The organism is Legionella qingyii, assembly GCF_003184185.1.
This window is the reverse complement of record NZ_QHJG01000036.1, coordinates 10,802-51,618: the sequence shown is the minus strand read 5'-3', so window position 1 is coordinate 51,618 and position 40,817 is coordinate 10,802. Positions and strand designations below refer to the sequence as shown.

The following is a 40,817-nucleotide window of genomic DNA, read 5'->3' as shown; positions in this document are numbered from 1 at the left end:
ATATCCAATTCCCAATTTCAAAACACAAGAACTAATCACGGGGGACTAAACCCCTTCTCGGCCCTTCTCGGCTTCAGGGCTTCACCCAAAGAACCCTAAATCCCATAGTTCACATTGACTAACTAAAATGACTGAAATTAACCACCCGGGTGATCCTGAACTTGGATCCTGGTTGCCTAATACTCAGGCGACGAGACTGGTTGACTCGATACCCGGGCCTCTCCCCCAGTAAAATTTGAATTAAACGAATTACAAGATCAAAAAAAAACACTAAAAAAATTTTCGCAAATGGAGAGGGTAAACCCTCTCCCATTCTTTCCCATTTCTCCATAGTGTTTAGGAAAAATAGGAAGGAGAATTAAACCTAAAATCGGAAGTAGCGGGAGTTCCTTCGAAGAGTCGAAAAGACTTGCTCTACCCACTGCATCAAACGCCTCGCGAAACCGAAGCTAGACGGCTTAAGCAAGTGCCCAATGCAGTTTAACAAACGGGTGAAGAAGGTCTCATACCAGCCATAAGTAAAGTTATGGTTTTGCGTATGCTTCATGAAACCGAAGAGAACCTCAATTCCAAAGGTTCTAAAGATTTCAACGAAGCGCTTCTGGAAGGCGCCAACGGTACAGCTAACCGCTGAGCTACAATAACAGAAGTTATTTCAGTGGATTCACGCTTAGCAGTAGCAGTGGGTGACCCCAAAGGTACCTTTATCCAAGAAACCGTTAAAAATTCTGAAATGCTTAGAACAGAAGCGAATTAAGGTAAAAAAGTCGGTCAAGAAGTCCGCATCGAAGTGCCGGTCAAAGGACATCCTAGACAGACCTTTATGCCAATTCGAACAATTAGCAAAGCTAGTACACATGGCCTTATGCCTACCATGCACGGACTAGCCGTTAGCTTGCTCATTAACGAACAGATTAGGTGGTGCAACGCATTCATCTCTTAAACATTGGCGCTGCCATAAGTTTAAATAGATGACGAAAGTAGTCTGGCTACAACGGAAGGACTTAATTTAGTTCCTTAACGTTTGGCGCCAACCACATAAAAAAGCGCTAGCTTTATTGGTTTGCATTCAAACGAAGTTGGTAAAGGAAAAACCGTGCAGCACGAAACCGAAGTGGTTACCTGTAAAATGCTAACTACAGAAATTAAAGTGGTTAACAATTTGGCATAAGCTCAAGCTTGCGCTGGTTAGCTCTAACCTGCGCGTTTTAAAGGAGCCATATAAGGACTTATGCCGGGTATAGCTCAAAAAACGGCACAAACGATCATTACGATAACTCGGTAAGGTACAGCCAAAGGACTGGACCCTTACATAGTTATTTATCAAAAGCACCTTATGCTCGAAAAAGTTACGTTTCTGCGTATTATGACGCGAGTTTAAGAGATTATACCAATGCGTCAACTGCCTTTACTGCACAATTGGCTAGTTGGACAGATCTCCACTCAAACTCGAAATTCTTACTGAGTCTGTACCTAAGATTACGAAAAACGCTAAATCGTACAAGAGACGGTTTGAGAAAATTTCGTCGTCGACGTTGAAGTATACAAAGTGCATTAAGTAGTTTTATTTAGAATCGAACGAGACCCAAACCTGGTAGTAGCTGGAGAGGGTTTGGTGGTGGAAGCGGCAGAAGTAGAAGAAGTAGTAGTCTGTCGTTATTTAATGAGTGAACAAGAAGTAGTTCGTAGCTCGGTTACGAACTACGTCCCCGATAAAGTAGAAGTTGTAGTCTTTTTGGTGACTATTAAAGTAACTCTGCCTAAAGAACCCGTAACTTTGCCAGTATTAGCAGTTCGTGATTGACCTATCAAAGACCTATTACTCGGTTTCTGAATTCCTGAACTATCTAGGGAAGAAGTTATGCAAAGCGCTACGCCTAAAGCGGAAGTGCCCAGTTGTCGAGCTGACATGGGTAAAGTGCGTACATGTATGCTTGACCCAGCCATCATGCTGGTCAAAGAAACAGCTGTCTCCGCTCATGGTAACGCCGAAGAAGCTATAGTCCATGAAGAAGACATAATTCGTCTTCACGGTTAAGTAGTAGTGGCCCGCCGTTGAGTTTATGAAACTACAAGTACGGAAGGTCGTACGATTATTAATGTAGTTTTACAAGACATAGCTGCTATAATCCGTCGTTCAGTAACTAAACTGACATGCAGTTTATTGGAACGAGGAACGGATTCGACTACTGAAACCAATAGACACTCGAGACGACAAGAACTAGTAAGTACCAGTATCCGTGAAGAGATCCCTGTTAACCTGTAAAAGGATTTTTTGTTACCTTAGATGTCATAAATATCGTGATTAACCTAAATTTAACGAATAAATCCTAATTTTTTTGGAACGTTAATATTTGGAACTCTGACGTTGTATGGTCATTAAAAAGTAGCGAAAAAAGACCTGTAGAAGAAATGTTCTAAAATCGTGTAATACTTGTTAACGTTCTCAATTCCAATTACGGTTAACGTTTTGTTGTTTGAAATAACGAGTGCGATATAAAGTTTAGTTTGTACCGCAAGAAAATTGTAGAGAACATTAAAATAAGCGAGACATAGTGAGTTAGGAACGACTGCACTAAATAATTAGTCGACCGCATACCAATTAAGGGCTAAAACAAAAACATTTTTCTCGTATTACAGCTATTTAAGAAATTGATTAAGAACGAGCCCTTGGTCTACTAGGGTTCGACGTTCAAACAAGTACCTCCGCTTTATTCCTACGAGTGCGGTACTGAGTTACTCACAACGTCATCACCGGACACCTAAACAACGGTCAACAACATTGTGCACGTTATCCTAAAGTACAAGAAATCATAGCTCTTCGAGTCCCAACTAAACGACAAACTAAACTCGTATTTAAAGTCCTACAACCTCGTCGTTTCGATGGCGTTATGCGTAACCGCATGCACGTTACCAGTAGCAGACAAGCACGACTCCGCGAAAGCTGAGGAGCCATTAGTTGACTGAATTCGCTACTCAAAGTTATACCCAATTCGCGCGGTTTAGAAGTTACTCGTCAACGAACATACTTGGAAGTAGGTAAAAAACATTTTTGCCGAATCGGTTTAATTACTCGACTCAAAAAGGACGCCCAGCTTCGTCTAACTCCAGAAACCGATTCAACAGTTTTTCCTTCGCCACATTACCGCAGCGAACGAACTAAGCTAAATTTTTTAATAGAAACGGGAGTACCGCTTGGTTCGATAGCCCCAGTACCGATAGACCGTTTTTGTACTTTGACCGTAGCTCAGGGTCTAAGTTTACGCCGTTCGATGAAAGATTACGCGCGGTACGCCGAACAGAAGGACGTAATAGTGGTAGTTTCGTTTTTTAGTCGCTAAACCATACGAACCGTTCTTCAACTTATACCATCCATGACCAACGACACGGATTACACCGATGGCGTAAGTACTAGGGTACAACCCGATTACGTTAGTGTAGGTATATCGGAAGTTGGTGTTATTGCATTAGTTACCAGAAAACGACCGAATCTTAAACTACGTTCGGTATGTCAAGGGACGAAAAAACTTTTTAATGCCAAAGTCCGCTTAACTCCATAAACCCAAAAACGAGTAACAGGTCCTGTGCAGGCGGTTTCGGATATTACGCAGGTACTGCCAGTACTTACCCCTTGTACTGTGCCAACGCTATGGCTAGTATCTAAAAAGGTAGTAGCAAAAATTAATTGTAGGGTCAACAGTCGTCAAGAGCAACTAACGCCCCTTTACGAAAAAGTTCCAATACGGTCGGAAGCGAACGTATTGGATTGACTATGTCGAACCGTTAAAGAGGCGAATTTGGAGAAGGGGCGTTTATTAGATACCGTCCAAAGGGAAGTACAAAATTAAAAAAAACTATTATTTCCGACTGGAGTGGGTCCTCAAACATTTCTAGGTCCCTACCTAATAAAAAGAGCAAAACAAACAGAGCGCCTTGCCAATTTGGGCGCGCCCATCGATCACAAAGTTGACGTAGTTGTTTAGGGACTAACTCCATTAAGTACTGTTTCGACTACCGTAACGGACTACGTGGTGTCGGTTTCGTCACCATTTTGACGAAAAATCGTTGCTGCAATTTGCTCCCCCAAAAAAGCAATACTTTTCCCGTTGTCCGTTATACTGACAAGGGAGAAAAAAAGTTCCCTTGTATCGACAGTTAATCAAGTTGGTCTAGGCAAGCCACCTCCTCTAGTAGTTACTTACCGACGCCCTAATTCGGTCTGTACAACGAGGAATCGAATTAACCCGGAATTAGTACCGCGACTGAACGCGGTATAGTCGTGCTGGAACGTTCGACCCGAAATTCTCTCGGTATTGAAATGGGTACAGTCGGTAAAAAAGTCGAGGTCAACTTCGTTATCGTAGAACCTGGTAAACAAATTAAAGACAAAGCCTATTTCCAAGACCGTTCATAAAAAATTATTATAGATTAAGTTTAACAAGAACACGTTGGTTTAGTAGTGCTAACCGAAAAAGCATAACGCGATATCTAAGAAACGCAACAAACGAGTAAAACAGGTCCTAGTGGTTGTACGCGAGTAATAGATGAAGTTACGCGAGTAGGTGAAGCTGGACAAAATGCCGGCGTCATTAATTTGCTTCACACCTGTTTTCGAGAAATAGAAACCGTGCGTAACGTAGAAACTGTAGTAATAACTCTGCAAGAAATTAACAGTAAAAAATAAGGAATTTTAGATTACTCGTCGAGCCGAGGATTACGATCCTTGCCGATAGTCCGTATAGAACTTGTTTGACTTGGCAAGGAGTTCTAAAAATATATGAAACTTTTCGATTTCCGGTGATCTATGCTGTAGTATTAGTATTAATTGAACACTGATACGCTTCATATACACCGGAATCATTTTTTATGTCCTGTCTTTTTTAGGATAAATGCAGCCGCAAAAGGCGGAACAACAGAACGACAGTATAGTGCTCTTTAAAAGAAGTCTACTGCAAAATGGCGTCGTCGAACAAACGCAAATGCGAGTCGTCAACCAAAAAGTATTTTAAGTGCTGCCGCATTAAGCCAATTTTATGGCCGAAAAAGTGTTCTCGCGAACTTTGCCGCGTTACGTATAAGACCTAAAAGCGGAAGAAACTGCGCTTGACATCCGTAATTTTACCAGGAGACCAATAAACTAGAATTATCCACCCGTTAAGATCACGATCAACTTCGTGAGCAGTTCAAAATTCATCTCTTTAAAATAAAACTGAGTAAGATAGTGAAAGCTTTGCAATGCCGACTCCTCCCCCCGAAGCAGCTATGCCACAAGTTTATACACCATGTTAACGACTTAAAAATATAGTCCGAAATTAAATACAACCAAAATCCATAACTTAGGAGAACACTACTTTGACCTCATCGCTAAATGCTAAGTCTACACCCAAATAATCGCGTACGGAACGTAAGCGTTTATCTATGGGTAGCGCAGGTACCGCCCCATCAAGGACTCGAACGAAGCGCACTAGTATAATTAATAAACCAAGGAAACGAACTATTTCATAATGTTGTTCGTCCCGAACTATTTTTTCGTGACCTACCTCAACGGATATGTCGGCCGGGCCCAAACTAACCACGTAATGACCAACCTAGGACAAAACGGTTTTCAAATCGAATACGCAATGTTTAGGGACGAAACCGGTAAGTAGTAAACCTCCGTGTGGAGAACCGGCGTTTTTACCTTTGAGGGAGCGAACTTAAAGGAAAATAACGTGAAAATCATAGGCCGCCAGTAACGGTTAATCAACTTCAGTTCCGAGAACCCCTGATAGCATAGGAACCGCTATGGAACCTACTACGCCACCCGCTTCGCAAACTATTTTGCCGATTCAATTACCCTTATGGAATAGGTCCCCCTGGGCATGAACGGCGAAATCGCCTAGTTACACTTAGTTGGGGAATAGCTAAAGGCGCAGGTTACTGCCTGTCTGGCCCTGAACTAAAATCAAAGTCACCGGATTTTTGTAAGCGTAATTTGTGGACCTTAGTTTCACGATTTCTACTCACGCGCGCTCGACTTTAACGGTTCCGTAAAGTCGTTCGTCATCAGCTCTGAAATTACTAATTCACGTTCGCTCGGCACGTTCTCAGCCCCACATTTGTTAACCATCAACGGCCCCCTCACCCGCGTTTATTTCGGAATGCGAATCCGAACGCACTTACCTAAGTCTCATAACCACCTTACTAAATAAAAGGTCGAAATCTTATAACATGCCTATTACCGCGGTACTAACGAATGCGACCGACAAACGCCTAAAATTCTCCCCTTTTCCTAAATCCATAACCGCATCTTCAATTCCGTTCTACCGGCAACCGAATTAATAAGCAAGACACCATTTTATTTGGTTATACTAGAAATAAACATATCTCCTCGCCTTTACTCGGTTCCATTTACCCGTTTTAAGGTATCGCGTGTGTCGGGTGACGTTTAGTGTTTTCGATTATTTCCTCTTCCCTAATCTAATCCAGTTCTAACCTCATCTCGGTATTGGTTATGGCCACTAGGACAAGTTGTATCCATTTATAATTAGCTACCTCATGGCTAATGCTTTATACGACTGGTTATATTAGTCGAAGTTCTGCTGCTCCGACAGTTTTTAAAAAAACTTGTTCATTAGAACTTTTTCTACCTGGGAGTTGGATTTCTTTTTCTATTTCGGCTTTAATAGCTTAAGAATTGCTTTTGAAAGGTAGTTCCACCTGAGTACTTGGGACACAGTCGACGAGAACGATGTAGGTACCTTGCTTTCCGTGAAGGTCCACTTCTACCACGAGCTCTCCCCTCCTAACGGACCCCTTGTTATTCGCTGTACGTCAATCAACAATTATAATAAGGTTGTTTTCTTCCTAAATTTCATTTTCTTGTACAACCTCATTTTTTTTAGTACTATAGACTCTTATCAACCCTGCTTATACTATAACGTATATGTTGAATATCAATACCTTTGCTCTAACAATTTCTACGACGTTCAGGTATATAAAAAGCACTACTACCTTGTCTATAATAACTTCGAGTTCCTCTTTAAAGTCAGCTGAACAGTTTGCGATTTTTTGGATTTTATAGATAGCTCTCGTTACGTTATTCAATACCTGTAGTGTCTGATTTTCTTCTCGACGTATCAGTAAGACACAATGTTACCTAATAACTAAAACAGGTTTTACGAAAACCAATATTATTCCAACTTCAAAATCTTGGACACAGGTAATTGCTCTTGGGCAGCGTTAGAGGTCTCTGGGGTAGAGGTCTCTCGGGTAGAGTTGGTTGTAAAATTAATACGTATCTATACATCGTAACGCGTATTTTTGAAAATTAGACCTTGTCTATAACCAAAAAATTAAAAACATAAACAAAAGTTAGGGACCTTTAGGAATTAATTTCCCAAAAGTCCCTAAAGATACAAATTTCAATTAAATAAGTAGAACGCCAAATAAACAAAAGCTAAATCTGCGTCGACCAAAAAGTCAGCGAAACCGAAAGAAGAGTCTAAGGAGTAAGAAATACGGGCATGGAACCCGACGAAAACAGCAAAATCCAAATCAGTGAAGCCGAAGCCACTACTACTGAAGGAGATGGAGTTAATAACGAAGGCTCCTCCATCGAAGTCAGAAAAATCCACATTGTCCGACAACCCTACATGGAAGGTATTACAGTAGTTCATGTAAGAGGAAGTTAAACTAAAATCCGAGAAAGAATAGTTATTCCGCATATTATAATAGAAATACGAACATTTCTTAATTCTAGCGGTATTTCTTATACCCCCCTTTTTATAGGTCTGCAACTTAGTCATCGTCACTTATTTTACCTCGTTTTGGTTGACGCGTCTACCTACGATTTCTCCTCATTGCACTTTTAAACCGTTGCTAGTTGGTCCAACGACGTTGATTTTGTGGTTGATTTTTAACTTTCGGGTTCTCGCGGGGTTAACGACAACGTTGAGGAAAAGGAGGGAACTTCAGTTTCTTTTGACCCATGTATACTGGTTAGTGACGACGATCTCGTCATTTGGGATAACAACAACCGAGTCGTGGGTCCTAAAACCGTTACTCATGACCTTACCATGGAAATTCATCTAGGCGGTGGTACTGGTTCCGGCGTATAACAAAAGGACGTTACGCGTTATGTAATCATCGTGGTCCTAAAAAACTCGGGAGACAAGCACCTAGCCCATTTCTCGTTCGGAACGTCTGTTACTGACGTCTTGTCTATCTAGGGTAATTTATTCGTTCTTGATGGTTTTTATACTTATTGTAGTGGCTAACGAGGAAAAGGCCTTTCATTGAATAATAATTTATTAGAAATAAACGATCGTTCATCGACATGGATTGAGACCAAAAACTTGCACTTATTTGACGAGAATAGGGTCTAAGACGCGCCGGGGGTGGTCCGTTAAACATACTAAAATATTTATATTGCGAACGTTCAGTAACCATATTGCAGACGGTTTGAGCCAGTGAACGGTTACCCACAGTCAATCGCACTAATTGAAAAATACAAGACGATAAAACTCAAACCCCTCGTTTAGTGAATTACCGTTAGGGCACCAAACACACTTGTCAAGATTGCCTTACCGAACAAGGTCCGCACACCACAACTCGTATTTAAGTTTGTCTTCTAGAACTCGACAATGAGCAAGGTATGAACGGTTTTTTCCAAATAGACTCAGCTCTATAAGAAATCCGACTGCTACAAATGCACAAGAATCCTAAGGAAGACCTCAACACTAAAACGGTACTCGAGGACGTGGATACGGATTCATTAGTGGCTTATCGGTCATTAAGTTTAATACCGCGCGAACAGCACGTCCGACTCGTTTCCGTCTTTAAAGTATCGCAAGTTTTGGCCTGAGAGATTCATTTCACTTAGGAACAAGGAGGTTTGTGGTGCGAAGTAGAAGTCTTCCATTACCTCCAAAAAGAAACATTTTATGGCATAAACCAAGATACCAATTAACTATGGTCCTGTTTACAAGACCAACTACCCGTTAACGTCGTGCATTTAGAAGCTAAGGGACCCGATGCGAAACGGAACCGTTTGGCACGTACTACAGGTTTAAATCTAACAATTTCGGCCGAAATGCACGCCTGAGTTAGCGTGCTACGCGAACAACACGTAGTACTTAGGCTGGGTTTCACACATTTACAAGGCCTAACTTCGAAACTTATGGATCCCTTTCAGCTAATTAGGGTTAAACAGCCATGAGTCATTTCGCAACGACAAGATGTCATGGACCTAACCGAAGGTATCATTGAAGTTATAAAACCCGTTTTCAGTTTTAGACAGAATTAAGCCATTTGTTCTATAGTATGCGAACTCGCCTTTTTTCCGAACCGCACGGAGGCGGTTACTTTTACCTCGTTTAGAGTGCTCAAAGTTTCACGACGTTTAGTCAAAAATTCAGTCGTTCTTCCCGAACTTGTATTAAAACAAGACCATTCCAGAGTCCTGAAAATACCCTCAATTTTAGCGTCATTCCCGTGAACGCTTACGTGGTACCTTACACTTACATGTTGCTATTTCCCTAGTAATGAGAAAAATTCTGACCGAACAAACCCTTACGTTATCATAGTACAACGCTCAAAAGATTGTTTTTAACATTAGTATGTGCAACGAAAAAAAGGACAACTCACTTTCTCTTAAACACTACTAATGGGCATTTTGTTCTCCTTTAGTGTACCGTTTATTTGCTCAATCTCAACGATAATGACCTCGTCGACCTGTTTAACCAATACGTGATAACAAAGCCTAGCGAAGACCTGTTTACAAACCTCGTTTGTGACTTCATCTTAATTTAAATGAGCTCGAACTTCGTCGTGACGGGAGAAACCTTCCCCAACGCTACCTCGACCTACTAACACGGAAGGGGAATAATTTCGCACAGCAAACATGGAGTCTATACTTATTCCGTTACCTACCTCACTTAACCCGTAACAACCAACCGAGACATGGAGCGTTTGTTCCATACCTTGCAAGACTGAATAACGTTTAATTACCACCATATAAATGGTTTGTTCCATTCCGTTAATTACTATTACGTTCACTACTACACGCGCAGAAACAACACCCGTTGGGAACGTTATGTTTGACGAACTAACGTTACTTGTTGCGATTTCTGTAGGGGTTACTAGCCAAAATACGGTACTGGTCAAACCTACTTAATTCTCGAGCGTCAGTTAACCGATTTTTTCGACCCCAACTATAATGTCGCTATTGTCTTTACTGGTAAACCCCATTGGTAAGAAGATGAGTTATAGGTCTAAAAATATTACGTTTTTAATTACCTCAAAGACGTCGATTTCACTAACTACTCAGAACCAACGTTCTATGTAAGCAAAGATGACATGTTGTCGCACCACGACGTCATTAATTTCGCGCACCAAGAAGAAGACGACGAAGTCGACGATTACGACACTAATGACCACACTTGGCAAACCAGTGACTATGAGGACGACCACTCAGTAAGAGATACACGGCATCAAGAGTTCCGCTTATACCACAACTACTTCCCAATTAAAAGAGAAAGGGAACGGCAGCACTTTTACCTCTCAATTTTCATCAACTCCCGAACTCGAAATTACTGATGCCAGCACTTTACAAGTTGTTTTGAAATCTACTCGATTTTGTTCTCGTACTATGTCAATTCCGAAATCCGAACGAGCTAATTCTAATCAAAGAAATTTAAGTCGATAAGGTATATACAGTATATACAGTAAGGGCGCGTCCGCCCTTAGATAAATGTTTGAACTATAACACGGATTAAAATACCTACCTAAGGGCGGACGCGCCCTTACTGTATTTTAAAAAAATTGTTTTAGAGAGATTCCCTTCCTCCTCGACATCCATACTGCTTAGCCTAGCGTATTTCTTGAGAAAGCCTCTACTCAGTTAATTAATTTAGCCTAAATACTTATGTGGAGATTAGTCCGTTCTAAGGGACAAAGTTTACTAAGCTCCAAATTTAACGAGCCAAAGAAGTTTACGTCCTACGAGAACTGCTAAAAATATAAGAAGTGAAACCATATAAACCTTTTTAAGACTTGGTAGATTTTACCAAAACCGAAGCCTTAATGCATTGTCACATCTTTATCTCGCGGGTAAGCTATTATAAGGTAAGTTAGATAGGTGCTCGACAAGATGGACCTGATTCCCTAAACCTACCAGGACGTCGTTTAGTCCATTCATAAATTAATAACGAAATCGATAAACAAGTAGCCAATTCATTTTTTAATTCGCACATGGCCTTTAAACTTACTTGAAAAGAAACCTTAGGTATTAGTTTGCGCTATTTTTAAGCCCTAGAAAAACGTCTACTCTTTACTCAGCAACTGATTTGGGTTCAACTAGAGCCACTCGTTAATTAAACCATACGTTCGACCTAAGAACGACCCGCATTTAAAAGAGCATGTACCACAAATTGGTGCCGTGCTTGAGTTGTAGAACAACGCGCAGCCATTTAACCTTAGCTACACTCTAAAATCCTACTCGTTCTATGGATAGGGTCAAATAACGACCGTAAAACACAACACGTCGATCTCTCAGTTAACTTGAAACATAGCCAAGCTTTAATTATGCGGTAAATAGGTTTACCACATTGCAACGTGGATTACGAAAATGGTCGAGTTGTTTGCAAAAAAAGAGTAGTCCGACTATTACAAGTTAGCGAAGAAATTCGGCGACCTAAAGTCCTATTCATATAAAGGGCAAAGAGTAGCCATAATTTACTTTCTGCCTGAATTATCGAAGATAATTTCGACTTTTTCCCAGTAGGTAACTAAATAGGAGTCGTCCTCGTCCGGGAAGAAATTTCCATCAAATATTTTTTTCTTTTACGGTTCGAAAAAATGTATAACTATAATTATTTCCAGTTTTAAAGTTTTTTTCGGGTAATTTAGTTTACAAAATCCACGCAACGTTGTACAAAACACGAAATTAAACTGTGAGGTTTATGCGCGCAATGTGCGCAGTATCCTGCACTAACAAATCTCATTAAGACTATGTTATTCAGGATATAAAAGAGAACCCAACGATTCTGTACGTCAGAAATTTTTATTTGACATAGTACTAATAACGGTAACAAAATACCCGAAGTCGTATGCAACCTTATGCGTAGCCTAATTGACCGATGAGGGGTCCTCGTGATCGAGAAAATGCAAAATGCCAGCGAAGTGACACATACTACTAGTAGATGATGTCAGATCCGTAATTTTTTTCTCACTATACCTTTCTAGCGGAAGTTAATGACGAACGACCTTACCGACCGTATCCATAAATATTATAAACAAACTTAATACCACTCGTCTCACAAAGACGACCGTATCGGTCAAAACAATACCCAAATTACGGCCGATACTGGTAAGAAAATAGTGACCAAAAAAATGCTCTCTTTGACCGCGCACCACAAACCAAGCCCTAATATTAGTCGTAAAACCCAAACCGAAATAATTGCTATCCACTCTTATGTCTTGGGCCTTATGTAGTCCCTTAGTACCGCTAAAACCAAAGACGTAACTACCCGCGTTAAAATTGCTAATAGGTTTTCGCTAAGCATTCGCAAATAGTAGGACAACGCTAATAACGGACCCACTACACCCCCCCCTGCAATAACAATAGATATAAAGAAGGACTGTACGAGGTCGTTTAATCTCATCGACTTTATGTTTGATGCCGCCGGCAACAAATATACCCATAAAAGGGACGGTGTGAACGAATAAATCGTACCCCGATACACAACTTTATAAATAGCCGAAGATTACGCAGGTAGTGAAATATACGAGAAGGGTAGCATAGGTGTAATTACCCTAAAGAAAACAATTTACTTGTTGGAAGTAACGAAAGAGAACAACCTACGTCGCAGTGAAATGATCCACGAAAATAACGGTTAGCGAAAGTTTACGCAGAAAGGAAACGAGTTCTTTCTGTTGACAGGTTAATTATTCGGACCCACTCCGCATCCGGAATGGGCCCAAGACTGTTAAGGTATAGGGTTAATGCGTAGTGGTCTACGATAGATATTCAAAGAGTAAATAAGAGACACTTTTCTCTGTTTGTGCCAAATATGAAAACTAAAACTACGATAAACACTCTCAGGAGTACCTTAACTCTCAACTATTATGGGGGAAATTTCGGAATAAAGTCGGAAACCTAAATCCAAAATGAGTTAATTTTTTATCTAACGACTACCCCAGATACGTATGTCCGGAACTTCTTCTATTTCTCTCAAATTTAGCAAACCGTGTTAAAATAGCTCTTTCTCGCGAACCTCCTCAACCTGATTAGTGTTGTCCACCCAAACGGGGCCTAGCACGTCCCGCAAATCGTGGGTAACGACGGTTTAATTGGTTGTCGTTTCTCGTCGTAGCTGTACTTAATTAGTGAGTATGCCATGTACTTCGTCCGTCATTTTAATAAGACGTTCGAAACGTACGTCCAGCAATACCGAAAGTAGGTAAACAACAACGTGGATCGCCGTAGTTTAGTGGATAATCAGGAAAATTTGGGACCCATTACTCAGTTATAGCGTATTTTTTTTGGTAGTTTGTAAAACGGGCGACACGCGCAGAACGAGTTAACCGGCCAATACTACCTTAACTCTAATACCCGTCACTTCCTATAAATTAATTGGTTAAATAACAGTGCGTATGGTTGGTTGCAGTCCTGCTTACCCCCCCTTCAATATGCTTAGCGTATGCGAAAGGATAACTTCATCACGCCTCACATGCTCTTCGTCATCCGCTTGTTAAATAATAGTAAAAAGCGAACAGCTACGAACTGAACTAACGACTACCGTCGTCAACCCTTCTTCATCACTAGGAACGATTCCGCTAACTTCTCCGACCACGATGTAACTAATTATGTCCATAACCAACCGTACTTCGTGCGTAAGGTTGCTAACGATGATACCATGGACGACGGCGTAAATGTGTGGACTGTGTCGTAAACTTTGGACTTCATTTTTAAGGTCACTAATGGAGTTTAGCGTAGTTATGTGGGCTTAATCGGTTAGTTAATTAGCTCAGACCCCAACGACTATACTAAAGATACCGGTCCGGAAAAAATCGTCTAGGTAATAAACGACTTTTTCGTTTTTTTCCTCTTTCACTTCGCTAATTATAAACATAACGTACATTAGTCCGTACAGAACTAGCCCAAAAACATTTGTTTTGTCGAAGAACAAACCACTTAGGAGCTCGTACATTGCTTTGTCTTGACTAAATACTCCAGTGACGTGTTGGGTTTAGGTAACGTCATCACCCTAGACCTGGCCGGCCCGAACGCAAACGGTGTCACCGACGCCTTGCACCAGTATTTCATTGGAATAAACTTTTCTCGCTAGTTTATCCACCCGTTAAATTAGACCGTTTTTTTTAAGGTCCATTCCTTTATAAAGTTGTTTGAAACCTAATAAAATTAATAGTCAACGTTTTTAAATTCCATTGATAAGACGATTTATGGCTTCGTTGTCGGCTCGAGAACGTTCTCAAACTACTTTAACAAAATCGGTCGCCTTAATTCGGCGCACAAGGACTTTAGTTACCATAACTAGTAGGATTTCACCGCTCAATGTAGCTGCACTAATGACCTTTTTATCTTCATCCATTTGCCCACCGATAATAACCACGTCCACCTTAACCTAAACTACACCGACTTAAAAATTGGGTACTCGTAGGTCAAGGCTTCCTAGTCAAAATATTACTCACCCCATAGCTATAGATACCTCGTATAGCTCCGCCGTAATTTGGTGGGCTTCACTGGGGTTCAGGAGCACTTCAAATAAACAATGTTGCATTTTTCCTTTTTTACCCATTTGCGAACCCATTTTGTTGTCCAACCTAAGTAGCAAATTCGGACTTTGTATTCGTCCAGTTTTACTAAAGACCACATGTTATGCTTCGCTAACTACTACTTCCGAACGTACACTCGTAGTTACTTTTTAGAGTCCAAGATGGGCACCTGTGGCACCAATATACACGGCCCGTTTAGCTTAAAAGACTTAACATACGTGGAAACTTTCTCCGTCCTTTTGAGCACGTAAATCACCCCCCTCGTATGTTTCGTGAGCTCAATCTACGCGCAGTACGTTATCTAGTCCGAACAGCAAATCGTCGTAACTAAATTAAAAACGAACATCGGAACCACTTCCGCGACGATATTAGGCCTAAGTCTATTTGAGTGTAGGGTCCAAAGCGACGCGACGTGGGTCCGATGTCAACAACAGATGGAGTTAACTATATCTCAAATGGGATTAGTTAAGTATTTATATCACGTAATAAAACAAATAAAACAATAATATGACAAGTTTAAAATATAGTGGTTCGGAAAATATCCAATACAAAATTAGCTTGTCCTAAAAATACAGAGTTCTTTAGTTTTCGAAGCGCAGGAAATTGAAAAGTCTACGAAATTTGTTTCGTGATCTCCTATACTTCAAATGATGGGGTAGAGGTTAAGTTCGTGTTTGTTAAGGAAATGACGAGCTTCCAGCACTACGCTAACGAGACCGCGTTTGTCCTTGTCCTTTTTGCCGTCGGAAACGGAACGGATATAACGTTTTATATAGAGGTTTACACGTTCCATGAGTTCGCAACTAAAATCGAGGGTGCGCACTTAATCGTTAAGTCCAACGACTTGTCAAACTTCATAATTCACGATTGGTCGCGCCATAATGACAACGACAAAATACACCGCCTGTTCTAATGCCAGCGGTTAATTTTGTTAACTTTCGTCCCCGAGTTCATCACCAACCTTGAGGTCCGGCATAAAACCTAGTATAACTATCTGCATGAAACGTTAATCTATTAAACGCATGCAAATAAGAACTACTTCGTCTGCTCTACAACGCATACCCGAAATAACTTCTATAACTTTGGTAGTACCGTTTTGACGGTCTTCTTTTTGTTTATCCGGACAAAAGTCGTTGCTACGGAATAGCATATGCAGTTTAACGGTTATGAATAAACGTACTAGGGCAAAGGTAGCTTTATGCACGACTTTGACGATGCCACTTTTCATAACTCGTTGCGAAAAATAAACGAAGTCCTGTAGTTTTTGGACTACGTGATAACGCACACGACCGACATCTTCTTATAGTCCCACAATAGCATAAACACGCATGATTTTCGTCGTGACTTCTTCAACGGCTCGACAATGTTGTCGTTCCTAACGCGCGATACCGGTAAGTACCGCTGTAATGGGTCCGTGATGCGCTTGCGTAATAACGCGTTAAGTTTGTTCCTCGTTAACTATAGGACCATCGATGTCTACACCGACGTGCACCAGACCTACATCTGGCACATTGAGTACATTAATTGATACTAAATGGGGTACTATTGCTTTGCATACACGTAGCATAGCCATCTTGTCCATCTCGGCCTGCGAGACCTCAGCGACAAAATAAGCATTGTGGATTTCTTAGCGCAAATTAATGCTCGTAACTCGCTGTATGTGCAGTTGCATAATGGTTTCATCGACATGGGTTACTAGTATACTAGGTTCAACGCGCCGTTCTTGCAAAATACCGTTTGTAGTGACGTGCAAATCTTGTACTTTTGGATGGAAGTATGTTTGCTTATTAACTTCTCATGTAATTTGTTTTACTACAAAGACGTCATCTACAACGACGTTGAGAACGGAATAACGATTTGTTTCTAGAAGGGACCGTATTTCTTGTTCGAAATGGATTTCGTCGTGCTGGACGATTTCTTCCTGCACACCTTGCACCACCATTTAAACTTGCAAGAGCTCGACTACTCGCGTCTCCTCCCCCGTCACTGTTCTTTCCAAAGGCTCTGCCAGCGCTTTCAGCATTTTTTAAATTACTACTTAAACATCTTGTCCTAAATAAGTCTTAACTACACCCATTTCAAGTACCTCATTTTGGCCCGTTATAGCAACCACGATAACGGTTGCTTCGTCCAAATGTTTCATTTGTATAATGACCAGACTTTTAAGTACTTCTAGTAAGTTGTCATGCGAACGGATTTCCATACGGGTTTCTTCAGTACTCACTAAATTTGTTCCGTACCCAAACACCTGCAGTCAACTTTTATTGGAACTAACCATCGCGAGTTATTTGTCAGCTTAGAGATAGGAAATCTTCTGTTGTTCCGATATCAACACCGCCGACGTCGGTAGTGTTGATTAGGACAACATTGACCTCACTTTTTCGATATCCCTAAAAGTCACGACAAAAAATAAAATAAAAAATCTAGACAAAATTGAGCATATTATAATAAAAAATGACCTAGTTAGGACAGTAATCTCAACCATAAAAGTCAATTCTACCCATCTATAACTAAGTCTTTATGACATAACCGTCGTGAGTAAAGAACTCGAGCGAATAGCAAAAGACTCATTTTGCTATTCCTCGACGCTCGTTAACGAAGTTTTTGTCGCCGTGACTTCACGTCAAATAGAACAAGTAAGGTAACACTGCTCAGTCAATAAAACGATAGGTCAACCATTGCTCTCCATCCACGAAATAAAAGCTACATTAGTACTTAACGAAGAAGGTTAAGAGACAGTAATCTTTCTTAAGCAAGGTATACGAGTTCTGTAAGTTCCTACTTTAAAACAAGTTTTCAGTAATTAAATCGGAGGGACCGTTTTTATGATTATATTTATGGAAAACTAACTCCTCGTTAGCTTTTGGAAGAATTCCCGGAATAACAGGTACTTTATTCGTATAAATACTAAACTTAGCATCTAAAATACCTCAGACTTATATAAATTGAATAACTATTTATATAATTTAACTTCTTTTCACCCAAATACGTTTTTTTAACGAATTTTTGCTAGAAAGTATGATATTACGCCCACCGAAAAACAAAAATTTTATTGGTCTATGTGAGAAGTTTTAAGTCACGTCATCGGTAAACATTATTCTACAGTGACGAAAAAAATCCTAATCTGAATTCCCATAAGTACTTTGACAATCGTTGATATCCCCGAAAAAATAAAAGGCCCTAATAAACCCGATGTGGAGAAGTATTATATCAACATAAACCACTATCGAATAGACTATTGCCATTAAATATATTTAAATACTTCATAGTTAATGGTGGTAGAGGAGGAATAATGCTTCCAGCAAAAAGATTGCCAGGACAGACCTAGCTTGTACATTAGCGGAGAATAAAAGGACTTTTAGGACGACCTGTAAATAATCTAATACGAATACCACCACGACCACACAGTCTCCTTCTTCCTCGACTACTACAGAACAAATGAAACTCTTCTCTTCACTTGTTGATAAACGACCTTGTGTTACTATTTCGCTCACTTCTGTCAGACAAACAATATACCTATCCGAGTTTATTGATGGAGCGGAAAGGTAGTCTTTGCCTTGTTTGTGACGTACTACACGTACGTCCGTAACATGCGTCATAGGTAGCTAACCATCTTTTTCCACGTTTTGTATAAAATCACCAATTAAACGGTCTAAATCCCGCTTGAGGGCGACGTTAACTTAAACCAAGTTAATTGCTTTACTGAATAATACGAGTTCTCGTATTATTAAATAATTTATTCAGTCAACTCCTTAAGTTTGTTTTTATGGGTCTACATCTTACCAACATAATACTAGACGTAGTTCGAAAACTTCTTCAATACTACGTAGGCGTTCTAATACCTAAGTGGTTATATTGACCATGTACACAATTAAGACATCAACTGCTATATTGATTTTTTAGCCAGAATTTTTACCACCGTAGTCAGTTTGGATTTTATAGTGGCCTACGTACATTGCCGATAAACAAAAAACTAAATCATGTAGGTTGACGTAACCGCGTAGTTTAAGACCCCCTTTTTCGGTCTCATTACAACCTAGTTCGCCCGTATGTTAATTGTCTAATCTACTTTTTGATAGGAAGTTAACTCGGACCCCACGGAGTAACTCCTCGGGTCCTATTTCCTACCAATTTATCGGACCCAAAGCGATGTAATATGGTCCGATAAGTAGCGAGGTCCTAATAAATAATCCTACTATACTTTATATAATGTTCCTATCAAGAGCATAAAAAAAAGCATACAAGTAGACGAACACGTCTTTTTGATCGTTAGTTACAACTACCATTCTCATAACTAAATGGAATAACCGGACGTTTTTTTCTTTTTATACCACGTCACGAGAATCAGTTACCCCCCCGTGTCCGTGTTAGGTGTGGTAACAATCTATTGGACCGTTTACTTAACCGAGTTTTACCTACCGTCCAACATAATGAGTTATTACTTTCATTGTTACGACAAGGGACCTAGTTTGTTAAAGGACTTCACTAGTGCTGCGATGCCTTAGTTTTTTTATACGCATAACACCAGCATGTAATACCCCTCGTTAACTTTCTTTGTAAATTAATAGACCTTTTTGGTGGACATGGACTTTAACTCCCAAACTAGAACAATAGGCGGATACTAGAAGGAGGTAGATTTTTATTCTTTGGATTTAATTTATACGGTCAGAAACTATAACAACGAGTCAAACTAATACTCGACTGTTTCGTTCTTTACCGTCGTTCTTTTTTCCTTAAACCCGGTTTATTTTTATTAATAAATCGAGATCTCTATGGCCCACGAGTAGTAATAATACTTATGTCATTTGTTGAAGAAAAAAGTAAATAGGTACCGACCTACCATTTCGACGGTCTCAAAGTAGGATTTGGGGGAGGTCACTACATGAGAATAAATCCTGGCTAACCAGGAAAAAAGCATTCAGGACTTGTAATACGACGTGTTTCATTCCGCAGACGAAAGCTCGTCGGTGAGCACTAACTAATTTACTTAAGTTCCCAAAGCGATGCGTATTATGTACAAATCCAATGGTCGGAAATGACCACGTTTAATTGAGTATTCGAAAGTGATAAAAGACTCAAAAAAGTAAGCGCTAAAACTAGTAAAGGACCCCATTCGGAACTCGTTAATTAAACAGACCCACTAATGCCGAATTGTTTGCAGATATCCGGAAAAAATGAAGAACGAACGACCGTAAACCGCTTTGGAGGTTTTCCCGTATCCGTATTAGGTATAAACAAAACGACCCAACCATTAACATAGATGACATCCTACTTATGCTCACCCTGCTTCTTATCCTAGCAACACTAACAACGAATGATAGGAAGCCACTAAGACCACTTATTGATGGTTTTAGAAGTATTTTCGCTATAACGAACACTTCACCACGTTTTAGCTCAAACCTTTTTTAAAATAGGTTATAAACCTAAAAAAAACAGGGTTCAGGTAGTTGGACTCGACGCGCTATAACTTATAGCTATTTGTTAGCATTATTCAGCGCTAATAGGAATGTCCAAAAAAAATTCACAAGCTCACGACGTAGATTCAACTTGACCCGAAAAAAAGGTAGTAATTTATTTACGAAACGGTCTCAAAAAACAAGTAATGAGTTTGCGTCAAGTAGGTATTTATCTGCGCGGTAGAGGTCAAGAACAAGGCTGTGTGCTGGTAGACGAAACCGGTTTACGGGGTATTACCTTTTCCACCGAAGTTTTTTTCGAAAAACTTAACGAAATGCAAAAAGTCACATTATGTTGGTTAATCCTAACCTTTTTATTGACATATTTGGGGCTAGTTTCTTTAACGGGTGATTTTCCGGTTTCTAACGGGGACATCCTGGCAGCTAATTTATCGGTTTTTTACGCGGATATTAGAAGGGGGTGGTACAACTCTGCTATTTCTTGAGGGCTTCTCTGTAACGTTTCCTAAGGAATTTAATCAAGTAATTTTAACTAAAATAGCGAAATATGGTGTGAAATTCATATATGACAGCCAAAAACCCAAACGAAAATATACGATAAAAAAATGAGAAAAAACTACATAAACGACTCAGGAAAAGATGAGTAAGCCAATACCACCTTTCCCTCTTCGAATGGAAGTATATCCCTCGCATATAGGCTTGCAAAAAAAGAACCATTCGTACTAATATTTGGAAAACTACAGACCTAAGTACGACATAGAAACCCGCTCCATTAACGACGATAAGGAAACTAACTACGGTATAACCTTTTTTTGACCAGGTATAAACAGTGATGGTACTGAGGTTGACCAAGCCTCGCTCACGTTCGTGCGAAACCTTTATTCCACTGAGTAGTTATGCAGGGGATACTAGAAGGGACACATGAGTTTGCGAAAAAATTCGTTTAAGTCGGCGCGCATCCAAATTAATACCTCTGACTCAATACCGGCTTAAATTAAATGGTTCGAGCTCGTCGTGTGCAAGGTAATAATGAGCGATTACGTGCTTAGAGACTACTGAGAAACGTACCTATATTTTTCTATTTTAAAAATTAATCTGGGTAAAACTTAGTTAAAAGACGCTAAAACCGTGTTCCCCTTCTTCTACGTGTTGCAATATAGTGAGACCCTCGGTCTTTTCTTTATCAAGTGCAGAACCCCTTATACTTTAAACTAAACGTTTGGTTATTCTATCTGTCATTTGCGAAATCGCTAAATTTTTTAGTAACCCCTCGTCTCGCTCAATGACACTAACGACGTTCATGAGTACTTTTACTTCTTCGCGTCTAAAATAGGGTAAATTTTGCCGACGTTGTCCGTTAAGGGGCCTATTAAAATAATTATCGGGGTGCAGTAGGCCTTGCAAAAGTTTGCCACATAGTTAATACAGTCGTTCGTCCAAAATTCTGGCCGGATGCGAGACTAAATTTGTGGAACTCAGGACTTTTACTTTAACACCACGAACTGTCAAACCCTCTTGAAAATCCAAAGATAGTTTAGTCACTAATACGAAAACACCCTCCGTCAGATCAGGGCCACCCTCCCGTGTTACATGACCTTGGGTAACCGTACTTGCATGGGCACAACTCGCCGTTGGTCCAGGTATTGAAATTTCGGTAAACGTTACGTGAATTTCTCCGGGTACCCTAGAACAATCACGTTGTCCGGTTACTTCAGTAACTACCTTAGTAAGTTAACGTATGATTAGGTTGTAAAGCAGTTGTCTACTAATTCTTACGGCGCCGTCAAAAACTTTTTTTGTTCCCGCGTCACTATGCCGTAAATGTCGTTTAACTTCGCCGTTAAATTGTACTCCGACCCGTAAAAAAAATAGCCCCTCATTCAGCGAACGAGAACAATGCCAACAACTTTTATTATAGCGCCTTTCGTTTGCACTACACTGTCGGGGTAAAATTTTATTGGTTGACAGATTAGGGCAAACGTCTCACGATTCTATTACTGAACAAGGTCAAGCTGACATTCAGAAGAAAATAAAGTAGGTCCCGTTCTCTCTTAACAAAAGATAACGGTTTTTTTGGAAAAAACCGCCGTTATAGGGGTTCCGATATAGGTCTCGGCCTGTTCCTATTTTTTACCCAAACTAAGTATAAGTCGTGTGAATCCGGTCGAGGGTTCCATCGGGGAGGATTATTCGGTTACTAAAAATCGGGGGTTATATCTTATCGCTATTAAACCCTACCAACTGAACGAACAACCCGTTCCAAATTTAGTCTTAACTTAACGTGGTCTGAAAGAAACGAAAGTCCAAAAAAGTCATTTAGTTTTATCGAAAAATTGTCAGACGGTTATCGTTGATGGAGTAAAGATAACGGAGATAACGGCTCTAAAAGAAGGTCGACGTGTTCGGCATCATGTGTTCGACAGTCCTTCAAAAATAATTTCTAGGATTCGAGGAATAAGAGTTATCGTAGTGGACGGCGACTAGGACAAAGCAACCAACCGAGAAGTCGGTTATAAGGGAGTAGCGCATTCTACACATAATAAGAAAGGTCCGACGACACCAAGTAACCTAGCCTGAGACAACATAGTCAAACTACACATCTCACCCGTCTACTTAACGGTACAAGGTAAACGTAGCCTCGTCACGCTGACGTACGTTGTATTACTAAATTTCGTAATTTATTAGCCTACGTTCCTCATCATAACAGGCCTAGACCTAACCACCTCCAAAACGGAAGTCGGGCTTATATTTTATGTAGGAGTCGACTTTAAAGGAGAGGCGAATAAAGTAGTTTTACGTTAAGTATTAAATACTGAAGCTTTTGTTCGAGTTATGGGTCTAAAAGAAACTTTATAGACCGTTCTTACTGAGGAAGTGTTAGGACTAAAGGGGTATTTCCGCCTAGTAGTGAAAATTAAAAAGACTGTATCAGGAATTATAAAAATTTTAGAAATTTTAGGAGAGAAAAAAAATTTTCTCGTTTGTCAAGTGAAAGGCGTACTGAAAGTCGCATCGAACTCGTTTATAGGGAATCTAGGAGCTACCTCATTCTCTAATTAGGTCCGTAGACCGGTTCGACAACGCTGTGACGTAGTTTCTTTGTTAGGGGTAATAGATAGCTCAGTACGTGTTGGTCAGGTAAGAACAGGTCTATTCGTAATTAATGGAGTTGAACTGCAAAAGCTGCAAACATAAAAGGCAACATGCTTAGTTGTTTAAATGGCAAAAATTGAAAGTACTGTAGAGGATATCGAAATTAATTATTCAATGTCCTCCGAGTAATTCTATTCTACTTGTGAACTTTAACCACTATGGCATATTTATGTCATAACCAAGACTCTTAAGTAGCTTACTACCAGAGTGTAGCAGGTAATGAGTTTACGAGAATCCTTTAACTCCACTTAAGTAGCCCTTTCTCGACTTCGTTGAAACATTAGTCTTTAGGGAATAATACTCGTAAATTAAAAGAAAAATCTTATAGTTATATTACGAGTTATCATGCAAAACTATTCGGTTCTTATTATCGATAAAGGAGCCGACAAAATGGCTATTAATTATTAGCCCGTGTAAGTTAAACCGCGACTCTATTTGATTGACTAAACTAAGGACTTGCGAGTTCTCTCATCAGAAACTTTTTAAGTAGGTTTCATGGACGTATTCTAAAATAACCTTTCCCAAGATGCCGACATAATCCATTTTACTTAAATAAAACAAAAAGTGATATTCAATTATAAAAACGACGAGCAAGCTACTTCATTAGTGTTTTAAATAAGTCACTTCGGAACAATACATGTATTATTAATAAGTATAGTTAAACTATAAACAGGGGCTATTTTACTTTCATTAGTGACATTAAGAGTACGAAAGACTGTTATCATTTTGATATAGGTATCGGTTTAAAAACGCGTCATCAAAGTATTTTTCGTCTCCTAAAAGGTAGTTCCCGCCCCCTCAAATCTTTTATCGGGAGGTCCCATACGTAACCGCATGCTTCGTAAAGTTCGAACCTTTAAGAAAAAAGTACAACTTACGTAAGGTCCAATTTGACTATAAGCCATCAATCCTCTTTACGTCAAAATAGGAGTATTCATGCCGTTTTTCATTTCGGAAACTGTCCTCAATTTAATTTATCGCCGTTTGTCATAAGAAATTAGTTTAATGACATTTATTTTATGCCACTTAGTAACTCAAGTATGTATGAAATTTTGGTTATAAAAGAATAAAAATACGATCATATTTATTAAGGACGAAAGGTGAGTCTATGGTTAATAGAAGTCAGCTATAATCCGGGAGGGACCGGGTAAGGAAAATTGGTTCAGAACCTCCTCAGGGAAAATGACGTAACGACAGGCCCCTCGTTACTATCTGTCATAAACAACAAAGATGAAATCTTGAATAAAGGGTGAGGTAAAGTAGAGGGGTACCACTCGCCATAGATTGACGAAAAACATGGCTCATCGCCAGTAGTATAACGAGATGTATGGATAAATGTAAGCGTACCTCTATGTCATTATCGGGGACCCTTTGATAGTCAACTTACCGAGGTGGAAAAGGTACAAGCCATAACCTTCTCCACGACCGCCGTTGTTGCCCCTGTAGGTCGTAGGTTAGTTCCTGTCATTTATAAGGATCACTGACAGAATTACCGTCATCGCAAAAAAATCAGAGGCCTGTAAACCCAAGTGGTTGGACTTGAAAGACTACTATTACGAGTAGAAAAAGCGTTACTATGGGTACCTAAGAAGGACTAGGTTTACGTAGTCCGTCGCGTTTCATAGACGACCAAGGAAACCCTTGGCCAACAAGGTTGGTCACGTCTTTTAGCAATTTGAGGTAACATAACATTAATCGTCCACGAAGCTATTACGAGAAAAACGGTTATTCCCTAACTTACTCTCTCAACCACCGTTGAAGAGGATTCGCTTCAACAACGGTAAGTAGACGAAATATCGGAGGAGGTCAGACGTAGCTATAGCGGACAAGTTGTCAATGTAAAAAAACTGACAGAAACTATTATATAAGAGCATAAAGAAAATAACCCGTTCTCAACGCGCCTAAATGAGAGGCAGATCCCAAAAGCACCCCAACTTTTTTAGAGTAGTAAAACGAGGTCAAGTACAACGAAGGTTCCGTTGTTGAAGAAATAAGGACGTATATCTTATTTTTTATTTGTACTTTGGTCTTAATTTTGATCTCTACAAATGATGGCATAAAGATGCCATAAAGCAATTTATACAAAAGTCATTATTACTATTCCTTATGATTTTTCCTCGTTTTTTATACGTGAGTAAAAAGAATTTTTTTTTATGTTGGTTTGGACACCTCCGTCATAATTTTTTCCTTTAGTTTTTTTAAAATTTGTCAGCCAAGCCCAAATACAAAGAACTTTTTCCTCTATTTCATTACTCAATGTGGTTTGTAGGAATAGTACTAGGGGACCAAAGTCGCATGTGGGGATTATAGTAAATGAGATTACTTGCTTACTTAGTCCAAGCTCTCCACTACGCATTTTCTGTCACACCCAAACGCGACAAAGCTCAATTTCTTCTATGTTAAACGGTCAGGTTCGCAGATTGCTTAATACGACTTCTGTAGCTCCCTTTTCTAAGTAGCTTTAATTAATAACGAGGACTTGAAAACCTTGGTCATTTCTACGAGGTTGTGCGAGGTGGAGAAACTCCTAAAACTTACATTTATTAAATTACTTAGCCTAGTTTGTCCAAGATATAGGAAAAAGGACTGGACGAACGGAATTTTCCAGTGTTGCCAAATCTATTTAGGTAGATCGATCTCAAAAGACTCAAGCCGTCGCAAATATTTGTTAATCGATTTGCTAAAAGCTGAAGTGGAAACAAAAGCACTTTTATCTTTGATTAATAATTTCACTGAGTCGTAAAGTAAGTCTCTATTGTAAGGGCGGAAGCGCCCTTACTGTATTAAAAATTTAATTTCCGTCACCCCAAATAAAGACGAATTCTGACGGGAATTGTTTCACAACTAAAACTTACTTAGAGCCGAAACGTTCTCGACCTAAATCAATCCGTGGGACTAAAACAAAAAGAAATTAGAGCCTGTCCCAGAATGTTAGTTATGTATTTCAGCGACATCCAGAACGAAGATTTGCAAACTCCGGCTAAAGCTATGGTGTACGAAGCGTTATCGGCTTTAGGAGTAAAGAGTTTGCGAGATTCCGTAGGAGTTAGAAGAATTAGTTAAATGCAAGTGCTAGTGCTCATGCATTAAGCTACGACTTAAGAAGAAGGACCGACCGGGATAGACTTCCTAGTCCTTTTAATCGGCGAAGTAGAAAGTACACGCAGTGACATGCCAGCTGAAGAAGGTAGTTGCTAACTGCGGTTCGATCGTTATAAAAAAGTTATACACGATTGACCAAAAGTAAGTATATAAGAAGTGGTCCCCGAAGGCATATCCCCCACTAAGGGTACGATGGATAGCGCAGCAAAAAGTGCAACACAGCAGAGAGTAACCAAAATAGTTAATTAACAAGCCAGTAAAATCGGAGGCAAGGGATAAGTACATGTTGGACCCCAATGTCTTTCGCCAATCCATATGGTTTTTTGCTAACATAGTAGTTATTTTAATAGCGGTTGGGGGTGAATGAGACAGTAAAGGGACTTATAGAACGGTTGTAACATGCAAGAATATAACATTAAGTAATTCATATCAGACATGAAAATTAAAAACTAGTATGGGTACAAGATCGTTTTAGTCCGGCAGTCCATTTTCCATCAGTATTGGAACAAATTATTATGTAACATCTAGTCGATTCGGAAGAACTGATGAGTGATTTCGTAAAACGCCAAGTTTTGCATTTAGCGGAACAACATTTACTCCTAGTTCGAGACTTTATATTCCACCTAATCGTTGGTTTCGCACTATAACCGCAGCTCCTTACAATGATTTGGTTAACCTGTCTATTTTTGAATGTAAGTAATAGAATACCGAAACACGTAAAAGAAAACGTTATAAATTGCGAAGAACTGATTATAGACGTCGTTATTATACGGTCACTCCAGCGAGAAATCGTTCCCGGTTCCGCTACCGAGGCGACGGTCATGGGTTCAGATCTTGTATCCATAGACCCGCTAACCCCTATTCGAGGTTCCGATTAAGATGATTAGCGAGGCAAAGTACAGCACCTTAATTCCATACGAATGACTGAAAATTTAAGTCACTGGTCTTGAGCGCAAGTGGATACTATATCCGTTACCCTTAAGGAACGCGAGAAACTCGGTAATTTGAAACCTTCACAAGGGTAACAAGACTTCATTCATTAAGAAGTCCTACACGTTTCTCCATACAAGACCAAGAAAAATTTCGTACTGTCTCATTTTAGAGACAAAGGTCTAGACCTCAAAAAGGGTCTCGCCACGCTTATAATTAGTAAAGCGGGGTCGAGACGCTCATTAAGACGTACCATGAGCGCAAAATTACCAAGCTATTGATTACGGTTTAAAGGAAGGTAGTGCAGTGGTTCAACTATCTAGCAGTTTAATTAGGCTACTAGTCAGTCAGCTGGAACCCCTATCAATATTCATGCTTACGCGAGTCTTGCTAGCGGACATGGATGATCACTAAATGCTCAAACACGAACAAGAAAGAAAACAAACGAAACAAGCCGTAGGTCGTTCGCCCAAAATTCATTTCTGTACCGAAACCGTGCTAAAAATACGACCCTCGCAAGTAGAACCGTAAGATGATGATGTGGGCAACCCTATACGCACTAAGCATAGCGTCTTAGCCAAAATAACTGCACGACCGGAGGTCGCGGACTTCTTGCTATACATAGTTAAGCATTTAGTAGTCCTAATTAAACCTACAGTAGTTAAAGTAGGTGGAGTCCGTACTACCGATGTCATGTACGTCTCCATACATGGGCTGGAACGCTAAGCCAAAGTCCGTGTGCAACATGTGCTACTCGGGGCCTAAGTTTAAATTCAACGCTCATTTGACGCAATGGTGATTATGCGTGCTATTAAAGAAATATAGGTGGTACGAGTGGCACCGACCGTGACTAATTGAGAACAACGGTCGGAACCAAAAGACGTATAGCTGACATGTATGCTATTTCTAGGGGCCGTTTTTAACGCCGGAGTAGTGGCGGTCAAGGACGAGACTGGAGCTCTATTTACAATGCAAGTAGTAGACCTAGAAACCCTTAGTTTACGGTGACATTGACAAGCAGTTCGAGTAGATAAACGAAAACTCGCAGACGGTTGAGAAGAAGCCGGTAACTACGGTCGAGAAATAGTAGAGGGAGCTCGTAAAGCAAGTCACTTCTATTTAATAACAATCGGAGTTGCATCCAAAGTATTGTACAGCGATGACCGAGATTGACTCGCATAAGAAACCTTTCTCAAAATTTGACTAAGACTAGACGTTATTGACTGCGAAGACTATTGTTCGCTGGATGAAGAACTATAGCGAGCTCGTAAACAACGTCAAATTGAAGTTCTCTAAAGAAGTATCCTACTAACTACACAACAACATAATTTTTCTATAACACGGTTTCATTTATTTAGAAGGGCCGGTAGAAATCGCTAAACGGAATTTGGACGTCATCCCGATACACACTCAAATAATTGGTTCGCAAGTGATTTAAGTAAATTTTGCTGGACGACTGTAACAGGCCGTCTTTCAAAAAAGTTTCGCGCGACGTTGAGAAAAACACGGTTCAGAACGTAAACTGACGCCATTAGTGTTTACTGAAAAAACCGAAATTCACTCGCTACGAACGCCTACATAAATAAGTTAAGAAGTAGCTAATTAACAAGACGTACATTACGCCGTACCGCAGAAAGAAGGTACGGAAATAGCTAGTACTTAACGTTTAGTAGCTACAATATTTCAACATAAACAGGGTTAAGGAACTACAATAGAAGATGCAGAGCCCCTTGACTATTTAGGTTCTTTTTGTACCCACGTACTAAAGAAACTAAATTACGGAGAAGCTGGTTTGAGGATAATTATTTTACCTAACCTGTTAAACAGCGCCTCTGTTACTGCAGACGAACTCCATTTATAAGTCGTTATAGTCATTAACCTTACCAAAAAGGTAATTTACTCAACCGTTCAAAAAGGCGTAAAAGTTCGCAAGATGAACGTTGGTATTTTGCAAGTTGCGGGACGACTGCGTTCATAAATCGTTGATTTCTTCGCCAAAGCGGACTTGGTTAATTTTTTTGTAAGTCGCTAAACATCAGACATTTTTCGACAGGATAGTTAACCTGACGTCGTATGCGTTAACTTTGCCCTAAACATGGGTGAGGTGAAACGCAAGCATGCGCGAAACTTCGTGTTTTTTGTATAAGTTTTTAACCTGCATTAAGACAAAAATAACGTGACTCCAACGTTCGTACGACCATCCGAACAAAGTAAACGGGTTCTTAGACCCCAAGTGGTTAGTAGTACCTCAGATCTGGTGACCGTTGTGCATTTTCTACAAACTAAGGGACTACCGGAAATACGTGTATTTTCTTACCCCTATTACGTAGATTACCATTAACTACAAGAAACGATTCGGTTGCACGTTACTAAACTCCTAGAACCCACAGCGTCATATAAAGACACGCTAATGTCCAACTATTTTATCGGCGAAGTAAATGAAGACCATCTAAATTGTTCGATACCTCGTTCCTTAGGACCCATCGGCCTCTATTCCGCTGAAAAAGTGCGTGCAAATAACCTCGTCAAAATACTAAATCAGGCGTTCGTTGTTTGTGGTATCTTATATTTAATAAACTTATACTAAATAACTCAATTAGCACCTTAACATTTGCTAATCCGCCATTTAAACATCCCCGTATGACGGAATAAAGAAATAAAACTAAGGTTTTGTTACTATTACTTCGGGACGTCTCCGGAACAGATGTCGGGTTAATTTTTTTTTGTCGACATTTTAATTTCATGTAAAAATAAAACGGCGATTGTTCTCATCTCCCAAAATATGTTTTTAGGGTTCAATACCCCTCTCGTAGTACCTATAATAGGACGTTCCGCTTGTGTCACCGCTTCTTCGTCGTTTTTCAAACCGTGCACATAATCTTAATAAATTTCTTGCTATAGTATAGCGACCTAAAGCACTTTAAGTAAATTGTCAGTGCAATTAACTACTTGTCCCTCTACTACAACTCAATCAACTATCGCTTAGCTTAGTCCGCATAGCATAAAAACTTCAAATAGCCGTTCCAATACTTGAGTTACCATCTTTTCCTTGCGGACATAACCTTAATTAGCAACTATTGTGTGCGGGAGCCACTTCCTCATCGAATACGAAAACCGTTAATAGCGGTAATAAGAATGTAATTAAAACCAACAACCTTATGTACTCCCGCCCGTACGTAATCATCGTGCGTAAAAAAGTCACGCTTAGTTTTTTTAAAGATATCCAAAACCGTTCGGCAATAACGCAACCGTTTCAGCTTCACCAACACTTACCCATACCCGAAAAAAAGGCAATCCCCCGATGCAGGTTAATCTTTTATGTGCTTAGTCAGGCCACGTAGGCTTTGTCGTGCGGCATACAAAACTATTTTTTGGCTAAACCGTCGCATAAGAATAAAATAACCGACCCCGACGCCGTTTAGACTAATGTCGTACCAAACGAAAACAAAATCACATATCGTATCCAGAATGTATATGAAACGGTCTTTAGTTTCTTCATGAGGGGTTGTCATGACGGCGCGTTAGTCCTTACGAACGACCGCTATTTAAGTTTAGCTAACTGCCAAGACGATGAGGCTGGACCTCACTACACCCCTACGCAAATCACTAAGATACCCCTTTTTTGTTATAAGGCCAATGCGAATAAGCCCGACTACCATTTCTCAGTTTTTGTTACGAACTGAATTCGGTAGTCGTCAAAGCACCTCATTTTTGTAGAAATAACTGCGTTAACCCATAATTTGGACTAAATAGCCGCGGTTTTTTATGTAACGCGCGAAGTAGAGAATACCTACGTTATGTATTTTGCTTACTCATGTACCCGTTATACCAAATAAAAAAAGATTACTATAACTTTGTTAATGAATGACCTCATTAGGGAAAAAGTCATAACAATCCTGGAGACCCATAAAAACGGCGCAGTCATCGGAGTAAGTGGGTCCCTCACCGACAAAAAGATAAAAAATATCGGTGAAATTCAGACCGGCAACGTCACTAATTGGATCAAGGATAGGGACCGAACCTACCTCCAAGATATGACATACGCGATTAACTTTTTCAGGCGCCGTTTCGCCAGAGTCACGGTTACCTCGAAAATAATGTAGCTGACCATAAATAATATAAAACACACAATAACCAAGTAAATAACTACTTACTAGACGTCGCTTAGATTTAAAACTACAAGTTACACTACTAAATGGGTGCCAAGCACGTGTCGTGGTATGCAGATGGACAAAATGAGGGCTAAAAAAATCTCACTCACGGTCGAGTAACCGGCACGACGGTCATCAATTCTCTAGTAGTTATTAACGATGTACTACGGTCCCTTCAAAAAATCAAAATTTGCGTACCGCATTTAAAAAAACAGAAACAAGAGGTAGTTCCGAACGGACCCCGAGACATAATTACTAGAAAACTGTTGACCAATTTAGTATTCCATTGACATCAAAAGCCCGCTCATTTGCTTGATTTCGACGACGTACCAATTTAGGCGCACGGAACTACGCAACGCCCACGTATCCTTGTCCCTAATTTGTAACTCCAAACCAAAGTACTGACTCACTTAAATCTTAATTCACTGAATCTTTTCTTGGCTCTATTTCTGGTAATACCATAAATTTAACTACGTTTTCCGACGCGTCACCAAGAAGTTTCTACATTACTTACTAACGTGCTAGCTTTACTCCACAAAAAAATTATGTCGCGGGTGTCTGATCGTCTACGCATAGCCCATTTCCTATTCGCGTCATCGCCGTTCGTCCCGGATTCGCTCAGTACTCGAGTTATGTACGCGACGTATGACGGTAAAACGTTACTACTTTAACTAACGTATTCCGCGTATAACTCATGTTCGCGTTTGAAACACAATTTGAGGTATAAAAGACCGCGTGCTCGCAACCTTAGGTAATTAAAAAGGACCAAAATATTACCGACAATAGATGCTTTAATCGTTCCGTAAATTAGTTGTACGGCGACTTATACTTGCACGACGATTCCATGTTGTTCTTTAACCTCATGCGAATAATCTCGCTAACGTCATAAACTTATACTTCGGTGTCGCATAAGAACTGGAACCTACACCTGGTCCAAAAAAAAGGATACTTAACTGGTTTTATATAGGTTTCCGGGTCCAACAACCAAACCTAAACCGTCGCAACTACAATTAAGTCCGCGTTTTTTTTGTTCCAACCGCCGCGTTCACCAGAAATCACCGACGTCTATACAACGTATACGGTAAACGATGTCCGCGTAAACTGAACTAAAAACGGTTAGTTCACTAAGTGACCCCATCGGGAAATGTCGTTCAAAAAGCGCTTAACTTAGCTCACTACTTTCGATTACCTACGAACTACAAGTGATGGAACCCAGGACTATGGAAATTTCTTAATTTTATGCGGACCAGGCCTCGTTTAGTTGTACGAGTACAATTACTCAAACGACTGTACGTACTACATCCACTAATAGACTACCGTCTCGTAAAGAACCTCGGTCATCAGCTATACCTTAATAACCGCCACGTAATACTTTCAGACGGGTTCAATAATGTCCGAAATTTTCGAGTTCCCCATTTTTTATAATTAGGAGTTTCTTTGGTCCCAAATTGGCCCTTTTGCCGAACCGCTGTTAAACTCGTTTTAATAAGATGGGACGTTTGACTATTGCCCTTTATAGGCAACTGGATACTTCATCAAATACCTGTACGGACCTTTCCGCTCGTTTCTTTTTGTCTTGAACCCTATCTTTGGTACTAGGGACAAAGCGTCTAGTACTCCGCGTTCTCAATCATAAAATAACTTATGAATAGAAGCGAATTAAAGAACTATGTCAACATTACGAGAAAAGGAACGATCTAATACTAGATGATACCCTTTTCCTATTAGAAATGGGTCCCATTACTCATTGAGTAAAACTCCGCGAAGGGTTCCAAACACTTGGGTAAATGATCTTTGAACACGATTAAGACCATGGGTACAAAATTGCATAACTGGAACCCCCAGTTTAAAAAGAGGAACCTCATACCCTAATTTTTACGCTTTCATTCCACGCCGCAGACGAGGACTCGGTCGATGGGTAACGGTTGACCGTCTTAATAAACGGTTCAGCCGTAGTTCCTCACATATGGTTTTGGTAAAGCGAGGAAGAGCGGTTAGCTAATTATTTAGAAACTGGTCCTTACTCCGTTGTTAGTAAGCATGAGCCAATACGTACATCGGTCAAGCGGTGTTAAGTGCGTAAGGTCGTAGTTATTACCCCTTTGGCCAATTGGGAAAAACGGTCTCAAAGTTAACAAGTAATAGTAAAACGGTATTTTTTCGTAGCTTGAGACCTGCTTTTAACAGTACTCCGTTTGATCCCCGCACTATTTCATTTACCATCCTCTTAAGAGAGGTAGGATTAAGACGCTCTTTTGCAAGCTGACTCGGTTCCAGTTTTAGAACAACTTTGACCCGAACTAGTTAACGGGAGGTATGAACGGTCCCTGATTAAAGCGGCTTTACATTTACACCACTGTCTGCGCTACACGGGCAAAATGAGCCAAGCAGTGCTATAAAAAATATTAAAACGTCTACTACAACTTATTTTTCTAGGTCGAAAAAGTCCCGCGGCTCGAGTGGTCCGAGGGTTTTGCGTACCTTAAGAAAACGGGTTAGTCCCAAAAATCCATTTTCCAAGGTTAACTTATACAACAGACTTAATTAGAGTCCTGATAGTCCGGTAAATAGTTGTTATTCTCATAAACCATAAAGTTAAACGAAATTCGTAACAAAGGTTTTACCCCATTTATGAAATTTCATGAGCGGTAAAAATAAGAACTACCAGGTTCCGAGTAAATCGTCTGAAGGCAATTTACTCAAATGAAAATAGGGGTCTCACCAGTTAAGAAAGAATTACACAAACAGTGCGCGTTATGACCGACCGAGTATTGTAGCTAAGGTTATTTAAAGTCATTAACGTACTACAAGGTACTCAAAAAAATTTTAGTCATTTCGTAAAGGAAAGGAATCCGTATCGAGGTCCGGTACAAAAAAATTAAGAAAAACGTTTGACCTCTCTGATACTACATCGGTGGTTGGAACGCTAGATGGCTAACTAAGCGTCCCTAGAAGATTTTATATTTCTCCTTACTAGAGCGCTACTAAAAATGTCCGACGTATGTTACGACCTAATAGTACTGTCGCGTTCAGGACTGCTTTGGTATGCTAACGCCAACTGTATGGACAGAGGAAAGTTAAATCCGGTGCCTAACTAAAACCTAACATTAATATCGGACCCACCCCGCATCTCGTTGGGTCCAATAGACAGATTAAATGATGCAAGAACATTAAAGGACCAATTCAGTTAGTTACGTTCACGAAACGCTAGTTTATAAAAATCACGTAGTTGCCGTTAAACTATTACGCTCAACTAAAGGAGGAGGTTAAATAAAAACCTTATGTCTCAACGTTTGCATCAAAAAACCAAACGGTTCAGTCTCCTCGCGGGAAATGGGTTCAGACGTCCTCGTATTACTAGGTCCATCAGCAGAACGTAAACTTTTTGGTCCGGATTTACTGACCGTATTCAGGCATTCCGCTGAACTACACGAAGGCTACAACGTGCTCGTAAGTCTTGGTAAAGTTACGTGCGATTTTATTCAGCGGGCCAAAATTCTATCACTTAAAGAGACTCAACAAAAAGCGAGCATCTGCTAAAGCGATTAAGTCTGTTTAGGTCCGAAACAGGTGAATGGTAGGGTGATTACGGTGACCGAAATTGTTCGAGTTCTCATTGGCGTTACTGAACAACCCCAACTTAGTCACCTCTTTCTACTCAATTATTCTGAAGTTATCGGTTTCCAACGTACGGCAGTGGCCGATTTTAGCGACAACGGAGTAGTTTTCGAAATACTGTTGAGCCAAACGGTGCTGCGTCTAGTAGTAACAGGTACCGTCCCTCTAGTAGTACTTAATTGCTTATCGTTACGCAATTAAGTTAGCGACGTCGTTATTGTAGCTCTTAAAAATTTAGTTCTAGCTCGTTCAGGGGCCAATTTATTTGGTTTTGTCCAGACTAAGAGAAAGGTGGTCCCTTATCTCTTATTAATTAACGTCTTGCATAGTAACAACGTCCATATCTTCGCAGTAACTAATAAACGACATCTTTAAGAAGCACGGCAAAATACATTAATGAATAGTGAATTAACAAGTAGGCTCGACCCAAGACGTCTCCAATTACAAAGATAAAAGACAAGCCGGAAAACATCGTGTAGGACTGTTGCAGACCGGTCCGATTAAGGAAAAAGTTTAACAAAGTCACTCAGAAGATTTCTTTCAAGCGGAAAAAGGTCAACGGACTGTTAAAGGAGATCAAGGCACTAGCTAACGAGTTTTACGTATGGAACCGAGTATCTAAAACAGGACTAACACGTTTTACATGACTAATATGATTCAACATGAGTCCTAAGTTACATTCATTTAATTAAAATAAACTTAACATAAGGGACCAAAGAGAGCCGACGGAGGTCCTCTACGGATTACTTCTAAGCTATTTGATTTAGCACATATAATTGCCGTTGACTTAGACTACCTTATTCATACTTTTGCTTTTGGGTTAAACATACGTCAGTTACACGGCGTTAAAAATTCGTTACCCGACCTGTCACGTGCGTCACACCCCGTACCTTAAGCTAGCGTCTTCTTCCATACGGCCACTCAGCCTTAAGCGCGTCGCCAAGAACCCACTTAGTTGCGAGTCATTAGTGTCGACATCTTCTACACCAATACCTATTTCTTCACGCATACCTAACACCAAATAGGCTTGAATTGTCTCATGAACCACCCCCTAACCAAATACCGAGACATCAGGATTAACCGCCGCTAGGCCCGTAGCCATTTAGCTGAAACAATAACGTTTGGAACCGGTTAGAGAGGTACGTTCTTTGACAAAACATACACTGACCACTTCTTAGGAATGTTGTTCATCGATACGCACGGTTTGCTGACCCTAACGGAAACCGCCCTAATGCTGAAAATCGGCTCTGGGTCCAACTCAGTTAATAACGCGTTCGTGTTTTTCTTTTAGGATTTCAGTAGCAATAGCTAAGGTAAGTTTGATAAAAGTGTCTTTGCTAATCAAGACGAGGACCTCCCCATTCGGTCCACGCACTTAGCCGTCGTGTTAACCAAGCAAAACGGTTCGATTGCGTTTGGCGCCACAAAGACCAACCTGTACATTGCTTTCTCCCACGAAATCGGCCAGGTGCTCAAAATCTCGTATACCATCTGTCACAAAATATAAAACTTCCGGTTTCACTGTCAGCCAAATCCCAGTAAGCACGGTAATTTTTGGCAAAACCACGTCAGTTACTCGAGCCACACAAACGCTACTGCCTGTTTCCAAATTTTCTTCACCGATTAGGGAGTCGCTAAAAAAATAGCGCAGTCGGTCTCGGATGACGTCCATCACGGCACTACCAATGCACCCTTCCCAGCGCGGGATACAACCAACTTCATGTTCGAGACCAACTACTTCGTGTACCCGTCGTTAGGTTCGCACACTGCCAACCCGAACTTAGGTTAGCAAACCGATAAAATGACCGACAAAATGTAGCTGTACCTCCTTAACGATGCATGCTAGTTCTATAAAAGTAATTACATCACCCACCGCACTTCCACTGCCTTTGGCCCAGGCTGAACCGGAATAATCGTCGTCATCATAGGTCAAATGCATTAGCTTAAAAACTATCCCTTTGGTAATAGAAACCACTTCATCCGGATCGTCCACTTTAATCTGGCCAGGTTTCACCCGTTCTCGCGAACTTTCTTCGTCGTTTTGTACCAAAATTTGCTCGTTAACAGGGCAAACGGTTACGCGGCTTTGTCTTATTGAGAAGTTACTATTAGCTTGGACAATTTATAAACGTACTTCAAAACCTTTTTTACATCGGACTAAACTTTTCACTTAACCTCCTATTCTCATATTTTTTCTTTGCAGAAAGAGGGTTTTACTTTAGGTATCTTATATGATTTCTTCTTACACACTTAAAAAACTACGCAGAGATACTTCACCAACTCAATTACGGGGATCTCTCACTCCGTCGTTTTTTACGGTTCCGCTAAAAAAATTTCTGCACGGTCTTACTTAACCTTTAAGCTTCCTATGCACTAAACCACTAAAGAATTTGAACAGAACAGCATCGGACCTGGGAAAAAGTTGGTCCGATATAAGTCTGCTACCACCCTACTATATACCTGTATTGAGGAAAAAAATTTAATTACCAACTGGCGCCACGAAGTCTGAATAAAAAATCACATCCTCGCGGTGGGGTATAATTTTAACTTCCTCAGTAAAGAGGACATCCGGTCCATGGTGAATTTAGGGTTGTTTACCGACTTTAACAAAATAGCGACTACTTACTACTAGTCGCATTTCTTAAGCTCCGATTAACCCTCGACTTATACCGCGAGAGGTAACGGCGGCAACCCGCAAAGTCTTAATTAAACAAAGCGGTCGCACCTCTGTAGAGATACCACCACGCAATATAGTTCTTATTCTAAGGAAGTTAACTTGTTAATTTAAATGGCGACTAAAATTTTAGCTAACAATACCTCAATGCACCGGACCAAAACCAGCATCCACGATGTCCTAGCCCCTTTAGTTGTTGAAACCGCCGCTACTAACTAATAGCGTTACTTTTAGTTTCACCCGTATAAAATTGCTAACTTCTGGGGTAGCTTAAATAAGTAGTCGTATTTTTTAGGTATCACCTAGTTGCACTTCACCCATAGCTATGTTACTCGATACTATTACGGAATTAGTTACGTTACGCACTTCGAGGACTACACTAAAATTAGCCGCTCTAAGCACTCGCGTTACGCTACTTCGTACGATAACGGATACGTCTTTGTCCCGTAAATACATAAAGCTGCGAGGTACGGTTATTACGTTTAGTCCGTTACCTAGCGTAATAGTTAAAAAAGGGACTTCTACGTTCTTTTGTCCATAACTACCTGAACAGCGAATTAAACGCTCGATAATAAAGTTACGCAGAATAAGGGCCACACTTGTTAGTTGCATACCGGCGACATCTTAATAATAATTTATGTGGAATACAAAGACTAAACTAGCTCTTTCCTTTTTAACTACTGTAATTTCTCCGATACCTCGCGTCGTGGCTTGTCCCGTACGTCTGAAAACTAGTCCGAAATAATTTTAATATAGCTTTACCCCACTAAAGGTTCCTTTTACGTTAATTCATACGACTGAGTTTTTTATTACAACCAAACGTTTAAGCAAATTTATCGTCGCGTCTGAAACTAAGTGTTCTACTATTAAACTGTTAGCTACTCTTAACTAAAAAAACAAGAAGCACAATTTTAAATCTCGTTAAACTAAGGCTAGATACCAAGTACCGACGTAAAAAAGTCTAATCTCTGTAATGCAATCCCGGACGAAGTGTACGTAGCCCTGTACTCCGCATAGAATTTCGCCATATATGAGGAGGGTTAGCCCTTTTTGGTGGGATATTTTAGTAAATATTTTTCTTATTTATGCTAGCTCGCCTTAAGAGAGCAAACCTTCACTACAAATCGGTCAACCGAGCGAACAAAAATAATAGACTAGATTGCGGTAGGTTGTTGGACCACCATCTACTCCTTTTTTTATAAGAACCAAATCGGCAAGTCGTAGAAACGATACAATATCGTTTGTTCCTCGCAAGTCTCGTACTGAAAATATGTAATTTACTAGGATTATGTCCAACGTGGTGAAGAGGAAAAGCGGGGTTACTAGGGTAGGTTTATGGGTAAATAAAAGACCTATTTAACGGCGTCCCAAAAAAACGCGCGGATCAACTTCGCCTCTATCTACCTTTAAATTGGTAACTAATACTTAGAAATCGGTCGTAGGAGCGTTGAAGAATATGAAACCTTCTCCTACTAAACGTATTTCCTTTAATACCAAAAATAGACCATCTCGCGTTACCATTCGGAGTCCACCATAAGAAATTTTAACTAGTACTAAACTACAAGCATCTATCGTAGTACCCCAAAGTATGAGCGGCCGGAAAGGTGAATTATGTGCCACGGGTACGCAAACTGTAGTGTTAACTCCTAGAATTCAGAGATTGCACAAATTGGGTAAGAAGATTAAGGATAACCGGTTGTTTTAAACCAATATAACGATTAGGAAAACTGTTATTCCTTATGGTATTAATACGACTATAGTTACGTAAAAGAGACGATTCAGTATTAGGGGACAAATAGTTGCGGTTTACCTTTAGAAAAATATTTGTATATAATTAAGGCTTACTCGAATAATTCGTCTGTAATGTTCTAACACGCCTCTACCTTTCGCGAAGACTAGCGCGGCTTCAGCGAAATTACTGAGTTTGCTGGTATCGTTCCTAACGGGCAAACGCACGGCGTAACAAAAGCTATTTTCTTAAAGCTTTAATACATACGTTTAATCTATTCCCCGTTTGTCTCCGAAATAACTTTCTTTAGTAAGGCGGTGTAAACGATTGACTCCACGAACATGTGTTTCAAGCACTTAGCAAAGTAGTTATACTCTTAGATACATTTCGACCCCCCCCTAAACTCCTTCCCCTATGGGGAAATGTATGTCGTTAATTCGACCCACTCATAGCGATACTTCTTTGAAACTCGTACAAACCACTCAAGTAATTACAGTTTTTGTTTCGCCCATTTTGAGGAAATCTATAACGCCGTCTTGCTCAAGCTCGACCTTGCTAACTACTTAGACTGCGTGTTTTGTTACCCTACAATTAGTCGTTCGTAAATTATGTTTTACCCCGCGTTTATTGGTTCTATATATCCCTAAGACCGGAAGGTAGATATCAATTTCGTATACGAAAATTTTTAGGAATAAACCTTCCTTATTCTGGGTTATACTCAATAGCTAGAAAATTTGTTTAAAATTCTCTATATCCACTCCTAGTAGCCAAAACAGAGTTTAAAGTTTTCTTAAATCGAGATCTCACGTAATTTGTGAAATAATTTCACTTATTTCTTGTGGGATTTAAACTCTTGTCTGACGTAGTTAATTCTATGCTATATTTACCAATGAGTAGACTTCTTCTTAGCCGCCCCCACTTTATGTATGCGGTCAATGCGTCGTTTAATACCTAATAAGCGGTCGATTCCCCTAATATACCTACCTCAAGATGAGTTACCCTTTAGTTATGAGACTAGTTGGCCCGAAATCTCGTCGTACTTTGGTTTTTTAGGTTAAGAAAAACGAAGAAAAGAACACCCTGTGTTGGTCTTCGGAGGAGCTGTATGCTCAATGTTCTTGGGGTAGAGCCCTACATTAGGGCCAAATATTATTGACTTCGTAGTAGTAGAAAAAAACACAGCTAACTCAAGTATTCTCCTGTTTAAAACATACACGTTACAGTAAAGGCGCGTCCGCCCTTAGATAGCTAGTTTAACAAACACA

Annotated in this window: 7 protein-coding genes; 3 read left to right on the top strand and 4 right to left on the bottom strand. The window is 40.1% G+C overall.

What is annotated here, in order from left to right; translation table 11 throughout:
* Positions 1-1,615 precede the first annotated feature (1,615 nt).
* From DGG96_RS17405 to DGG96_RS20945, 3 genes are all read left to right on the top strand, one after another.
* Positions 1,616-1,804: a hypothetical protein gene (locus tag DGG96_RS17405; RefSeq protein ID WP_110143815.1), complete on the top strand. Its 189-nt coding sequence runs from the start codon at positions 1,616-1,618 to the stop codon at positions 1,802-1,804.
* Between the two features lie 57 nt (positions 1,805-1,861).
* Positions 1,862-2,038 (top strand): hypothetical protein, encoded by a 177-nt coding sequence (locus tag DGG96_RS20950; RefSeq protein WP_165831641.1) that lies wholly within the window; start codon positions 1,862-1,864, stop codon positions 2,036-2,038.
* Positions 2,039-7,505: 5,467 nt separating this feature from the next.
* Entirely contained in the window at positions 7,506-7,673 is a 168-nt protein-coding gene (locus DGG96_RS20945; protein WP_165831640.1) for a hypothetical protein, read from the top strand.
* A gap of 8,543 nt (positions 7,674-16,216) precedes the next feature.
* Here DGG96_RS20945 and DGG96_RS21320 read toward each other — a convergent pair.
* From DGG96_RS21320 to DGG96_RS17355, 4 genes are all read right to left on the bottom strand, one after another.
* Positions 16,217-16,351 carry a hypothetical protein gene (locus DGG96_RS21320; protein ID WP_276309328.1) on the bottom strand — a complete coding sequence of 45 codons (135 nt, stop codon included), beginning with the start codon at positions 16,349-16,351 and terminating at the stop codon, positions 16,217-16,219.
* A 465-nt stretch (positions 16,352-16,816) separates the two neighbouring features.
* Positions 16,817-17,002, bottom strand: a complete 186-nt coding sequence (locus DGG96_RS20680; RefSeq protein ID WP_133249342.1) for a hypothetical protein — start codon at positions 17,000-17,002, stop codon at positions 16,817-16,819.
* 19,534 nt (positions 17,003-36,536) lie between these two features.
* Complete coding sequence (locus tag DGG96_RS17360) at positions 36,537-36,821, bottom strand: hypothetical protein (protein ID WP_110143806.1); 285 nt, start codon at positions 36,819-36,821, stop codon at positions 36,537-36,539.
* 108 nt (positions 36,822-36,929) lie between these two features.
* Entirely contained in the window at positions 36,930-37,199 is a 270-nt protein-coding gene (locus DGG96_RS17355) for a hypothetical protein (RefSeq protein ID WP_110143805.1), read from the bottom strand.
* Between the last annotated feature and the right edge of the window lie 3,618 nt (positions 37,200-40,817).

Bases quoted from the DNA above. Each gene is read 5' to 3' on its own strand.
- DGG96_RS21320 (WP_276309328.1), bottom strand. From the start codon at position 16,351: ATGGCTATGCTACGTGTATGCAAAGCAATAGTACCCCATTTAGTATCA.
- DGG96_RS20945 (WP_165831640.1), top strand. From the start codon at position 7,506: ATGGAACCCGACGAAAACAGCAAAATCCAAATCAGTGAAGCCGAAGCC.
- DGG96_RS20950 (WP_165831641.1), top strand. From the start codon at position 1,862: ATGCAAAGCGCTACGCCTAAAGCGGAAGTGCCCAGTTGTCGAGCTGAC.
- DGG96_RS17360 (WP_110143806.1), bottom strand. From the start codon at position 36,821: ATGGACGTCATCCGAGACCGACTGCGCTATTTTTTTAGCGACTCCCTA.